The sequence below is a fragment of the Parafrankia sp. BMG5.11 genome (assembly GCF_004337455.1).
Window position 1 is genome coordinate 1 of sequence record NZ_SJXI01000042.1, and the last position, 48969, is coordinate 48969.

Genomic DNA, 48969 nt, shown 5'->3' on the forward strand with positions numbered 1-48969 from the left:
TCCCAGGCCGAGGCTCGCACGAGCATCCCCGTGCAGGAGACGGCCAGCACGTCCCGCACGGCGTCATGCTGACCGTGGTCGGGCACGCCCGGGACGACACCGGTGATCCGCCGGCCGGCCCGGTCGACCGACACCCCCGCCTGAACAGGCCTGCCACTCCGGCCCAGGGTGGATGCAAGGCGTCGGGATTGTTGCATTGTGCGAAAGCGAGGCGTGCCGAAGCGCTGCTGGTCTGCAGGTCAGCCTGCGTGTGCGAATTCGGTGAAGGCGTGTGGGGCTCCAGAACCCCGATTTGTGCGGTGACCTGCGTATTTGCCTGCGAGACGGGGTCTGCGTCTGGCAGGCTGGACGTCGTGGTGTGGTCGCTGCTCTACGCCCTGACACGGAACACTTTCGGGCTGATGTTGCTCCGGGTCCGTGGGGACACCGCGAAAGACGTGGAGCTCCTCGTCCTGCGACATCAGGTGGCGGTGCTGCGACGGCAGGTCCACCGCCCGGCCCTGGAACCGGCGGATCGGATGATCCTCGCGGCCCTGTCCCGGCTGCTACCCCGGGCCCGCTGGGGTTCGTTCTTCGTCACCCCCGCCACCGTGCTGCGCTGGCACCGCGACCTCCTACACAACAATGGACCCGCGCAAGACACCCGGACGGCCACCTATACGCCGGGACATCCGCGAGCTGGTCCTGCGCCTCGCACTGGAGAACCCGACCTGGGGCCACCGCAGGATCCAGGGCGATCTGATCGGGCTGGGCTATCCGGTCGGGGTCGTCACCGTCTGGCGAATCCTGCACCGCGCCGGTGTCGACCCCGCACCCCGCCGGGCCGACACATCCTGTCCGGTTCCCTACCCGCATGTCGGTCAACAGCGAAGCGATTGAAGAGCAGGCAGCATCCCACCATGCAATCCCGGTCGTCGTGGCCGCGTCGTTCCGGCTACCCGAGCGCACCGCCCAACGCGGGACGTCCGGGCTGGTGATCGGGGCCATGGCCTACTGGCCCCGACCACTGGTGTCATCCCGGGGTCGTGGCCCGCGCCCCGTGCGCGGACGCACGACGGCGTGGCCGCGCGTTTCCGCTGGTAGACGGCCTGTCCCTGCGCTCGGGGATGGAGATCGCGGGGCTGGGGATGGTGGGGTTGCGGTTCGGGTTGTGCCCGGTTCTGTCCACTCACCCCCTGCCTGACCTGGGTTTTCTCTAGATCAGTCTCGGAGCTCCGGGTTGTGCAGTGCCCGGACAGAGTAAAACTTTTTCGGCTTGCGCCGTGTACTGATCGAGGATCTTCGAGTCGGCTTCCGTGGACTCGTGCCGATTCGGGAGAATTAGCCAAAGTATCCTGCGGTGGGTTCTCGTTTGTGTGAGATCGTCACAGGGTCGGCGGGGCTGCCGTGCTGGCGATCTCCGTCCGGGCGGTGTCGAACCTGAGGGAACAGCGGTATCGACATCGGGCCGAGAATCGGGCTGTCTGGTTCTGCGACGACGTGCGCTGCAGTGAGAACCACCCGATCTGACACCCGCGCGGCGTCACTACCGGCCGGGGCAGTCTCGTGAGCTGGTGACCGATGCGCTCAGGCAGACGACGTGGTGGCCGGCCGGACCGTCGCTGAGGGTGCGCCCGACGGCGCCCGGAGGACCCGCCGGCTTGCTGTCAGGACGGCGAGAGCACCCGCAGACTCGCCGCAAACGGGAGCCGTCCGTCCGGTGGGGTTCCAGAGCGTGAGTGGACTCCACTCTGCGAGGCAGACGACATGATCAACGGCGTACTGTAGTGACGTGGACTCGTTGCACGCCTTCCGGACCGTTGACGACGCCGCAGCGGTCGCGGCTGGCATGGTCGCGGCCGAGTCCCGCCTGCAGGACATCTGGCGGCACGCAGTTATACAGATGCTCGACGACTACACCAGCGTGCTGCGCCACCAGGGCCCTGAAGCAGCGAGCGCGATGTGGGCAGACCGCCCACGACCGTCCGGCGACCGCCGAGTGGACGCGGCGCTCGCCGCGCTTGGAGAGCACCTCGCCCGTCGAGACGGCTGGCAGACCCCCCCATGGGTGCGCGACCCGGCACTCGAGGCAGTGCCCTGGTGGTTCGTCACCACGCTGAAGGGCCTCCATCCTCGGGCGTTGGTCGAGTCCCCGCTGTCATTCCGTAAACGGGGCGTGTTCATCACCGGCGGCGCGCTCCAGCGGGCGTGACATGACCAGCCCGGGTCTCGGCCGTGAGTCGATCACCAGTCTGCTCCAGGAACTCAACGACGAACTGGGCCGGCGCGGCGCAAAGGCCGACCTTTTTCTCGTCGGCGGCGCCGCGCTCGCCCTCGTCTACGACGCGACCCGATCCACCCGCGATCTTGATGCCGTTTTCCTGCCAACCGACGTCGTCCGCGCCGCGGCCTCCGCGCTCGCCGAGCGCCATGCCCTCCCGGCCGACTGGCTCAACGACGCGGTGAAAGGCTTCCTGCCTGGCCCGGATCCGGCCGCGACCAGGTACTTCGATGCCAACCACCTCACCGTTGACGTTGCCTCCGCCGAGTACCTGCTCGCGATGAAGCTGTTCGCAGCCCGCGTCGAAGCCGACGCCGAGGACATCGCGTTCCTTTATCGCAAGCTCGGCTACACCACCGTCAGCGAAGGCCTCGACCTCGTCCAGTCCGTCTACCACGGTCGCCCGATCGATGCAAAGGTCCAGTTCCTCCTTGAAGAGATCGTCGATTCGCTCCACGACGACAGCGACGGCACAGCCCACGGCGGAAACTCCGCCTGAGCTGGCCCAAGCGTGGGACGCCCGGTACCGCCGGGCCGTGTGCCCGGGGCCGTGCCCGCCACCCCGGTCCTACGGGCCATCCGGCAGTCGTAGTCGATGCGTCGGTCGTGGACGTACCCTGGTCTGTCCGAAGCCGCCGCTGCGGACGGCCCGGCAACCCGGACCTGCCCGCCGGCGGGGAGCGGACCATCTGCCACCGTAGGATTGAAGACAATCCGCCTGTCGCGGTTACGCTCGTCGAGGTCGTGGGAAAATGCAGGTCAGCACAGCGTTTAGGCGTTTTGACCTGAAAAGCGGAAGGTCGGCAGTTCGACCCCGCCCCTGCCCACCACGCAGGGTCACGTAGGGGATGACCTGCGAAAACATCCTGTTTATTGATCGTCTTGGTGGGTGCACCGTTCGCGTGTCGCGCGGTGACATCGAGTTTGTGCAGGTAAGAGGCTTATGGGTGGTTCAAGTCCCCTCGTGTTCCTCGACAGGTTTGCTACTTAATGTGATGGCTCCCGACTAGGAGTGGCGAAACGTCGTGCGATGCCGTCGAGGCCGGTGGTCAAGGTGGTGTCGTCGCGGTCGGGTATGCGGGCGCGGAGAGCACGGGCACTGTCAGCCGTTCCCAGCTACAGGGGCCCAGAGACCCGCCGCGGTGCCCGCCAGGACATGCTCGCCGTAGATCCGGACCTTCTTCTGGATCACGGCCAGGTGTTCCGCCAGCTCCGCGATCCGCATCTGGACAGCCTGTTCGTGCTCGACCAGGACAGCCAAGCGCTCGACCTCATTTCCCGGCCCCGACCGCACCAGACCGGCAAACTCGCGGATGCGGGCGATCGGCATACCGGAGGTGCGCAGCCGGTTGATCAAGTGCAGCCACTCCAGATCGGCGGTGTCGTAGACGCGCCGGCCACCAGAGGTACGCGAGACGGACCGTAGGAGCAACCTTTCGCGCTCGAACCAGCGCAGCGTGTCCACGCTCAACCCGGTTCGGGTCGCCACCTCACCGATCGAGAAGCGCTCGGCCGCCACCGGACCCCATCCTCTCCCCTTGAGCTGGAGTGCACTCCAGATCGTACGTTCGCCGCATGACCACCTCACCCCCACACCATCCGCCCAGAACACCGTTCGGTCGCGACACCACCGCCGCCCAGGTCCTCGCGGGAACAGACCTCAGCGAACGCACGGCGCTGGTCACTGGTGGTTACTCCGGGCTCGGCCTGGAAAGCACCCGAGCGCTGAGCCGTGCCGGCGCGCGGGTCCTTGTGCCAGCCCGCCGACCCGATGCCGGGAGAAGGGCCACCGCCGGCATGCAACGAGTCGACGTCGGCCAGCTCGACCTGGCTGACATGAGCAGCATCCGGCGCTACGCCCACCAGCTCCTCGACACCGGCACGACCATCGACATCCTCATCTGTGGTGCCGGGGTCATGGCGATCCCCGAGAGCCGGGTCGGTCCCGGCTGGGAGGGGCATTTCGCCGTCAATCATCTCGGTCACCACGCCCTGGTGAACCTGCTCCGCCCTGCCCTGCAACCCGGATCACGGGTAGTCGTGCTCTCCTCCGCCGGCCACTTCCTCTCCGGCATCCGCTGGCACGACCCGCAGCTCACCACCGGCTACGACCGCTGGATCGCATACGCGCAGTCGAAGACCGCCAACGCGCTGTTCGCCCTCCATCTCGACGCCCTGGCCAGGAACGCGGACATCCATGCCTTCTCGGTCCATCCCGGCAGCATCCTCACCCCGCTGCAGCGGCACATACCGGAGGTCGAGCAGCGATCTCTGGGCTGGATCGACGCCCACGGCCGGCCCGCCACGGGATTCAAGACGCCCGCCCAGGGCGCCGCGACCGCTGTCTGGGCAGCCACCAGCGCGCAGCTCGCGGGACACGGCGGCGCCTACTGCCAGGACTGTGACCTCGCATCTCCCGCCACCACCGACGACATGCTGGTCGGCGGCTACAAGCCGTGGGCGGCCGACCCCGCGGGCGCCACGCGGCTCTGGGCGCTCTCCGCCGACCTCACCGGACTCGACGCCTTCAGCTGACTCACGCCCGAGCGCACTGCGCCAGCGCCTCGACGATCACGGCGCTACCGGGGCCGCTGACGAACGGTGCCGCGTCACAGGATTCAGCGCCGTCTGACCGTTCACCGGACGGTTCACTCACCGCCTCCCCGCCGCGCCGACCGACCTGCGGCTCAGCAGATCGAACAACTCGGCAGCGTCAACAACGGGGGGCGAGTGAACGATGTCGGTCCAAACCCATTCGACCCGATCGGCCCGAAGAGGAACGTCAAGCCGACCAGGGGCCCGCAATCGGGCCTGTAAGAACAGCGGTGACCGAATAGGACCGGGTCCCGGGACCTCGAGCGGGCCCTCAGCCCGCACGAAACCGCAGGTAGCTAGCCTGGAGCGGCTAAGGCTCGAGGGCTATGGTCGGCCCCGTGATGTTTGGGTAGTGGTTCGTATTGTGTACGGTTTTGTCCACTCTTCCCCTGTCCTACCTGCGGTTTCGCCGCGTCGGTGGTCTGGCTTGACGGATGTGCAGTGTGCGGACAAAGTCAAACTTTGGCCTGGTCCGTGCCCTGTCCGGGCGACTGGCGCGTGAGGGCATCCGCCTTGGCGCAGTTTGCCCCGGGCTTGTCGACACGCCGTTGACGGCGGGAGCTCGCACCCACTTCCAGGCCGCCGGTGTTCTGATGCTCTCCGCCGACGAGGTCGCCGCCGCCGTCGTCGACACTCTTCGCGCCGGGGAGGCGGGAACCGAGCTCGTCCTCACGCCTGGCCACGGCCCGGCTCGCTATGTCCCAACGCCGCTGCGTTGATGCCGCTGCGTTGACGCCGGTCGGTCCCGCCGAGGTGCCGGCCGGCGCGGATGGACTCCGAGGACGTCAGGCCGTCCAGGCCGGCGGCCCCACGGGTCGCCGGCCTGAACGCCGCACCGGCGATGTCCACTCCGAAACGGCCGTACCTCGATCCTGTCCGGCTCGCCCGGACCTGATCAGGCGGAGGCAACCTCGTGGAGCGCGTCGGCGACCGCCCGCGGCTCGGTGATCATGAGGTCGTGGCCGGTGTCGACGGCCCAGAGACGGCCGGCCGCGCGCGCCTTCTCCATGAGCTCCGCGTCGCGGGTGGCGAGGGTGGAGGTACAGACGATGTGGTACTGCGGGATCGCCCAGAGCGCCGCCTCGTTGGCGAGCGTCAGCGGCTGCTCGAAGCACCGCCACGGGTGGCCGGTCAGGCGATCGTCCATCCAGGCGAGGTCGGCCGGGTCGGTCACGCCGTAGAAGGCCCCCGCACCCGGGGCCGGCAGGAGGACCAGCTCGACACCGTCGACAACCTGGCCGTGCGGCCGGGTCACCGTGATGATCGGCCCGGCGACATCGACGAGCGACTGGCCGTTCACGGGGTTCGCCGCGTCGAGGTAGACGATGCGGCCCACCCGGTCGGCAGCCCGGTCGGCGACACCGGTGATGACCATTCCGCCGTAGCTGTGCCCGACCAGGATCACGTCACGCAGGTCCTCGTAGTGCAGCACCGCCACGACGTCCTGGATGTGTAAGTCGAGGTCGACCTTCGGGCTCGCCAGGTGCGCGCGCTCTCCCACTCCGGTGAGTGTGGGCGCGTAGACCTCGTGCCCGGCAGCCCGCAGTAAACGGCCTACCGGCTGGTAGCACCAGCCGCCATGCCCGCCACCATGCACCAGGACGTACGTCGCCATGCGAGTTCTCCTTCGCCATGACGGCACAGCCGACCCGTCCCGCGGGTCCGCGAGCCGTCCCTGATCGTGTAGACCGTGTAGATATCCCAGATATCCGGATAACCAGGATATCGTAGGTGATGTCTTGAGTAAGGACTGTCGGCGAACGAGGGGAGGAGCCAGGTGCCCGCATCCCGGCCAGGCGATGCAGTCCTCCGTGTGGTGCTTGAGCTGCTCGAGTCCGGCGGCCATGACGCCGTCCAGATCCGTGAGGTGGTCCGCCGCGCACACGTCTCACCGCTGACGATCTACAAGCTGTTTCCCAGTCGGGACGAGCTCGTCGTGGCCGCGCTGCAGCAGTGGCTGACGGTCAACAGCTGTGCACCGGTGGCGCCACCAGCCCCCGGCGAATCCCTCTACGACGGCCTGATGCGGGTGTTCCGGCACGTCTTCGAGCCGTGGGAACGCAGCCCGCGCATCCTCGAGGCCTACCACCGGGCGCGGAACGGGCCGGGCGGACGAAAGCTCGACCAGCAGGCCATGGGCGCCATCGAACCTGTTGCGCGCGCCATCCTGGTCGGCGGTGACCCCGACTACATTGACGACATCGGGCTCATCCTCACGAACATGGCCTACGCCGTGGTGGGCCAGTTCGCGAACGGCGAGCTCGACATCACCGCCATTCTCCCGACACTTGAGCGGGCCGTCTTCCGCCTCACCACAAACAACGAGCCCGCTGCGGCCGCGGCACAGACGCGACGGACGCGGCCCGACAGGTACCCCACACCGCCCGCACAGCTCGACCGGCAGGACGCGACCGGCCCGGGCAAGTCACAGCGTTGACGATCCTCGAAGCGGTGGCGCACCGGCCGCCAGCTGATGAACATCGAACTACCTTCTCGGCTGACTGATCTGATCGGAGCGGAGATGACCGACCTTCGGCCTGTCCTGCACGTCCCGGCACGTGATGTTCCAGTTCCGACATCGGTGAGCGCCGAGGCGCAGGCGGTCCTCGCGATGCCCCCGATGCAGTCTCCTGGGTACCCGCCATTAGATGATCTTGATGGATGGCGAACACTGATCGCCGATCACGACCGGACGATCGGCGCCACGCTCTCAGCGCGGGCAGCCGACGCGCCGGTCCGGACAGAGGAACTCGACCTCGGCCCGTTCCGTGTCCACGACATCACGCCGATCGACCTGTCGACAGACGACGACCGCGTCTATCTCGACATTCACGGCGGTGCCTTCATCTACGGAGCTGGTGAAGCCTGCCGCGCCATGGCGGTCGGCACCGCCACACGCGCTGGCATCCGCGTCTGGGCCGTCGACTACCGGATGCCTCCCGACCATCCGTTCCCTGCGGCACTCGACGACTGCCTTGCCACCTACCGCGCACTGCTGGAGGAATGCCAACCGGAGCGCATCGTCGTCGGCGGATCGTCGGCGGGTGGTAACCTCGCCGCCGCACTCATCCTGCGAGCGCGGGACGAAGGCCTCCCACTACCTGCCGGCGCGGTGCTGAAAACGCCGGTCGTGGACCTCACCGAGTCCGGTGATTCAATCCAGACGAACCTGGGGCTCGACCCACTCCTCCCGCGAAGGTCGATGCCCGCCTTCCTCCTGTACGCGGCAGGTCATGATCTTAAGAACCCCTATGTATCGCCGTTGTTCGGCGACTTCACCAAGGGGTTTGTGTCAACGATTCTCACGACAGGCACGCGTGACCTGCTCCTGTCGGACTCCGTGCGTATGCACCGGGCGCTTCGCGCAGCCGGCGTCGACGCGCACCTTCACGTCACCGAAGCAGGCGGTCATGGCGGGTTCTTCGGCATGGCCCCCGAGGACGATGCGATTCAGCGGGAGATACGCCAGTTCGTCGACTCCAGCACGGGGTGGAGGTCAAAATTTTGATTGGCGGTCTGTTCCTCCAGGATCGATCAGGACGTGTGCTGTACTGAACGAAATAAGGTGCACCTCACGAATTCCGAGTCGCCGTCGGTCAGTCTCACGGTGTCGGCGTCTGACGGCTGTAATTGCCGACCGGCGAGTTCGCCGGCTACGCCATGAGGAAGATGTCCATGGCACTGGTGAGATGTCCTCGGCGGACTTGGTCAGGTAAGCCGGCCCTGCGGCGCGCAGGGCCGCGAACTGGCCAGCGGATAGCGCGTCGAGAAGGTGGCCGAAGTCGGCTGATCTCAGTGCGGCCGTGAGACAGCACCCGGTCTGGTGCTGGGTCCCTCGAAGGACGACCTCACCCGCTACCGCGACACCAAGGCCCGGAGGAACTACTCCGGCACCAGCCCGACCACCCGCGCCTCCGGGAAGAAGACGGTCATGCAGGCCCGCTATGCGACCAACTACCGCCTCGCTGACCGCCGTGCACCGGGCAGGCCTTCTGGCGGTGATTCTCGGGTGGCGATATCGCCACCCGAGAATCACCGCTTCAACCATGACGGATTGGCGAATCTGTCGGTGGTGAAAGTTACCCCGAATAGATCGCAGGGAGATCGCCCCGCTGCAGGCTAAACTGTCGACAGGACAGATACCGGCACACCGGGTGGGGAATATAGATCGACCAGGTCGCTGTCTGTCAGTTCTGGATCGCGCAGAACTGTATGGAACGGCACTCGTCGTTCGTCAATAGGCCAGCCGCGCGACCCCGGAGCAGTCCATGCTCTACCTGCGGACGAGAGTACGCCGAGGAGAACCTCGAGCGGGTGCTGTTGCCGTGACAGAAGTTGGGAACTGTTGGAGATTTCCAGGACGTAGGCCTCGGCTGGTGCCCAACTCGGGTCGGTGAGACATTCGTACATGGCGTCCCAGTTGCGACCGTAATAACCGGGGAAGTCCCACTTATCACTAAATTCGTCATGCATGTCCGACTCGGTGCTCATATAAATACCGTTGATGCTCGCCAGCCGTACATCACTACCCGGCTGGTCGGCATCTTCGAGAGGCGCGGGTACTTCTCCGCAGAGAATCCAAGGAGGTTGTGGTGAAAGAAGTATGTGAGGTAGCCGGCTATGGGGCACTTTTGCCTGCCTAATCCGCGTGAAGTACTTGTAATGATCGCCAGTATACTAATTGGAAACCAGGCTGCTGGAATGTTGATATAGGTCGGGTCCGGATCTCGGAAGAAGCCTCAGATGATTTCCGGGGTGGCCGGCAGTCGAGCGAATGCCTTCTTGGCGCCGTCGTGTAGTTCGGCGGCGGACTTGTGTGCGCTGTGGTCGTCGACGATGAGGAAAATGGTGCCGTCGATGTCGTGGAGGAGCTGCTTGCAGAATTCGATGAACGTCGCGGACGTGGTCGTACCGTCCAGATGTCGGCTTGGGGCGGCGAAGCGTCGTGCGATGCCGTCGAGGACGGTGCCGAGGCCGGTGGTGAAGGTGGTGCCATCGCGGTCAGGTGCGCGGGCGCGGAGAGCGTGGGCGAGGTGGGGTAAGACGGCGGGGTCGACGGTCCAGGCGGCTGCGGGGTCGAGCTTGAGTGGGGCGACGGCGGCGATGAGCTGTTCGGCGTGGCGGAGCGCGTTTGGTCCGAGGGGGCCGGGGCGGGTGGATGCCTGTGGCGTCCAGGGCCGACAGACGCCGCCCGCGGGGCTGCCCACGGCCAACCTTCGCTCTGTCTACGATCTTTTGTAGTAGATCCTGCCTTGGTGCCGGGTCGCGGACGCTGCCCGGGTGTTCCGATGGGCCTGCTTCGCCACGGTGCCCCCGCGCCGTGGATGCTCACGGCTGACCCGGGTGTCTACTACGTCATGTAGTGGTTTACCGTCTGGTTCGGCAACTGACGTCGGACCGCATGCCGGATCCCGCCCGGTCTCGCTGCTCGTTTCGACACGCGGCCCGGGCGGGGCTCCGCGCTCGGCTGGCGAGCTTTCGAGCATCCTCGTCCACTCTCGCGGGAGGCTGCGTGAATCTCGCAACTGTTCTGGTGACCGGCCTGTTCGCGGGTGGTGTGTCCTGCGCCGCGGTGCAGGGCGGCCTGCTGACCGGCCTGATCACCCGGCAGCGTGCGGCAGCGGCGGGGGCAGCCGAGCCGTCCCGTCCCGCGCCTGGGCGTGGTCGCCATTCGGCCCGCCATGCCGTCCGCCGGGATCGGGCCCGTTCCGGGATCCGGTCGGTGCAGGCCGTACGGGAACCGGACTGGCGTGCTCAGCTCGGTGACGACCTCGCGCCGGTCGGCGGGTTCCTGGCCGGGAAGCTTGTCTCGCACGTCCTGCTCGGGGCGTTGCTGGGCGCCGTGGGCGGCGCGGTGGAGCTTTCGGTCGATGCGCGCACCTGGCTGCAGATCGGCGCCGGCCTGCTGATCATCGTGTTCGGTCTCGCCCAGCTGGGCGTGCCGGGGTTCCGCGGCGTCGTCGTCGAGCCGCCGGCCTCGTGGATGAGGGTCGTCCGCAGGCGTGCCCGTTCCCAGGCGGCGCTGGCACCGGCGCTGCTCGGTCTGGCCACCGTGCTCATTCCGTGCGGCGTGACGCTGTCGGTGGAGGCGCTCGCGCTCGCGTCCGGGTCCGCGCTGGCGGGTGCGGCGACGATGGGGGTGTTCGTGCTCGGCACCGGCCCGTTGTTCGCCGTTCTCGGCTACGCCGCCCGCAGGGCCGCGACCGCGTGGCGCAGCAGGCTGGCCGCGGTCACCGGGCTGGTCGTGCTGGCGATGGGGCTCTACACCCTCAACGGCGGCCTGCAGCTCGCCGGTTCGCCGCTGGCCGCCAACCGGCTCGCCGAGGCCGTCGGGCTCTCCCGGGTGCCGGTCGACACGTCGGCCGCGTCGACGGTGGACGGGCGCCAGACCGTGAAGATCACGGCTGATGCCGACTCCTACAGCCCCGGCAACGTCCAGGTGCAGGCAGGTGTGCCCACGACGCTGGTGGTGCACTCGGACAACGCGCAGGGCTGCATCCGGTCGTTTGTCATCCCGGACCGCGACGTCGAGAAGGTCCTGCCGGTCGAGGGCGACACGACGATCGATCTGGGGGCGCTGAAACCCGGGAAGCTGCGCTACGCGTGCGGCATGGGGATGTTCACCGGGGTCATCACCGTCGTCTGACGAGCAGATTGCCTTCGGCTGTACAAGGAGAACGGAGTACCCGACAGTGCCCGCCACCACACACACGTTCCGCGTCGAAGGAATGCACTGTGCCAGCTGTTCGCTGCTCATCGACGATGCTCTGGAGGACCTACCGGGCGTTCGCAGCACCCGGACCACTCTGAAACAGGGACGCACCACGGTCGAGCTGGACCTGAGCCGGAACAGCCCGCGGGACGTGGTCAGAGTGATCGAAGAACTCGGCTACAGGGCCTCGCCGCTGCCGTGACGGACCGGCCAGAACCTGTCGGGCAGGCTGACCGCCCCGGTCCCGGATCGTCCGCTGCCATGACGTCTACCACCAGGAGGCCGGCATGACTGTGCTGTCCTGCGCGACCGGGTGAGCCGGGCAGTGGACGGTCCACCGACCACGCCGCTCGTTATCCGCCGGGCGGCGTTCCACGAGCCATCCAGGCCCGTTCCCGACTCGCCCCTGTTCCAGGCCGAAGCCGAGGGACGGAGACATGCGGGAGGCCGGCGGAGAGCCGAGACCCGGATCATGGCCGACATCGGGGCGCGCAGAATCGTGGCGGCGTTCGCCTCGCTCGGCGCGGCCGCGACTCATGCCGCTGTCGCGCCGAGCCATTTCACCTCCTGGCCGTTGTCGGGCGTTTTCTTCTTCGCGACCGCGGTCTTCCAGGCGGGCTGGGCCCTCGCCGTGATGCGGAGCGCCGGCCGACGGACGGTGGCGACGGGCCTGCTGGTCAACGCGGGGGTGATCCTGGTGTGGGTCCTCAGCCGGACCGCGGGTTTCCCCGTCGGTCCCCATGCCGGTATGCCCGAACAGGTCGACAGGGTGGACCTCACCGCGGTGGCCTTTCAGACGGCGGTCTGCGTCCTCGCTCTGTGGTCCCTCCGGGCGCGGCACGCGCGTGGGTTCCGTTCCTCGCTCAGCGCGGCTGCCGTGATCGGTGCCGTCGGCGCCGGGGTCACCGGCTTCACCCTGCCCGCGGTCGAACTCGCCGGGTCACACGGTCACGGTGACAGCCACGGCCACGAGATGACAGACGAGTCCGCTCCCCACTCTCACAGTTCGGACGATGATCCCCCGGAGCTCCCACACGACAGCGTGGGTGGGACGACCGGACCGTCGCCCGCGGCAGGCGAAACCCGTGAGCAGGAGCCGCCGTCCCAGCCCGCTCCCAACCACCCCCACCCCCCGGGTACCGCACCTCACGACGACTGAGCATCCCGACGTCCCCGGCTCCACATCCAGCCGCACGCACTGTCTGACCGGGGCGACGGCGGTCGCACCCCGGGCTTCCCGCGAGGTACCCCCATGGGGTACCTTGCTCGACGCAGAATACCCCCCATGGGTATCTCGCGAAGGGATGGTGAGGGCGGCCGTCGGCGTCGCGCCCTGTCGAGTCCTGACGCGATGCCCAGGGCCCCCGAGAGAGGAGCTCCTGATGAGCGAGACCACCTACACCGTGACTGGCATGACCTGCGGGCACTGCGTCGCCTCGGTCACCGAGGAGGTCGGCGACATCCAGGGCGTGACGAACGTGGCGGTGGACCTGAGCTCCGGCGCGGTCACCGTCACCGGCGACCGGCAGGTCGACCCGGCCGAGGTCCGTGCCGCGGTAGAAGAGGCCGGCTACCGGCTCGCCGGGCTGAGGCCGGCGCCCGAAGGAGCTGGTGTGAGGTGAACGCGGCGGTGAAGCTGTCCGCCTTTGGCGCGGCACTCGCCCTGCTCGTCGCAGGGGCTTACGGCGTCGGCATGGCTGTCGGCCCTCCGACCACGGTCGATGCGGGCGTCGACGATGCCTCAGCGGCCACGGCCTCCGAGGCCACGGCCGCTGAGGTCAGGGCCTCCGAGGCCACGGCCGCTGAGGTCAGGGCCGCTGAGGTCAGGGCCGCCGTCCCGGAACAGCCGGGCGGGCTGGCATCCAGCGCGGGCGGCTACACCTTCGCACCCACTGACTCGAGCTTGACCCCTGGGGCCCGCGAGGACTTCACCTTCCGGATCGTCGGGCCGAACGGAGCTCCCGTCACGGCGTTCGATGTCAGGCACGACAAGCGGATGCACCTGATCCTGGTGCGCCGCGACGGCACCGGGTTCCAGCATGTACATCCGGGCATGACGCCCGAGGGGACCTGGTCGGTCCCGCTCAGCGTGCCCGCCGCCGGCTCCTACCGGGCGTTCGCGGACTTCGCTCCCACCGGCGCGGCGGCCACCACGCTGGGTGTCGATCTGGCCGCCCCCGGTCTGTTCGAGCCGGTCATGCACGTGCCGACCCGCACCGCGGCAGTGGACGGGTATGAGGTGACGCTCGCCGGCGACCTCGTCAGCGGGCGGGCCTCGCCGCTCACCCTGACGGTGCGCCGGGACGGGCGGCCGGTGACGGACCTGGAGCCCTATCTCGGCGCCTACGGGCACCTGGTCGCGCTGCGCGAGGGCGACCTGGCCTACCTGCACGTACATCCCGACGGCGGACCCGGTGAGGGGCCGGCAGGCCCGGACGTCCCGTTCGTCGCCGAGGTGCCCAGCGCGGGCGGCTACCGGCTGTTCCTGGACTTCCAGCACGACGGGGTCGTCCGTACCGTCGAGTTCACCGTGCCCACCGTGCCCACCGTGCCCACCGAGCAGGCCGAGCCCACCGAACCGGCCGCCCGGGACGTCACCGTCACCCCGCCGCCGGCCGGCCATGACGGCGCCGGCCACAGCCACTGACCGGGAGAGGAAGGCTGGCATGAGTGTCACGACGACGAACACGTCCGGCGTTGCGGTCACCGAGATCGAGCTTGCGATCGGCGGGATGACCTGCGCGTCCTGCGCGAACCGGGTCGAGCGCAGACTCAACAGGATCGATGGTGTCACCGCCACGGTCAACTACGCCACAGAGAAGGCCCGGGTGAACGCCCCGGGCGGCGTCGATCCGGCCGTGCTGGTGGCCCAGGTCGAGGCGGCCGGCTACACCGCCGAACTGCCCCGGCCGCAGACGGCGGAGCCGGCGGCCGGCGTCCCCGACGCCGAGCCGGACCCGACCCGCCCGCTGCGCCGGCGTCTGGTCGCCAGCGCCGTGCTGGCGGTTCCGGTGATCGCGATGGCGATGGTCCCGGCGCTGCAGTTCACGAACTGGCAGTGGTTCTCGCTGGCTCTGGCGGGCCCCGTCGTGACCTGGGCCGCGTGGCCGTTCCACCGGGCAGCCTGGACCAATCTTCGACACGGCGCGGCGACGATGGACACCCTGATCTCGATCGGTGTCGGCGCCGCGTTCCTGTGGTCGCTGTACGCGCTGCAGTTCGGCACCGCAGGGATGCCGGGGATGGTGCACCCGTTCGAGCTGACCATCGCCCGCGGGGACGGGCTGGGCAACATCTACCTGGAGGTCGCCGCCGGAGTCACCACGTTCATCCTCGCCGGCCGCTACTTCGAGGCGCGTGCGAAGCGGCGGGCCGGCGCGGCGCTGCAGGCGCTGCTCGAACTCGGTGCCAAGGACGCCGCGGTCCTGCGCGACGGTACCGAGGTGCGGATCCCGATCGACCAGCTGGCCGTCGGCGACCGGTTCGTCGTCCGGCCCGGCGAACGAATCGCCACCGACGGCACGGTCGAAGAAGGCTCCTCGGCCGTCGACGCCTCGATGCTGACCGGCGAGTCCGTCCCGGTCGAGGTGGCACCGGGCGACGCGGTGACCGGCTCGACGGTGAACGCCGGCGGGCGGCTGGTCGTGCGCGCCATCCGGGTCGGCGCCGACACACAGCTGGCCCAGATGGCGAAGCTCGTCGAGGACGCCCAGAACGGCAAGGCCGCCGCGCAGCGGCTCGCCGACCGGATCTCCGGTGTGTTCGTGCCGGTCGTCATCGCCCTGGCCGCGGCCACCCTGGCCTTCTGGCTCGGGGCGGGGGCGGGCGCGGCGGCGGCGTTCACCGCCGCGGTCGCCGTCCTCATCATCGCCTGCCCGTGCGCGCTCGGGCTGGCCACGCCGACGGCGCTGCTGGTCGGCACGGGGCGGGGCGCGCAGCTCGGCATCCTGATCAAGGGCCCCGAGATACTCGAATCCACCCGCCGGGTCGACACGATCGTGCTCGACAAGACCGGCACGGTCACGACCGGCCGCATGAGCCTTGTCGAGATCCACACCGCCGCCGACGTGGACGAGACCGAGGCGCTGCGGCTGGCCGGCGCGTTGGAGAACGCCTCCGAGCACCCCATCGCGGCCGCGATCGTGCGGGCGGCCCGCGACCAGGTCGGCGACCTGCCTGATGTCGACCAGTTCAGCAACGTCGAAGGACTCGGCGTCCACGGCGTCGTCGACGGGCGTGCCGTACTCGTCGGGCGTTCGGCGTTCCTGGCGGACTGGAGCCTGCCGCTGCCGCCGGACCTCGTCGCGGCCAGGGACGCCGCCGAGGCGGGTGGCCGGACCGCCGTCGGCGTCGCCTGGGACGGCGAGGCCCGCGCCGTGCTCGTCGTCGCGGACGTCGTGAAACCGACCTCGGCGCAGGCCGTCGCCCAGCTACGTGGGCTGGGGCTGACCCCGGTACTGCTCACCGGCGACAACACGGCCGCCGCCCGCGCTGTCGCGGCGGAGGTCGGCATCGACGTCGGCCCCGACACCGTCATCGCGGAGGTGTTGCCAGCGGGCAAGGTCGACGTGGTCAGGCGCCTGCAGTCCGAGGGCAAGGTCGTCGCGATGGTGGGCGACGGGGTCAACGACGCCCCCGCGCTCGCGCAGGCCGACCTCGGTCTGGCCATGGGTACCGGCACCGACGTCGCGATCGAAGCCAGCGACCTCACTCTGGTACGCGGCGACCTGCGGGCCGCGGTCGACGCGATCCGGCTGTCCCGCAGGACCCTGGCGACGATCAAAGGAAACCTGTTCTGGGCGTTCGCCTACAACCTCGCGGCGCTGCCCCTGGCCGCGGCTGGCCTGCTGAATCCCATGATCGCGGGTGCGTCGATGGCGTTCAGCTCCGTGTTCGTCGTCGCCAACAGCCTGCGGCTGCGACGGTTCGCCGCACAGGGCGACACGAGAGGCATCTGATCGAGTTGGATGCCCCGGCGCTGGCGGCGAGTCGGTCCCCGTCCCACGGAGAAGGCGGTCATGCGCAGTGGTCCGTCAGGTCGCTCAACGCCGGGATGGTCGTCACCAGCAGGGGGAGAGCCAGCAGCAGGCCGACGAGCAGCACGCGGCCCAGGACCGTGGAGCGAGACAGCGGCGGACGGTCGGCCATGAGACGGATCACCCGCTGGTGTACCGCGGTGTTCGCCATCCCCAGCAGAGGACTGGGAGGAGCGGCGAGCCGCAGCACGGCCTGGGCGACCACGCGTGGGGTGCTGCGGCGCGCCGCGCTGTCGTCGGCGGCGAGTTCGACGAGTCGGCGTAGTTCCTCGTGGCCGACGGCGAACAGCGGCACAGTCGGGAACGCGCGGGCGAGCACGGCTGCCGCCGTGAGGATCAGATGGTGCCTGCCCGTCAGATGAGCGCGTTCGTGGGCGATCACGGCGTCGAGTTCCGCGGGCTGGAGGACACGCAGCGCCCCGCGGGTGACCACGACGGTGCCTCCCTTGCCGGGCAGGCAGAACGCCCCGCGTCTCGTGTGATCCAGGACGTAGATCCCCAGCCGGGGATGGAACCGTCCCAGAAGCCGGACGTCGTGCCGGTGCCGGGCCTGGTCCGCCCACCGGGCATGCGTGACCGCGACACCGACCTGCACGAGCCGGAGCAGCCCCAGCCCGACCAGGCCCAGCCCGACCAGCCGCGGCGCTGTCCACGGCGGAAGGACGGGGAAGGCGTGCTCGGTCCACCCGCACCACTGCACGAGCAGCACCACGATGTCGCCGATCGCGTGCAGGGGCACGACGAGCAGCGCACCGGTCAGCACCGCCATGGACACGACCGACACCGTTCCCGCCAACCAGGTGGCGACCGCGAGCCGCGGGGTGCGCGACGTCCACGACATGCCACGAAGACAACGCGGAAGGCCCCACGCGACAGCAACCATGTAAAGGATCAGAATCCCGAAAATCATCGTCGCGCAGGGCCCTCGCCGTCATCGCCACGGTTGCCGGCATGCCAGCGCACCGCCTCCCGCAACGTCTCGTACTCGCCGGGATCCATCGCCTCCACGAAGTGGAGCAGCGCCAGACCACGATCGTCAGCCTCCGCGAGCACGGAGCGCATCATCCGTGCCGTGTGCGCGCTGCGGCTCAGGACGGGCTGGTAGTGGTAGGACCGGCCGGAGCGCTCCCGGGTCAGCCAGCCCTTGCGGTACAGCCGGTCCATGACGGTCATGACCGTGGTGTAGGCCAGCACGCGGGTCGGACTGAGCAGTTCCCGGACGTCGCGGACCGCCACCGGACCTCGCGCGGACCACACCCGATCCATGATCGCGGCTTCCAGGTCAGTCAACTGCTCCACACGTTTCCCTTCGACACACTCGCCCGTATGCCATCACAGCTCTCGCTGACGCGGGCGCGGTCCTACCCGGGGCGGGCCGACCAGGCGGCTGCCGGAGACGAATGTGTACCGAGATGGCCTGTGTGTACCGAGATGGCCTGCCGGTTGGCCGGACGCGCTGGGGCGAACGTCCCCTGCGCTCCCACGGCGGAGGGCGCACGCTTTGAGGGGCAGGGGCAGGGGCGCGGTGCGGGTCTTACCGCATTGCTGTCACCCCGCCGCTCCGGGAGGTAACTGCGTGATGATGTACTGGAATGATCATGATATCAGTGGTTGGGGCTGGTTCGCCATGTCCATGGGCATGCTGCTGTTCTGGGCTGTTCTCATCACCGGGGCGGTGCTGCTCGTGCGGGCCCTGATCCGCTCCGACGAACGGAGACGTCCTGCAACGCGCTCGTCCAGCGAGCCCGGAGCCGCTCACGGACCAGTCGTACCCTCACCCGAGGAGGTTCTGGCTGGCCGCTTCGCCCGCGGCGAGATCGACGAACAGGAGTACCGCGCCCGCCTGGCGACCCTCCGAGACACCGCCCGCCTCGTCAAACACTGACCGCAGGGCACGCCGGAGCACCGCCTCGAAAACATGGTGCTCGGCCACGTGGAACCGCCATGGCCATGGCCACGGCCACACACGAAGCCGCCCACACACGAAGCCGCAGAGCCGTGGCTGGGCCTACTACCGGGCCGTTCCCGCGCCGTAGCTCACAGGTCCCTCTTCGGTGTCGTTTTCCGACACCGAAGAGGGCACGGTGTGGCTAGAGGGCGCCGCGGTTCCACGGGCCGGTGATCGCGGCCGTGAAGCCGCTGCCCACCTCGACGCCACCGAACACGTTCACGAACAGGGTCCTGCCGTCGGGGGCGAAGCAGGCGCCCGCGAACTCCGCGCTGCTGAAGTGGTTGACCGCGAACTCGAAGGTCTTCCCGGCCCGGGTCAGGCCGATCAGCCGGTTCACGTCTTCCACGCCGGGCGCCAGCGGGTGCAGGTCCCCGTCGTCGGAGGCGTCGTCCTCGCAGAGCAGCAGGCTGCCCTTCGGGCTGATCGTGATGTTGTCCGGGGAGTCGAGGACGGAGCCGCCGGGGGACTCGAACACCAGACGCAGGCGCCCCCCGTCGGTGTGCCGGCGTCCGCCGCGGGTGCCCTGCCCCTTGCCGGGCTCGTACTCCCAGATCTGGCCGAAGCCCTCGGCGTACCCGTCGGAGTTCACGTCACCGTTCTTGACGTCACCACCGCTGGTCGAGGAGAAGAAGATCGTGCTCTTCGCCGCCCAGATGCCCTCGAGGCGGTTGAACTTCGCGCCGCCCCCGGCCCAGCCCTGCGCGAACACGCTCGTCGCCCCGGGCTTGTCCGCCTCGACGATGGTGTCGGGGTCCGGGTCGTCGATGTCGACCCATTCGACGGGCAGCCAGGCGGAGGCCTTCTGCCCCTGCCGGAGGTCGACCTGCGCGCGGCCCTTGATCGCGAGGATCTGGAGCAGACCGCCTTTCTCCAGCTTGTTCGGGTCCTTCGGGAGGAAGCGGTAGAAGCCGGAGCCGCGGCCGGAACCGGCGTCCTCCGTCAGGTAGACGAAGCCGGTCCGGTCGTCGACGGCGACCGCCTCGTGGGCGAACCGGCCGAGGGCGGTCAGCGGCACCGCGGGCACGGTCTTCCCCGCGTCGGCGGGGACGAGGTAGGCGTAACCGTGCTTCTTGTCGTAGCCGTTGGCCGGCCCGGCGATCGTCTCCTCGCAGGTGATCCAGCCCCGTCCGCGGTAGGCGATGCCGCCCGCGCAGTTGACGATGGTGCCGTTGAGTCCGATGTAGTCGTTGACGAGGGTGCGGGTCCTGGGGTCGTAGTCGAGGACCGTGACACCGCCGAACGCCTTCGGGTCGTACTTGGTGGCCGCCGGGCCGGCGACCGAGCCGCTACCGGCCGGCTGGCGGTCCTCCTGGTTGCGGATCAGGCGGACCCTGCCGCCGCGCAGCGCGAAGGCGGCCATCCCGTCATGGCTGGTCCCGTTGAGAGTCCCAGGGTCGCTGACCAGAGGGGTGCCGGTCTTGCCGAACACCACGTAGCTGAACCCGGCGGGCAGCGCCAGGTACGGCTGGCCGGTCGGCTCGTTGGCTGGCACCAGGGGAGACAGCGGGCCGTATCCACCCGCCTGGTCGCTGCCGCCCCGAGCCGGCGACGCTGCCAGCGCGGCGTTGTCCAGTGCCGGCAGCAGCGCCGAGGCCACGACCGCGCCGCCTGCCACGGCCGCTCCGCGTCCCAGCAGAGTCCGCCTGTCCATCGAAGTCACATCCACATCCCTCGTCAGCCCTGCATGACGGTGACCGTCAGCCCCCGGCTGTGAAGGAGGTATGTCGCCGGAAGCTGGACGGCCACCGCGGCCGACCCTCCCAGTCCTTCTGGTACCGCCGCAGGTGGGAACAGGTGGCATCGATATGAAGGATTCGTTAATAGATCGCGGTCGATGCTTCCCCCGGGAGCCCGCCAGCTGGGGAAACGGTCTGCGCGTCGGACGGAACCGTGGTGGCACGTCGGGTCGGGCGGGGCCGTCCGCTCGGGCCTCGTCGGCGGGCACAGGTGTGGGCCGCCTGGCAGCATTTCGATCGAGATCTTCGCGCCTCCGGCCGCTGGACTCATGAGATGATCTGTGTCGAGGCGGCATGCCTGCTGGAACAGCGGCCACAACGGCCATACCGGCATGTCGTGATCGACGAGGCACAGGACCTCAGCCCGGTGCAGTGGCGCTTCCTGCGGGCGGCGGTCGCGCCAGGCACGGACGACATCTTCGTCGCTGGCGATGCCAGCCAGCGCATTCACCACAACCGCGTGAGCCTGCGGGAACTCGGCATACCGGTGGTCGTGGTCGGCACCATGCGCCGGATGAAGGGGCTGGAGTTCCGGTGCCTGGCGGTTCTTGGCGTCGGCGAGCGTCAGGTTCCCGCCTCGAGCGCGGTAACGCCAGCTGGGGAGGACGAAATCGCGCACGCCCAGGACGTCCAGCGAGAGCGCTGTCTGCTCTTCGTGGCGTGTACCCGGGCGCGGGAGGAGTTGTCGGTCTCCTGGCATGGCCCCCAGAGCCCGTTCCTCGCCCCGTTCGATCCGGCGATCCGCCCCGCGTGATCCGCCCGCGACGGTCGTTCCCGGGTCGCGTGCTACCGGGGCGCGCCTGCGACAGCGGCCGAGAAGGCCAGGGCCGTCCGCGTGCTGGCTCGGCGCGGTCGCCCGGGCCAACGGGCTGGTTCTCCGTAAACGGACTGGTCCTGGCGCCTGTGCCGGACTAGAAACGAGCGATGACCTTGCCGTCGGAGGAGTCGCCGTCCGAGGAGTTGCTACCGGGCACCCGCCGTGCGTTGCTGCACCGGCTGGCGGTCGGGCAGGCGGAGGGGCGCACGCCCTCGCTGGTCGGCGCGGTCGTGCGCGGCGGCCGGCTGGTCTGGGCCGACGGTCGGAGCATGATCGACGGGCACAGCCCGGACGCCGACGTCCAGTACCGGATCGGCTCGATCACGAAGACCTTTGTCGCGGTGCAGGTCATGCGCCTGCGTGACGAGGGCGTACTGGACCTGGCCGATCCGCTGGACCGTCACCTGCCCGGCACCGCGGCGGGGCCGGGGGCCGGGGCCGGGGCAGGGGCCCTGACGATCGCCCAGCTGCTCGGCCACACCTCGGGCCTCGCGTCCGAGCCGCCCGGTCCCTGGTGGGAACGCACGCCTGGAACGCTGCGGCCACTGCTCGACGACGTGCTCCACGAGCCGGCGGTACGCCATCCGGCGGGCCGCCGCTTCCACTACTCGAACCCCGGGTTCGCGCTGCTCGGAGCGCTGGTCAGCCGGCTGCGCGGACAACCGTGGGGCGACGCGCTGCACGAGGAGGTGCTGGCGCCGCTCGGCCTGACCCGGACCACGCTCTCCCCACAGGCACCGCACGCCGGCGGCTTCGGGGTGCATCCCTGGGCGGATGTGATGGTGCCCGAGCCGTTGGAGGACACCGGTGTGATGGCGCCGGCGGGTCAGCTCTGGTCGACCGCCGCCGACCTGTCCCGCTGGGCCGCGTTCCTGGCGCAGGGCGACAAGGCCGTTCTGAGCGCCGACACCCTCGCCGAGATGCGCCAGCCCGCCTCCGGCCCGGACGAGGCAGACGGCTGGACCACCTCTTACGGGCTCGGCCTGCAACTACGACGGCAGGACGGCCGACTGCTGTACGGCCACCTCGGCTCGATGCCGGGGTTCCTGGCCGCCGTTCTGGTGAGTCAGCGCGACGACGTCGCCGCCGTCGTCCTGGCGAACGTGACCGCTGGGCCGGCGGTGGCGCTGATCGCCGCCGACCTGATCCGCATCGTCGGCGAGCACGAGCCACGCATCCCGGACCCGTGGCGCCCGCTGCCGGCCGTCGATCCAGCGCTTCTGGCGCTCACCGGCCTGTGGCACTGGGGCCCGTCGCCACACCTGCTACATCTGCGCGCCGACCGTGGGCTGGAGCTCATCCCGCAGAGCCAGACGGGCCGTGGCGCCCGTTTCCGTGCTGAGGCGGACGGCACCTGGACCGGGCTGGACGGGTACTACGCGGGTGAGACACTGCGCGTCGTCCGCGCACCGGACGGCGCGGTCAGCCACCTGGACATCGGCACCTTCGTGTTCTCCCGCACGCCCTACGGCCCGGACGCGGACATCCCCGGCGGCCTCGACCCGGGCGGCTGGCGGACATACTGACCCGCGTTCCAGGAGCACGGTCCGAGCGTCCGTGCCAGACCGCGGCCGCCAGGCGCACGCGCGGCTCCCACGGTTCCAGGAATGCGGATCAGCGGGCAACGGTGGCTTCGGCCAGTTCGATGACGCCGTGGATGTAGAGGACGACCGCGGCGGTGCTGGCCCAGCACAGCATCGTCGCGACCGCCAGCAGGACACCCGCCCGGGTCTGGCGGAGCGGCGGATCGAGCAGGTCATGCACCCGGTCGACGACATGATCGTGGGCGGCACCGAGACCGTGGGGATGATCGTGGGCGGCGCCGGGGCGGTGGGGCGGTGCCGCGGGCCGGCCGAGCGCGGCCCGGCCCAGCGCGTGGGCCACCGTGGACGGGTCACCGACCGCGCGGACCGCGGCGGCATCCGCCCACCGCTCGATCGCATGGTCGACGGCGGGGGCGATCAGTGCCGTCAGGGGGTTGGCCGCGGCGGCGAGGCGGGTCAGCTGGACGTAGCGGTGGTGGTGGTGACGCAGGTGGGCCTGCTCGTGTGCGAGCAGCGCCAGACGCTGCGGCCCGGTCAGCAGGCGCAGCATGCCGGTGGAGACGACGACGCGTCGGTTGCGGCCAGGAACGGCGTAGGCGTGCGCGGCGGTGTCGTCGACGATCGCCAGTCCGCCCACCGCGGGCAACGCCGCGGCCGCGGCCGTGGTCCGGCGCGCGCCCACCACGACCCGGATGAGGTGGACGCCGGTCCGGCCGAGCAGGATGACCGCCAGCGCCCCTGTGGCCAGGCCGGCCGCGTGGGGAATCGGCAGCGTCGCGCGCAGGATCGGGGTCGACCAGTCGTGCGGGTGCGCCGCGGGAAAAAGATCAACCGTGCCGAGGTACGCGGACAGCGACAGCATCGTCTCGACGGCCACCGACACCGTCACCGCGAATGTGGTGAGGAGCACGGTCGCCGCCGCCGGCGGGAGATACCGGGCCGCGCCCGCCGCGGCCCTGCTCCCGGCGAGGCCGACGACAGCCGGAAACAGGGCCAGGGCGAGCAGGAACACCGGAGTGAGCGTCGTCATCTCGGTCTCCGGTTCCGGGTGTCCGGTCCCGGCGGCTTCTCGTCGGGCTCGGGGTGTCGGGCGAGCAGGTCCCGCAGGATCTGTTCGGAGTCCTCGTCCAGGCTGTCGACGAACCGGGACAGCACCGTAGCGCGATCGACGCCGGCGTCGAGCAGCTTCTGCATCTGGCGCGCGGTGAGCCCGGCCTGGGTTTCGGGCAGGCTGCCGACCAGCTGGTAGGCGTAGGCGCGGCCGCGGGGGGTGCGGGTCAGGGCCTGTTTGGCGTACAGACGTGTCAGAGTCGTCAGGATAGTCGTGTAGGCCAGGTCATCGCCCAGTTCGGCCTGGACCTGCGCCGCGGTCAACGGCCCGTCGGCCGCGGCGAGGCAGGCGACGACCTCGCTCTCCAGGCCCCCGCTCGGGCGGGGGCGGGCTCGACCGGCCACGGTGCCTCCCGTCGCTCGTTGCCTGGCGGCGCATCGCCGTGTTGCGCCGCCCAGCGATTGTGACATCACGCAGAGCGGACAATCTGTCCGCCGCACGCCCGTTGCCCCAGCTCAGCCCGATGTCGGGCGGAAAGTTGGCTTGCGTTTTCGGTAACTATTAGGTATGCCTAACCTTCAACAACTATCGCCGGATAGTTGTTGATCTGGAGGATCAAGTGTCGTGTTCGCCAACTACCTGATCGGCCTGCGTGAAGGCCTCGAGGCCGCGCTGGTCGTGAGCATCCTGATCGCCTACCTGGTCAAGGTTGGCCGACGGGACCGGCTGGTGGTCGTCGCCGGTGGGGTGGCCCTGGCGGTCGCTGTCAGCGTCACGTTCGGGGCGCTGCTGACGTACACGTCGACGAGCCTGCTCGCGGACTTCAGGAGCCAGGAGATCTTCGGCGGCACGATGTCCGCGATCGCGGTGGTGTTCGTCACCGGGATGGTCTTCTGGATGCGTCGCACCGCCCGCAGTATGCGCGCGGAGCTGGACGGACGGCTCTCCTCGGCACTGGAGCTGGGCACCTTCGCCGTCGTCCTCACGGCCTTCCTCTCGGTGGCCCGCGAGGGCCTGGAGACCGCGTTGTTCTTCTGGTCGGCGGTGCAGGCCGCGGGAAGCACGACGGAGCCGGTGATCGGTTTCTCGCTGGGCATCGCGACCGCGGTGGTGCTCGCCTGGCTGCTGTACCGGCGGTCGGTCCGGCTGAACCTCGCCCGGTTCTTCACCTGGACGGGCGCCGGCCTGATCGTGATCGCGGCCGGGGTGCTGGCCTACGCGATCCACGACCTGCAGGAGGGCGGCGTCATCGGCGGGCTGAACACCCTTGCCTTCGACGTCAGCGAGCAGATCTCACCAGGGTCGTGGTACGGGTCCCTGCTCAAGGGCGTCTTCAACTTCACCCCGCAGACCACCGTCGCCCAGGCGATCGCCTGGGCCGCCTACATCGTCCCGGTCATGACCTTGTTTTTCCTCGGTCATCGGATCCGGTCCGGCCAGCCGAGCCAGCCGAGCCAGCCGAGCCAGCCGAGCGAGCCGAGCCAGCCGAGCGAGCCGAGTGGGCCGCCGCCCGTCCCGTCGGGATCTACCAGCTGACGGCTGCTGACGGCCACCGCGGCGGCGGGTGCCGCCACTTACGGCTGATCCATCTGTCGCATCGCCAGAAACCTTGAGGAGAACCGGTGAAATCGCCTGTCGGCCGCGTCATGCGCCTGGCCTGTCCTGTCGTCGTGGCCGCTACCCTGGCCGCGGCCTGCTCGTCGGACAACTCGACTGACGCCGGCTCGTCCGGCGCCGGCGGGGGACCGATCGCGGTGAACGCGGGTGACAAGGACTGCAAGGTGGCCAGCGCGGAACTGCCCGCGGGCCGGCACACCTTCGAGGTCACCAACACCGCGTCGCAGGTCACCGAGGTTTACGTCTACGCCGACGGCGACCGGATCATGGGCGAGGTCGAGAACGTCGGCCCGTCGACGAAGCGGAACCTGATCGTCGATCTGCCGGCCGGCAGGTACCAGGTGGCGTGCAAGCCCGGCATGGTGGGCGACGGCATCCGCACCGCGCTCACGGTTACCGGCGAGGCCGCGCCGCCGCAGACGCTCGACCAGAACCTGCAGACCGCGGTCACCTCGTACAAGACGTACGTCGGGTCCGAGACCCAGGCGCTGGTCGACACCACCGCGGGGTTCGTCGAGGCGATCAACTCGGGTGACCTGGCCAAGGCCAAAGAGGCCTACCCGAACGTCCGACTGCACTATGAGCGCATCGAGCCGATCGCGGAGTCCTTCGGCGACCTCGACCCGCTCATCGACATGCGCATCGACGACGCCACGCCCGACACCCCGTTCGTCGGCTTCCACGCGATCGAGCAGAAGCTGTTCGAGGGGAACACCCTGGACGGAACCCAGCCGCTCGCCACGGCACTGACCACGAACGTCGGCAAGCTCAACGAGCTGATCAAGACCGTGGAGCTCACGCCGCTGGTCATGGCCAACGGGGCGAAGTCGTTGCTCGACGAGGTCGCCGCGTCGAAGGTCACCGGTGAGGAGGAGCGCTACTCCCGCATCGACCTGGTCGACTTCGCCGGCAACGTCGACGGCGCCAAGTACGTCTACAGCGCGCTGCGCCCGGCCCTGCAGGAGAAGGACCCGGAGCTGGTGGCGACGCTCGACAAGCGCTTCCCCGTGCTGGTCAGCCTGCTCGACAAGCACCTGGCCAAGCCGGGGGACAGCGGCTACATCCCCGGCAGCCCGTACATCTCCTACGACAGCCTCACCCAGGACGAGGTCAAGGCCCTCGCCGTCGAGGTCGACGCCATCTCCGAGCCCATCGGACAGATCGCCGGAGTCGTGACCAGCAAGTGAGCCGACTGCCTGATCCCAGCGGCCCGGACGCCGTCGCCACCGAGGACCCCACCACCGCCGTCACCGCCGTCACCGCCAGCGGCGCCGGCGCCGCTGGCGACGCCGACGCCGATGGCCCGCGCAGCGGCCGCGGGAGCCAGCCGGCGCCCGCGGCACGCGGTTTCAGTCGTCGCCGCATGGTCGCGTTCCTCGGTGGCGCCGCGGCTGTCGGCGCGGGCGGCACCGCCGCCGGCTTCGTCGCCTCCAACTCGGAGGAGGAGTCGCCGGGGTCGGGCCAGAGGGTTCCGTTCTTCGGTTCGAACCAGGCCGGAATCGTCACCCCGGTACAGGACAGGCTGCACTTCGCCGCCTTCGACCTCAGCCCGGCGGCCACCCGCGACGACCTGATCGCGCTGCTCACCGCCTGGACCAACGCGGCGTCCAGGATGACCGCCGGGCTGGACGTCGGCACCGGCGCTGTCACCGGTGCGCCCGGCTCCCCGCCGGACGACACCGGTGAGGCGCTGGGGCTGTCGCCCGCCCGGCTGACCCTCACACTCGGCTTCGGCACCAGCCTGTTCACCGATGCCAACGGCAAGGACCGTTTCGGGATCGCCGCTTCGCGACCGGCGCAGCTCGCCGACCTGCCTGCCTTCCCCGGCGACGCCCTCGACCCAGCCTCCAGCGACGGCGACCTGTGCGTGCAGGCCTGTGCCGACGACCCGCAGGTGGCCGTGCACGCCATCCGCAACCTGGCCCGTCTCGCCCGGGGCACCGCCTCGGTGCGCTATTCCCAGCTCGGGTTCGGCCGCACCAGCTCCACCTCGACCGACCAGATCACCCCGCGCAACATGATGGGCTTCAAGGACGGCACCGCCAACATCAGGGCCGAGGACACGCCCACCATGAACACCCACGTCTGGGTCCAGCCCGGCGACGCGCCGGACTGGATGACCGGCGGCAGCTATCTCGTCAGCCGCCGCATCCGCATGCTCATCGAGCCCTGGGACAGCACCCCGCTCACCGAGCAGGAACGGGTCATCGGCCGCACCAAGGGAAGCGGAGCTCCGCTCGGCCAACAGGACGAGTTCGACCCGTTGGACTTCGCGGCGAAGGACTCCGCCGGAGAGCTGGTCGTCGACACCAAGGCCCACGTACGGCTCGCCCACCCGACCCAGAACAACGGCGCCGTGATCCTGCGCCGTGGCTACTCCTTCACCAACGGCACCGACAACCTCGGCCGCCTCGACGCCGGGCTGTTCTTCATCGCCTACCAGCGGGACCCGCGGACCCAGTTCGTCACAATTCAGAAATCACTGGCCGGCAGGTCCAACGACGCGCTCAACGAATACATCCAGCACGTCGGCAGCGGCCTGTACGCCTGCCCGCCGGGCGTCCAGCCAGGACAGTACTGGGGCCAGAAGCTCTTCGCCTGACAACACGGTCGACTCGGCCGGCCTGTCCGTCGCGCACCGCCGTCGTTCTCGATGACCGCTTCTGGGCCGACCGCCGGGATCCGGGCCCGTCTCCACGGCCATCTCCTCTCGCTGCTCGCCGGGTGTCAGGCTTTGCGGGCGATGGCCCCGTATCCGCCGACCTCGGCGTCGGTCAGGCCGGTTGGCGTGTCGTCGTCGGGGCGCCAGCGGTGCAGGAGCTGCACCCCGGGGTCGACGAGGTCCAGACCGTCGAAGAAGCGGACGACCTCGGAGTGGGTACGTGGCCGGGCGGGGATTCCCTGCTTCCGGTAGATCTCGGCGAGCCGTTCCACCTCCTGCGGGGCGAAGTCGGGTGTGACGTGGGTGAGCGTCAGGGTGCTGCCGGCGGGAAGGGCGTCCATGAGGGTGCCGACGATGCCGTAGGGGTCGTCGGAATCCGGAATGAAGTGGAAGATCGCGACGAGGGACAGCGCGACCGGTTGTGTCAGGTCGAGGGTGTCAAGCAGTTCCGGTGCGCGCAGGATCCGGGCCGGGTCGCGGATGTCGGCGTCGAGGTAGGCGGTGCGCCCCTGTGGGCTGCTGGTCAGCAGGGCGCGGGCGTGGGTGAGCACGATCGGGTCGTTGTCCGCGTACACCACTCTTGCCTCGGGGGTGATCCCCTGCGCGACCTCGTGGAGGTTCGGGCTGGTGGGAATGCCGGTGCCGATGTCCAGGAACTGGCGTATTCCGAGCTCACCGGCAAGGTGGCGGGTGGCCCGGATGAGGAACGCCCGGTTCTGGCGCGCGGTCACCTGCAGTCCGGGGAAGGCATGGAGAGCCTGGTCCGCGGCGGCCCGGTCGGCGGGGAAATTGTCTTTCCCACCGAGGTAGTAGTCGTACATGCGGGCGGAATGCGGAAGGTCGGTCCGAAGATCAACGGTCGGGATCTCGTCCATCAACTTCCGCCAGCGCCCCTTACCGGGAGTGTTGTTCGTCATGCCTGATCTCCCGTGCCACCGTCATGATCAAGGATCGGATGATCCGGTTCCCGGATCATCTCAAAGATGGGCCCGTGGGATCGAAAGGCCATGCCTGTTGCTGATCTATAGCTTTTCGGGGGGACGGTAAGTCGAAGCCAGATGTTCCCGACCACTGTCACTCCGCCGTCACTCCGCCGTCGGTCCGCGCAGGTCCACCCGCTGCCCGGCTTTCCGGCGCAGCGGGTGGACGTCACGTTGGTCTGATGCCTGTCACGCCGGTTGGGTGGGGCTCCCGTCCGTCCGTTGGCGGCGCCGGCCGCGAACCAGCCCGGCGGTCGCGTCGAGGGCGAGGAAGGCCAGGAGAGTCACTCCGAGCACGGGCAGCGCCCAGCCGACCGCGGCGGTGACCAGGACCAGGGCGACCAGCGCGGGCCTGGGTACCCGCCGCCAGGTGCCCCGGGTGGGGGCCGGGCCGACGATGCCTGCATGGTCCGCTCGGGTGGGACGGCGCTGCCACCACATCCGGTAGCCCCAGACGATCACGCAGACCAGGCCGCCCGCGAGGCTGGCCAGCAGGATCTGGTTGGCCACCCCGAACAGCTCGCCCATGTGCGCGGCGATGCCGATCTTGGTGAGCTGCGCGAGCAGCGGCCAGCTCTCCCAGCGCACCTCGTTGACCACCCTGGCGTCAGCCGGGTCGACCGCCACCTGGTCGAGTCGTACCGGCCAGCGCCGGTCGGTCTGGGCCACAGTCCACGCCGTGCCGGCCTCGGGCGGTGGTGTGATCTCAACGGGTCCGTCGAGGCCCGCCCCGCGCGCGGCGGCGATGATCCGGTCCACCTTGTCCACACCTGCCGCGTCCGAGGAACTGGTCTCGGTGGCACCGGCGATGGTGTGGCCCTCGTGTTCTCCACCGATCCCGCTGCTCCCACCGATCCCACGGTTGCCGCCCGCGGGGGCAGCCTGGGGCAGGGCGGTGTCGAGATCGGGGGTGTGACTGTCGGCGGCGTCCAGGGCGGAGGAGAAGTGCGCCCCGGCGTAGCGAGACCAGGTCAGACCGGTTGCGGACAGGAACAGCAGGCCGATGAGCAGCCAGACGCCGAGGCTCCCATGCCAGGCCATCGTGCGTCGTCGCCCGCGGGCGGTGAGGTCGGGCAACAGGACCCGGCGCACCCGGCGGGCCCGCCGGCGCCGGCCCAGCCACAGCACCAGGCCACCGAGGGCGATGATCCACAGCCAGCTCGCCGCGACCTCCGAGTAATGCCGGCCGAACGCGCCGAGATGCAGGTTGCGGTGCAGGTCGTCCAGCCAGGTGGTGAGCGGCGTGCTGCCCCACCAGGTGGTCAGCTCGCCCTGGACCCGGCTCGTGTACGGGTCGACGTAGACGGTGCGCTGCCTGTCGCCCAGGTCGGGGACGTTCAGGACCACCCGGGTGGTCCGGTCGGGCGCGTCTCCGGTGAGCACCGAGCTGAAGGTGCCTTCGGGATGGGCGTCGAGCGCGGCGTTGATCTGCTCGGCGAGGGGCCGCGGCGCCGGGCCGGCCTGGTCGACGTAGAGCTCGTCCGCGTAGACCAGCCGGTCGAGCTGCGGGGTGATCGTGTACGCGAGACCGGTGAGCGCGGCGACCACCAGGAACGGCGCGACCAGCACCCCGGCGTAGAAGTGCAGCCGCAGCAGCAGCCGCCGCCCTCCACCGGACGTCGACACGGGCGGGTAACTCGACGTGTCGGTGGACGACGTGCCAGGGAACGAGGGGCCAGGGGACGACGGGTCGGGTACGGACGCGTCGGTGGGAGGGGTGGTCTGGTCGTCGGGGGGCAGCCCCGCCTGGTCGATCGTGGTCACAGGGGTTCTCCGAACAGGCTTGTCGAGGACATGCGGCACCGCCGCGGCGTCGCACACGGGCAGTGGCCGCGGTCGGATCCCGTGCCGCGTCAGATGCGGACGGGTGGCGACAGGCCGGATCCGGGCATCGCGAACAGGCCGTCCGGCCTGTGCGCGACGGACGGCTCTGGCGGTGCTGATCAGGCCGGAAGCAGGTTCGGTGGACCTCTGCGAACGACCAGATGAACAAGCTGGGCCAGCTGCGGGGCCCGGCGCGCCGGAGGCCGCCGCCGCGGCTCCGTGCGGGCGGGCAGCGGGCAGACCACAGCCGGACGTCGCCGGCGGCGCAGGTGGCCGACCGCCCGGCGCGCCACCACCGCGACCCCACGCGCGGCCCGCCACAGCAGTCGTTCTCCGGCGGAGAGCCACCATGCCAGCAGCAGCGCGGCGCCGACGTGCGCCAGCGCCATCCTGGGCCCGCCGGGCAGGAGGTCGATTCCCGTGGCGCCGTGAGCCGTGCTCGCGGTCCCGGTCGAGAAGCCGTGATGGGTGTTCGCCCCGGGCTCCGGCGGCACGGTCATGGCGAATGCCAGATGCAGGCCGGCCTGGACGCTGGCCACCAGACCCGCGATACGCCGCGGCGACATCCGCCGGGCGGCGTTGCCCCAGCACACGCGGGCCGCGAGGGCACCACCGCAGGCGGTCACGGGCGAGCTCGGCAGCTCACCGCAGGCCGCCACGTGCGCGAGAACGGCGAGAGCGACCGCCAACCCGGCCACCGTCGAGGCACGCACACCCCGCCCGACCGGTGTCGCCGCCCAGCTCACAAGATCAGTATCTTAGCCACAAAAGGAAACGTGACCCAGCTGATTGCCCGCACAATGCGGGCGGCGCATGACGCGGCCGTGGCGATCGCCTGCCGCCCTCGTAAAGACGCGCGCCAGGCGCAGCCTGGTCAGGCCTGGTGGCCGACTACCCGTGCCGCCGCGATGCGATAGAAGGCGGCTGCCGGCTCGTGCCGACCGAATGGTTCGAGATAATGTGCGGCGGCATCGCGCGCGGACTGATCCCGCGGACCGATCCGAGACCAGCGTCAGGCCACGTTCGGCAAGGTGGGCGGGCAGCTCGGCGGGATCGAGACCGAACCTCCGCTCAGCCGTACTGCTCGAGCACCTTACTGATCACACCGCGGGCGGACGGCGAGAAATCCCGCCAGCCGTCGCCGAGGTCGGCCGCGAACGAACGTTCGTAGCCCGTGTCACGTAGACGGATGCTGGGCAGATACGCGGAGTGGAACTGGACGGACAGTTTGAGGCCCTCGGCGGTGGCGACGGCGACGGGCCCCGCGCCGAGAGACAGGGCGTCGAACACCTGAAGTTCGGTCCGGTCGGAGTAGTGAACAAAGATGACCGCCCAGCCGGGGCCGCCCGCGGGGTCGGGAACGAACACGGGTGACTCGCTGGTGGTGCCGGCGGGGAATGACCAGGCCGACTGTTCGGTCATCGTCTCCAGGTCAATGCACACCAGGGACGACGGGATCTCCCGTGACGGCAACTGGTCCACCGGGACAACGCGATAGGGGTGATCCCGGTACATCTCGACGATCCGGGTCGCCAGCATCTCGGTGTCGCATCCCCAGTACGACTGCCACAGGTAGCGGCCGCGCTCGAGCCCCGGCCGCCGCATGTCACGGCCATAGAGAAGCGTGGCCCAGTGGCGTTCCGCGTCCAGGAAGACACGGCTGTCCCTGACCTCACCGGTTCGGCCGTCGATCACGTAGCGGCCGACCGGTGAAGCGTCCACCGGGGCGGAGACGAAGCCGTGCAGGCCCTTGGCGAGGCCGGATCCGGTTCCCCAGACGCTGTCGGCATCGGTGAGCGCGTAGTTGAGATCCCAGCCGTTCGAATGAGCGAGGTACATCGTGACGTCGTCGCCGTCCTGGCGGTAGTCGGCGAAGTGGTGGAACGACTCGCGTGGGACGCGGGCGTGGGTCACCGGCACGCTGCGGCCCCGCCGGGCGACGGTGAGGTCGCGCTTGGCCACCAGATAGATGTCGGTGAAGGGCAGATGCGGTTTGGTGCGGCCACGTCCGGCGACGGTGCCGGGCTCGGGCTGGAACCCGATCTCCGTGAAGATCACGTAGTCCTGGGTCACTGTCATCTCGTGCACGCCCTGGGTCAGGTGCGCGCCGGGCACGTGCCACGTCTCGACGTCGCCGTGCCCGTCCCAGCGCACCACCCACATGGGTCCCTCCATGTCGGAGGTGGACGAACCCCGGGGACGGAGGTTCGTGTTGCACCACCACATGCAACCGTCGTCGAGGTCCTCGACCGGGTGCGCCGCCGTCCGCACACCGGGGAACAGGGGATGCGCGACGACCTCGGGGTATTCGCTGACCCCGCCGAGAAACGTCTTGAACTCCAACGTCGCCGGGTCGAACTCGACCGGCCGCTGGCTCAGCCCGGTGAGCAGTAGCCGGTCGCCGAAGAAGTGCGGCGACACGTTCGTCAGGGACGGCCGTCCGCCGGCGGTCAGTCCCGCCAGCTCGGCCGGTGGCAACGCCCGGCTGAGGCCGCCGAGAAGAGCCAGGTCGGGCGTGACGACCCGCTTCGTCCGCCAGTGCCTGGTCTCGAGGTCCACATGGGTGAGCAGGCCCGGCCCGGCGAACATGAAGTCGACGGCGGTCGGCTGCGACGGCCCGATGACGAAGACGTTCCCGGCCAGCCCGTCGGGCCAGCGCCCGGCAGTCACCGTCAGGTCGACATTGTATTCGGCACTCGGCTCAAGGGCATGGTGAAGTGCGTGACTCATGTCGTTTCCTTCGGAGTTCGGCTCGGCGAGCTGAATTCAGAACTCGGTCGCGACCGGCGGTGCCCGGTGAGGATTTGCCAGGAGCGAGGCGCGGATCTCGGAAAGGTACTGACATGCGGGAACCGGGCCGCGTTCTGGCGGGAGCGAGGGCTGCCATGGTCAGGCCTGTTTGCCCGAGATGGAGAAACTGGGACCGCCGCCAGACGCGGGGCTTACAATGAAATGCTAGTGGAATTTCCGGGGCGATGCGGGTTGAATAATTTCAACTGATGGATCTATTGGCGTGACCGTGTCCGTGACCGCGGTGCGGTTCGCCGTGGGATGACCTATCTGCCGAGAAAGGTGAACGCGGCCCAGTAGACGGGATGCTCGTGGGCCCGTCGGGTCTCCCAGGCATGGCGAACGGCCGGCGAGGCGTCGGTCGGCGGACCGTAGTCGGGTATGCGGAGGAGATCCGGGAACTCGCGGACCTTCTCGCCGTTCGTCGTCCGGCGCACCCAGAGCTGCGCCCGCCGCAGGGCCTCCGCCGTTTCCACTCCGTCATCCCGCCAGAGCTGGTAGAAGCGGGCCATCAGGGCGGCGCTGGCGACGTCGTCCACCGACCACTGCGTGGCCACCACGCCCGGCGATCCGGCCTGCAGCAGGCCGGTGGCGAGGCTGACGAACTCGTCCGGCAGGTCGTCACCGATGACGGCCGTCTGGCAGGCCGACAGCACGGTCAGCCGGGGGCTCATCCGGTCGAGCCCGCCGATGTCCCGCAACGTCATCGACTGGTCGCCGACGAGCAGAAGCCGGTTGCTGAGCGGATCCATCGGCTCGGCCACCCCGTGGCAGGCGAAGTGCAGCACGTCGGATCCGGACATCGCCGCGAGCACTCTCGCCCGGGTTGCCTGTCCGGCGCGCAGGACCTGGGCCTCGGGGCCGAAATGGGCCGCGACGATGTCGGTCTCGACCTGGGCACCCGGCAGCGGGTCGGCACCCGAGGAGGCCGGGTCCGCCACGGCGAGCAGCAGATCACCCGAGCGGGCCGGGCCCGGCGCGATCCGGGTGGCGGCGAGCGCGCGGACACTGGGCGCGTAGACGAGGGTGAGCCGGTCGAGCGCGTAGGTGCCCGCGCCGCCGACGGTCTCCGCCAGCCTCGCCGCGTGCAGCGGCGCGGAGCCCAGCAGGCCGCCGGGCATGAGCACGGCCCGCCGGTACGGCGCGAGCAGCCTGAGCACCGGGTCCATCACCGCCCGGCCGAGCCATCGGGACGCCTCCTCGTAAGCGTCGAGGTCGTCCTCCTCGGCGGCCTGGACGCACCGCCCTACCCACCTGCGCTGGTTGGCCAGGGTCAGCTCGGGCAGCCACACCACTTCCACGGGGGTCACCTTCGACGCGGTGACGACGAGGGCGAGGCCGCCCCGTGGCGTGGCCGCCAGGTAGACCAACGGGACCCGGTCGGCCCGCGTGACCCTCTGGACGTCGGCGAACGAGGGAGGGAGGAGGAAGGACTCGTAGCCCGGCACGGACCTGATCTCGCCCACCACCCGCCGCAGCTCCTCGCGGGCGTCACCGAGCTCGGTGGCCAGCTCGCGCAGTGGCGCCTCGGGATCCCGCAGGGTGGGATCGAACACCGGGACGTACTCCATGTCGAAGTCGGGCTCGAAGCTGCGCTCGGCCTCGGCGCCGCGGGCCGCGGCGCGCTCGTACCGCTCCCGCAGCTCGCCGTGACCGACCGCGCCCAGCCGGTCCAGGTCCACCCGCTGGCGGTCCAGGGCCTCCGAAAGCAGGACGGCCCGTCCCGCCTCGAGCACCTCGACCGCCTCCTCGGCCCGGTTGAGGCGGGCCAGCGCGAACGCCGCGCGCGCGGCCATCGACCCGGCGCGGCCCAGCCAGTCCTGCTTGTCCTCGCGCCGCGGGTAAAGAACGGAGATGGCCTGCAGGCCCGTGACCGCGTGCCCGTACGCCTCCGCCACCTCCGCGTAGTCCTGCCGCCGCCAGCCGAGATGGCCCCAGCCCTCGGCGCACGGCACCGTCGCCAGGGGACTCGCGCCCGCGTGCGAGCACACCGCGCGCGACGCCCGGTACGCCCGGGTGGCGTCCTCGGGAAGCTGGCTCGCGGACGCCTTGGACTGCAACGCGTTGGCGAGTGTCGTCTGCACCGCCATCGCCTCCATCGACCCTTCCGGCATCAGGCGGGTGAGCTCCTCGAAGCGGTCCATCGACCGGTCCGCGGCCTCGTCGTCGCCGTCGCGCTCGGCCCGGACCGCCTCGCAGTAGGCCAGCAGCATCAGGATCGAGGACTTCGTCCGGTTCTCCACCTCTCCGGTCCGCAGCGCCGACTCCAGCACGACGCGGGCCTCGCGGAGATCGGCCGGGCGTCCGAGGCTCATGTGGCGCTGGATGAGGAAACGGGCGAGCAGCTGCGCGGAACTGTGGACGAGGGTGAAGTCGCGCCAGTCCTGGCGTGCCTCGCGGACGAGGTCGATGGCCCGGTTCAGATCCCCGAACCGGCGGCCCCGGTAGAGGAGAAAACGCGTGAAACAGCAGATCGCGAGCATGTAGGCGTAACTCGCGCGTTGCTTGCCGGACCGGCTCGGGTCGCTCATCGCGCGGTCCTGCTCCTCGATAGCCTGATCGAGGAACTGGGGGTCCTGCGTCTGCCGAAACGAGGAGTAGTGCCGGAAGGCCTGAGGATGCCACGCCGCGGGGCTCTCCGTCAGGCCACCACTCGCCTCACCGACCGGCATGTAGTCCTGGATTCGCCGCGCGGTCCGCAGGTCGGCCGGGTCGTGGTGCCGTTCGTGCCGGTCGACGAGGCCGTCGACCAGCGCGCCGCAGGCGAAGCGGACGACTCCCTCTTTGTCTCCGCCGCTCGCTGCCGGGTCGAGCTCGTCGAAGATCTCGACCGCACGGTCCAGATCCCGTTCGCGGTTCGGGCTGAGCCGGTACCGCACGGACAGCGCGGCGATCAGTGCGCCCTGGACGATCAGCCTGGACGGCGAGCTGGCCGGAACGCCGCCGACCGCCTCCTCGAGGAGGACGACGAACTCCTCGGCGTCCTCGACGGAGGACGTGTGCCGGAAGCAGACCATGGCGGCCATGCCCAGCATGACGGCGACACCCGCCCTTATCTCGCCCAGCTGGCCCGCCAGACGGTACAGCCGCGCTCCGAGCTCTCGCGCCCGCCTGGCATCCTCCAGCCGGGTGGATGTGATCAGACAGGACATCATCTGGGCGTCGAGCATGAGCCGGCCGGGATGAGCCGTGTCGACATCCCGGCCGATTTCGTTGATCACTTCGATGGCCCGGTCGAGGTCCGCGAGATCCCGATGGCAGTGGAAGCGCGACTGCAGGGAGATGGTGAGGTTCTGGGCCGCCGCGATCCTCGCCACGAGGTCGGTCGCGGCTCCGAGCGCCCGTTCGTCCTCGGCGACCGCCTCGTCGACCTCCGCGCAGGGCACAGCCGCGGTCCGAATCACCGTCATCTGCCCGGCCATCAGCCCCGCCCTCCCGAATCCCGCTTACCACGCACTGCAGTTACCCTTTGCGGTGTCACAGCTGGTCAATTCTCTGCGCTGTTCAGGATGACGCGACGATCTGGGTGTCCGACACGGCTGTGAAGTCGAAGTCGGGGCTGCCGGGGACGGTCGCGAGGACCTGAAGGAGGATGCGTCCCGTCACCACGTCCACCGACGTTCTCTGCATTCTTGCGGTGTCCTGGAATACCTGCTCGACGGAGGTCCCGTCCTCGAAGACCCATCGCGCCCGGGAGATACGCCTGTTCTGGGTGAATCGGTCGACGCCGGTGGCGGGGTCCTGCTTGGCGTAGCCGGGAACGAGGCCGACGGCGGCGAGCCGCACCGGTTCGGGCAGCGTGAACACGATGGCGACATCCGTGGCGTCGCCCGGCGCGCGCCAGGCGGTCGACGGGGTCCCGTCGACCATGTTCGTCGCGTCGTAGCTGATCGTCGCGCCCGCGCCGTCCAGGGCCGGGGGAGCGGTTCGGCTGGCCGAGACCGACGCCCGGGTGGTGATGTCCGTGTAGGTGCCGGTGGGGCCCGAGTAGCTCGACCGGCTGTGGTTGTCGCTCGGGCGGTTCGCGGCCACGACCGTCGCGCCGAGACCCACGATCACGAGGATCGCCAGCCCGCCCAGGGGCATGGATATCCAGAACAGGGCCTGCCGCCAGCGGCGGTACGGCTGTATCTCCACGGAGCTCACCGCCCCCGCTCCGCGGGGACGTCCGGTGTTGCCGTTCTCGTGTTCATCGAGATATCACCCCGAAAGCCGCAGGCCCTGTCGCGCGAGCGTCCAGGACGTCAGTTTCTCGATGCTGTCGTCGACCCGGCTGTCGTCAGAAATGATGGAGGTGGTGAGAAAGAACTGAACCTCGCCGAACGCGTGCCGCATGGACCGCAGCATGTTTCCCTGGTGCAGGTTCTCGTCGAGCCAGCGCACGAGGGCCTCCTCGCCGTCCTCCACGCCGTCCTCGATCAGGATCCGACTGACGAGGTCGCGTTTGCTCACGACCACGACCAGCCGGGCCTTCTTCGTCCGCACGCCCATCGCCTCGAGGTTCTGGACCGTCTGCGCGAAGACGAACTCGGGTTCGCGCCTGGCCCGGACGCCGCTGTACCGGTTCTGGTCGGCGCGGTCGAGCCGGGCCCACAGCGCGTCTACCGACAGGGGGTCGACGACGAACAGGAAGGTGCGCGCGAGGGTGAGGAACTGCAGCTCCTGCAGGCGTTCGGATTCGTTGAAGTACTCGCCGGCCGGGTCGAAGACGTGGATGAGTCGCCGGCCGCCCCGCCGCGGCTCGACGTAAAGCGAGTAGGCGCGGGGAAGCCGGATTCCGGTCTTCGCGACCTTGTCCGACCTGATGAGCTCGCGGCGGGCCTGGGCGTCCCATTTCCGGGTGTCCTCGTCGGCCAGGGTGAGGGTGGCGCCGCTGCGTCCGGCGATCGCCTCGACCGCCATCATGATGACGATCATCAGCCGGGTCTTGCCGGCGCCGGCCGCGCCGAACACCGGGAGCACCACCTCCGCGGCGGTGCCCACGCTCTCGGCCAGCGGAGCCTCGCAGTGCGCGCAGAAGGCGTTCATCCGGTGGCTGCCCAGCAGCAGCAGGGTGGGCAGGCGCTCCCCGCACGCGCAGACGCGCCGGACGACGCCGTACCTGCCCGGCCGCACGTCGTGGTGGCGGACGGTGCAGTTCCGGCACTCGTAGGACGGGTAGAAGCCGCGCCGGTAGCAGGACGGGCAGGTGATGCGCACCCCGCGGATCCACAGCAGGACGGTGTCGATGCCGCGCAGCAGGTAGATCCCGAGGAACGCCAGCAGAAAGACGGCCAGCAGCACCACGCCCTGGGCCGTCGCCACCAGCGAGATGACGGCGAGGCCCAGGATCGTCCCGGCGAACAGGCCGACCATCAGGACGACGCCCACCGGCCAGTGCCAGTCCATCGCCCCGTAGCCGAAGAAGGTGTTCTTCACCCACCGCCGGTGATTCCGGCCGAGCGCGGCCAGCCGCGGCCAGACGAGACCGTGCGCGTGCCGTAGATCGTGACGGGCCTGTCCGAACAGGTACTGCCGGTAGGCCGGTTCCTTCCCGTCCTCGGTGCGCCGCGGCGGCGGTTGTTCCGGCGTGGCGGCGGCGGGGTTCGGGCCCAGCCCCATCGCCCGGCCGAATTCCTGGAAATAGGCGACGACCAGTGCCCCGGCGACGTACAGGGCCGCGGCGCCGGCGATGAACGGCCCGGGCACGGTGAAGAAAAAGAAGGCCAGCCAGATTGCGATGATCAGCAGGATCAGTGAGCCCATCCTCGCCTCACCTCCCCGCCCGCGAGCTGTGGTTCATGGATGCGTCCCCGAATCGCAGAACTGGAGAACAGTGACGGTCGGCTAACGAGGGTTCCGTTTTTTCGCCGCAGCCTTCCCTTGGGCTTCCGTCCCAGATCTCCCGTTCTTACCGCTCTTCCCTCCGCTTCCCGAGCGTTTCTTGTCGGCGGCCTTCTGCGCGGCGGCGGCCTTCTTCTCCGCCGCGGCCTTCCGCTCGGCCCGGGCCTTCTTCTCCGCCGCCCTCCGTGGCGCGTCGGCCTCCTTCTCCAGCCGACGTCGCGTCAGGGTCCGGCGCAGCCATCCGGCGGCGTTGAGGTCCCGCCAGTTGGCGAAGTCCGTGGCCACCGCGGGATCGAGCTTCCTGATCCAGACATGCAGGGTGCGCAGGTCCTGCCAGTGCCATGTGATCAGCCTGTCCAGCAGGCGGTCCTCGATGACCGTGGCGACGACGCGGACCTTGCGGGACGGATTGCGCCGCAGGACGACCACCGCGTAGAAGAGACGGCCGGCGATGTCCGTCTGGGCACGGTCGGCCCTGAGATAGGTGTCGACGTCGAGCAGGTAGTGCTCCACGGCCTCCGCGGGGCACGACGCGAAGATCTCGGGGAGGTCCCCGGTCGGTGCCTTGTTCAGCAGGTCGGTCAGTTTGCCGAGGTGGTGTGCCCGCTGCGTCTCGGGCATCCGGTCGAGCCCGGCGGTCAGGACGGCGGCCTGGCGGCCGGGGCCGGTGGCGGCGGCCAGTCTGCGTCCGACCGTGGTCATCCGGGTGATCGTCGCGCGTGCGGGGTCACTGAGTCGGGACGCGGCTGACCTTCCCTCGAGCGCGCGGCAGAGGGCTTCGAGGTCCTCGAGATGGTCGCCGTCCGCTGCGGCCGTCGCCGGCCACTCGCGGGTGAGGACGGCGTTCAGCCAGGCCACGGTGGCGGGAGCATTCAGGCTGGCGTCGTCGAGCACCTCAAGCGCGCGCAGTGCCTCGCCCGGCGTCCAGCTTCCGTGCGGCCAGATGCGCCGCAACAGGTCCGCGTCCACGGCCGGTGTGCCCGTCGATTCCGGACCGCTTGCCCGCAGCACCGCGATCTCCGCCAGCATGTCGATCCGCAGCCGCGGGTCGCGGCGGGACGCGGCGATCAGCCGGGCTTCGTGCAGAGCCGGGGCAGCGCGCGTGTCGTCGTCGTCCAGCGCCTCACCGAGGCCGTGCGTGAGCGCCTCGACGAGACGGTCCGGCTCGCGGGCCGCGACCGCGGCGAGGTGATGCACCACCCCCGTCCGCAGCTGGGGCCAGCCACGTGCCAGCCGTGCCGTCGCCTCGGTCGGCTCGGCCAGCAGCCGGGGGCCGACGACGCGTTCTCCGGCCGTCCGTAGCAGGGCGCTGTCCAGGTCGAGCCGCTCCCGGGCAGCCAGGAGGAGCAGATCGACCGCCACCTCGGCGGTGCATCTGCGCAGGGCCCGCGTGCAGCGGTCGGTGGCGTGGGCGCGACCGGCAGGCGACCTGAGCGGCACCGCGTCGGCGCCGCCGGCACCCTTGACGGGCTCGTGCGCCAGCAGCCCGTCCACCTCGATGTCCACCGCGAGCTTCTCGATCTCGGTGGCCAGCGGCGCGGCGCCGGCCTCCGCCGCGGCCGCCGCGAGGGCGGTGAGTGCGGCGCCGGTGCCGGGCGGCCGGCTCCCGGCGAGGACCCCCAGAGCCCCGACGCCGATCAGTTCGATAGTTCGCGCGTCCAGCGAGGGTGCCTGGCGGCCCAGCCAGCGCGCGGCGGTCGCGGCGGCGGCGGTCACCGCCGGCCCGGCGCCGGAGGCATGGTGACCGTGCCGGAACAGCGCCGCGGCCAGCAGCGGATGCCACTCCCCCGAGCGGCCGGGCAGGCCGCCGCCGAGCTCGGCCGCGGCGGCCCACAGCTCGGCCGCGTTCTCCACGCCGGTCTCGGCCAGCAGGGCGGCCCACGGCTCGACCGGCACCTGGCTGCTCCGGTTGGCCGGCATGTCGAACTGGAGGAAGCTCGCGAACGCGCCGTCACCGCGGTCGACGTCGGCGTCGGGCACCGTCGCGACCAGGTGCAGGTCGCTGTAGGCGGGCCGGTGGTGGTAGGTGGCGAAGGACATCCGGCGGGCCAGCGCCGGCGGCAGCAGGTAGGAGACGGCGCCGATCCAGTTCGCGGCGGCCCCGCTGTCCCGCTCGATCAGCACGATCGTTCGCCGTTCGCCGGTGATCACCCTGGCCGCCGCGGACACCAGGGCGGGCAGTGCGGCGCGGCCGGGATGCGTACGCAGGAAGGCGGCGACGTGCCGACGGTCGAGCCTTCCCCGTGGCGGCGGCCCGGCCAGCTCCGGCAGCTCGGCGCCGTCGGTCCTCGGGCTGGCCGTCCAGATCGGGGCGCCCCACAGCTCGATGGGCAACGCCTCCCCGAGATCGGCGGCGACGTCCTCGCTGACCAACGCGTGCGCGAAGTAGTTCCCGAACCGGTTCGAGTAGTCCGTGCCCACGAAGACGACGTTCGCCAGCACGCCGGTGTCCTCCGCCGGCTCGAAGCAGAGATTCACCGGGCAGGCCGCGAGCGCCGCGGCATCCGCGTTGTAGGGCAGCGAGCCCGGCGGGTCGTAGGCGGTGAAGGACTCGACCCGCCGCATCACCTCCGGCGCGACCCCGCGGCTCGCCGCATTGAACTGGAATCCGGGGTATCCCGAAAGGCCGACCTCGCACGACGTGTAGTACAGCTGCTTCAACACCATCTCGGCCTCTTCCGCCGTCAGCCTTTTGTCCTGGGAATGGCGCCGAATTCGCTCAGCAGCCAGAGGAACGGGTCGGCCACCCGGTAGGGCTGGACCACCCCGGTCGCCACCCGCCGGTCGGCGGTGGGGGCGGCCCCCAGTGCCGACAGCCCGAAATACCGGTAGCGCGAGTAGTTGTGGCGCAGGGTCTGGTCGATGGACGACCCCTCCCACTCGTCGAGCAGCGCGCGCACGTGGTCGTGGACGTCCCTGCTGTCCGCCGCGTCGAAGCGCGAGCCGACCGGCTGCGACCGCCGCAGCGGGCTCTCCTCGGGCAGACCGCGCGTGAGCGCGTCCATCTTCGAGAACGCCACGGCGATCGGGGTGCCGATCAGCTGGGAGGGCTTCGTCCCCAACGCCCGCTGCAGCAGTTCGGTGATGCGGCCCAGGACGCTCACCGGGCTGTCCAGGCCCTGTTCGTGCGGGCGTGGGGCGTCCGGGTCCGCCTGGCCCCGGGCACCGCGCATCGTCAGTGGGTCGAGCAGCAGGATGATGCCGGCGGCGCTGGCGAGGTAGCGCACGTTCTGTTCGACGCTGTCCGCCGAGTTCAGATCCTCGCCGGCGGTGTCGAAGAAGGACAGCACGGTCCGCTCCTGACGCGGGCGGCCCAGGCCGCGCCCGCGCGCTGTGAAGGTGAACACCAGCGGCCGGCGTGACATCGGTGTCGTCGAGCGCTGTGTGGGGGCGGCCAGCTGGTGGTTGTCGTAGAGCGGGGCCTCGTACCGCTTGCGGAAGCTGTCCCGGGTCTCGTCATCCGCGCCCAGCACCGACGCGTCGAACCGGACTCCGACCGAGTGCATCAGCTCGTGCAGCAGGACGGTCATGAAAACGGTCTTGCCGCTCTCCTTCGCACCGACCAGCGCGATGAGCCGATTCTCGATCTTTCCGAAGTGCACCGGAAGTTGACTGTGGCACTCCGGGCACAACCGGTAGTTCGTGTCGGCTCGACAGTCCGAATGGACGGCGGACAGCTTCCGGCCGTCCGCCGAGAACGCCGGCGGAAGCTGGCCGGTGAATCCCATCCGTTTCGCCAGGCGTTCATCCCGCTGACTGGAGCAGGACTTTCCGGTGGGGCCTGGCCGCCCGGAGCACCGGAACCAGATCTCCCGTTCCCCGAACTGCTGGTAGCAGTACGGGCAGACCAGCTTTCTGCTCATCGGGTCACCTCCTCCGTCGGGCGCGGACCAACGTCACCTGGGCATTCGCGTCCTCGGGTGGCGCGGTGGGGTCGACGAAGCAGGCGAGCCCCCAGGCGCCGCGCCGTGGCGCCGGAAGTGTGATCAGCGCCCGCTTCCGAGCGGTGACGTCGCGCGCCGGGAGACGGGCGAGCGCGGTGCCATGGGTGGCGCTCAGCGGCAGGATCCCGTCCGACCTGCCGACGACGACCAGCGGTGGCAGCCGGCAGGTGCGGTCACACACCACCTCGAGGACGGCCCGCCGCGGCCAGGGCAGCCGCGCCGGCCGGAGCTCGTAGGTCACCTCGACACCGCGCCCGGGGACGAGCACGGTGACCGGCGGGGAGACCACACGGTCCTCCTCCTCGCCGGTCACCGTCCGGACCGCTACGGTGACCGGATCCGAGCCGACCTGGATCTCCAGCCCGCCGCTGTCGATGTAGCGCCGCGGTCGGATCTCCACCTCACCGGTCGGCCCGTCGCCTGTGGAGCCGGCCGGGTACCACTGGACCCGTGCCAGGCTCGCGCCCTCCGGCCAGTCCCAGCGCAGCCGGACGGCATCGCCGAACCGAGCCGCTGTGAGCCCGCGGACCGCGTCCGCCAGCGAGATCGGCACCGTGGCGCCGACGACCGCGACGGAGCCGCCGGCGGCGCAGGTGACCGCGGTGAGGAAGGCGCGGCCGTGCCGCGGGCGGACGGGCAGCGCGACCCGTCCGTCGGCCCGGGTCACGGGTGCGCCGGGCAGCGCGACGCCGTGCCGGGAGACATCCGCGGCTGACACAGTGGTCCCCGCGGCCCACCTTGGTGCCGCGGAGGCCATCCGCACCTGCACCGTCCCGCTTGTCGGCGGCGTCCAGACAACGAGCGCCGACAACCCGTCCGACCGGGTCGACGTCCCGGACGGGGACGATGCCGTCTCGGTGGGAAGCTCGACGGCGAGGTCGCTCACCGCCTCAGGCGGCCGCTCCGGCCGGGCCGTGACGACCAGCCCGGCCGAGACGCGCCGAGCCCCGTCCGCTCCGAGGTACACCGCCTCGATCCGGTACTGGTAGGCCGTGCCCGACCGCAGGCGCATGTCGGTGAAGCCGGTGGCCGTGACGGAGGTCGGCCTTGTCCCGCGACCGGTCATGCCACGTTCGGTCCGGCGCACGTTGACCTCGTGGATCCCCGGATGCGCCCGCCACGTGCCGGTCACCGACTCCGCGTCGGTCGCCAGCACGAGATCCCGGACCTCCGGGGTGAGGAGAACGGCGGCGGCATCCGCACCCGGCGACCAGATGCCCTCGGTGCGGGTGGCGAAGACCGTGTAGAAGACCCGTTCGCCCAGTGGAGCGGTCTCGTCGACCGCGGTGTTGGCCGGTGTCTCGGCGACCGGCTCCCCGGCGTCAGGCGTGGTGGCGGCTCGGCCGGTCGCGCGCACCAGCCGGTAGGCGACTTCGCCGGTGCGGGCGGGGCTGGGTGCCCACCGGACGCTCACCCGGGTCCCGTCGGCCCCCGCCTCGACCGACGGTGGTGGCGGCGGCGGGATCGCGCGGAGCCGGGCCTGGATGTCGTCGTGATCGGCCGCGATCTCGGCAGCCTCGGCCAGCAGCGCGGCGGTCTCCTCCGGCCGGTGACGCGACCATGCCTCGTCCGCCCCGGTCAGCAACGTCCGGACCCTGGCCTCGGCCGCCTCGACCTGTCCGGACATCTCGGCCCGCTCGGCGTCCGGCAACGCGGCGGCAAGCTGGCGAGCGGCGCGCAGCCGACCGGCCGCGAGCGCGTCGTGGATCTCCTGGACGGCGTTCCCGGACCCGGCTGCGCCACCCCGCCAGGCCTCGGCGAGCGTGACCGCCAGCTCCTCGGCCTCCTCCAGGACCAGGCCCAGGGAAGCCGCCTGGTCGGCGATCGCGCGAGCGGGTAGACCCGCCTCGACCCCGCCGCGCAGCGCCTCGACGACCTCCCAGCCGATCAGGGTGTCGTACCCGGCCGGGGAGCGCACCGAGCCCAGGATGATCACGAAGATGTTCTCGGCCGCGGTCTGGCGCTCGTCCTGGGCCGCGCGGGCGCGGGCCTGGCGGGCCCGGGTCACCTCCTGCTCGTCGACGACGGCCGGCTCGGACACCAGCCGGAAGCCGTCCCGCAGCCTGAAGCCGGCCCGGACCCGCTCGGCGCCGAAGACGACGTCGGCGGACAGGCGCAGGCCGAGAACGGCCAGCGGTTCGCGCAACGAGCGCGCCTGACTCGGCGGCGGGCCGACCGGGAGCTTCCACTCCCGGTCCATGACCCGCAGGTTGTGCCGCTTCAGCGCGGCCCGGACGGTCGTCGCGTCGAGTGCACCCCCGCCGCTGCCCGCACCGGCGGCCCCCGCGGTCCCCGAGATCAGGCGGCCCACCATCGTCTCGCTGATACACGGGTTCGCCGCGGCCAGCGCGGTGACGAGGCGGTCCAGGTACTCCTGTTCCTCCTTGTGCGCCCGCTCGCGGCGTTCCCGGAAGGCCGCAAGCGTGAGCTGGCCGGAGCCCTTCAGCTCCGCGTGCGCCGCGAGCAGGGCATCCGCGACGGCGGCGTGGGTCTTCTTGAGCTTCAGAGTCCGCCAGTACTTCGTGACCTCCTCGACCCGCGCCTCGAACAGCTCCTTGTCACCCGCGGTGGCCTCGTCCAGCGCGTAGCGCGTGAAGAGGTCGTTCGGCACTCCCTGCTTCCGGGCGGGATCAACGACGCCCTTCCGGTACGCCTCGACGTCGAACGCCATTCCTCAGACCCCCGATGACGTGCAGTCCATTCGCCGGTCCCGCCGGCGCGGCGTAGATGCCCGCCGCACCCTCGGACGGGCGGCTATTCGCTGAGCGTGTACCGTGCCACGGCGTTGCGCGCCTTCTCGACCTGTTCCTCGGTGAGGCCCTGAATCTGCAGCTCGATGTGCAGGTCCTTTCCCGTCTTCAGCTCCACCGCGTGTACCCGCAGCACGCCGGTCTCGTTCATGGTGAAGGTGACGTCGATCGGGGAGTTACGCGGCAGCGGTGGCAGGCCGCTGATGAGACCCCGGCCGATCGCCGCGTTGTCGGCGAGTTCCGGGGAGACCGTGGCTCCGGCCTGTTCCCAGATCTCGATCTCGATCCCGGTCTGGTTGTCCTCGACCGTCCCGAACCGCTCGGTGTCGGGCGAGGCGGGCAGCGGCGTGTTGGGCGGCAGGATGTGCTCGACCTTCAGCCGCTTCAGAGCGGGGTCCGCGCTATCCACGACCTTGATGCCGAACGCGCGGGGCACGACCGTCCGGACCTTCTTCTCCGCGAGCTGGCGGACGGCTTCGGTCGTGATGCCCAGCTGGTCGGCGACCCGCTGCACGGCCGCCGGCGAGGCGGACGTATGGGAGTCGCCCTGTGTTCCCGGTGCCGCGTCCGAGTCCTCGGGGAGCTGGAGCTTCACCGACTCGATGAGCGCGAACCGGGCTGCCCCTTTCGCGACCGCGAGGTCGGGGTCGTGGAGCTTCGTCTCGAAGCCGAATCGCTTGTTCAGGCGGGCCGCGACGGCCGGCATCCGGGTGGCGCCGCCGACGAGGAGGACATCGTCGAACGACGTCACGCCCTTCTCCCGGGCGGTGGTGACGGTCCGCTCGGTGATGTCGAGGGTCCGTTCGAGCAGCTCGCCGGTGATCTGCTCGAACTCCTCGCGGGTCAGCTCGAGCCGTGCGGTGTCGCCGCCGAAACGCATGTTGTGCCGGCGCGACGTGGTACTGCTCAGCGCCTTCTTCATCTCCTCGGCAGCGATCGTGAGCTCCTGGAGGAAGTCCTCGTTGTCGCCTGCCTCGGAATCGGGGTGCTCGGCGAGAAAACCCTCCAACAGGTACCGGACGATCCTCTCGTCCCAGTCCACGCCACCGAGATGGTGGTCGCCGTCGGTGCAGACGACGTTGATCTCGTTGCCGGCGACTCGGATGACGGTCGTGTCGAACGTTCCACCGCCCAGGTCGTAGACCAGGATCGTGCGTTCGCCGGCGGGGGCGACGACCTCGTAGTGCAGGGCGGCGGCGACCGGTTCCGGCACGACGTTCAGGACGTTCAGGCCGGCGATCCGCCCCGCGTTCCGGGTGGCCTCCCGCTCGGCCACGCCGAAGTACGCGGGCACCGTTATCACGACGTCCCGGACTGGTTCGCCGGTGAACTCCGTCGCCGCTCGCGCCAGCTCGCTGAGGATCAGTGCGGAGATGCTCTCCGGAGTGTGCGTGCTCCCGTGGAAGGAGAGTTCGACGTCCTGGCCCATCTGCCGCTTGATGAGCGACACCACGAGGTCGGGCTCGAGCTTCGCCGAGTTCTTCGCGTCCCGCCCGACGACCACGTTGTCAGGAGTCTCGAAGTAGACCACCGAGGGCGTGGTGTCCTCGCCGACCATGTTCTTCGTGACGGCGGGCCGCCCTGTGTCGTCGATGTAGGCGACACACGAATAGGTCGTCCCCAGGTCGATACCGTAGGTTGCCATGGATCCTCGCAGGTGTCGGAGACCGGGTTGGCGTCAGAGACCGGATTGAGCAGGGCTGGGCGGCGTCGGCGCGGAGGGCGCCGGGGGTGCCGGGGGCGCCGCGGTGGCTGGGGATGCCTCGGTGGCGTCGCTGCCCTCGGAACCAGGCCGCCGGCTGCGGAAAACCCGGGTACGCGCGGGGCGTCGCACCCGGCCGGTGTCCCGCTCCAGTACGCCGACCTGGGTGACCTCCGCGACGGTGTTGTGCCGGGCGGGGTCGTCGGTCGGCACGACTGACGCGGCAAGCTGGGCCCCGGACTGGAACCGGTCTCCGGGTTGCGGGCGGACCAGGTCGAAACCACACCGTTCCAGCGCGAGCTCGACGTCGTCGGCGAAGCTGGCGAGCAGGTTCGAGGTACGGGAGTCGCCACCGCCGGACATGCGTTCCGACTCGGCCGAGAGGCCGTCGTACAACCTGATCAGATCGGTCACGATCGGGTCCAGCAGCGCGCGACGGACACCGGAGCGCTGTTCGAGGCGTTCCTCGTGGAGCCGGTCAATCACGGCTTCCCGATGATCGGCCCGCCGGTGGAAGTCGGTGAGCGTGGCCTCGATGGCGGCCAGGCGTTCGACGACCGACACGAGCACGGCGGCGGTCGGCATGTCCGGCTCGCCGGCGTCCCATGGGACCGACCCGCCCGGCTCCGGGGCGCCGGCGGCCGGCGGGGTGTCCTCGCCGGGCGCCGCGGGCACCATGGGGTCGCCGTTCCACCAGCTGGTGGCGTCAGCTGGTGGTGTGCGGGTGCCGGCGCCCGCGTCGTTGCCGACCGGACCGCCAGCGGTCGGGTCGGGCCCCGTCGGCAGGGGTCGGCTGGAATCTTCGTGCATGTCGGCAGGCCAATCGGTAGACGACTGTGTCGCGATGGACGACCGTGCGGTGGCGCCTCCCCGCGCCGTCGCTGAGATCCGGACGCGTCGCGGATTTCATCTTCCGCGATGAGCACAGGTGGGCCGGTGCGGCTCCGGTGCGGCGGATGCTTTCTCTCAGGCAAGAAAACGCTGTCGCGAAGTACGTACTTGTCTGACGCCGCGCAAACAGATCTACGGGCTACTGCCCGGATCCGGGCCGGTGGCCACCTCGGGGAATCCGGGTGCGCCACCGGACCGGCGGCAGCGACACGTGAGACCGGCGCTGGGCGTGACAAAAAAGATCATGACGTCCCCCGATGTCCTAGAGGGTGTCTGAAAAGAGT

38 protein-coding genes and 1 pseudogene are annotated in these 48969 nt (G+C 70.2%); 18 read left to right on the forward strand and 21 right to left on the reverse strand.

The genetic code is table 11. The features are described 5' to 3' along the window. Positions 1-1771 precede the first annotated feature (1771 nt). Entirely contained in the window at positions 1772-2191 is a 420-nt protein-coding gene (locus E0504_RS27225) for a hypothetical protein (RefSeq protein WP_235014263.1), read from the forward strand. Position 2192: 1 nt separating this feature from the next. Beyond that, positions 2193-2759, forward strand: a complete 567-nt coding sequence (locus E0504_RS27230) for a DUF6036 family nucleotidyltransferase (RefSeq protein WP_112107566.1) — start codon at positions 2193-2195, stop codon at positions 2757-2759. Between the two features lie 603 nt (positions 2760-3362). On the opposite strand, the gene E0504_RS27235 is transcribed toward E0504_RS27230, so the two are convergent. Further along, complete coding sequence (locus E0504_RS27235) at positions 3363-3779, reverse strand: MerR family transcriptional regulator (RefSeq protein ID WP_112107565.1); 417 nt, start codon at positions 3777-3779, stop codon at positions 3363-3365. A gap of 56 nt (positions 3780-3835) precedes the next feature. On the opposite strand from E0504_RS27235, the gene E0504_RS27240 reads away from it, so the two are divergent. Both E0504_RS27240 and E0504_RS27245 read left to right on the forward strand, forming a co-directional pair. Next, entirely contained in the window at positions 3836-4795 is a 960-nt protein-coding gene (locus E0504_RS27240; RefSeq protein WP_131626064.1) for an oxidoreductase, read from the forward strand. A 503-nt stretch (positions 4796-5298) separates the two neighbouring features. After that, complete coding sequence (locus tag E0504_RS27245; RefSeq protein ID WP_243657635.1) at positions 5299-5574, forward strand: hypothetical protein; 276 nt, start codon at positions 5299-5301, stop codon at positions 5572-5574. 176 nt (positions 5575-5750) lie between these two features. On the opposite strand, the gene E0504_RS27250 is transcribed toward E0504_RS27245, so the two are convergent. Next, positions 5751-6470 (reverse strand): alpha/beta fold hydrolase, encoded by a 720-nt coding sequence (locus E0504_RS27250; protein ID WP_112107563.1) that lies wholly within the window; start codon positions 6468-6470, stop codon positions 5751-5753. 162 nt (positions 6471-6632) lie between these two features. Between E0504_RS27250 and E0504_RS27255 the strand changes: the two genes are divergently transcribed. Beyond that, positions 6633-7292, forward strand: a complete 660-nt coding sequence (locus E0504_RS27255) for a TetR family transcriptional regulator (protein WP_112107562.1) — start codon at positions 6633-6635, stop codon at positions 7290-7292. Positions 7293-7436: 144 nt separating this feature from the next. Beyond that, positions 7437-8363, forward strand: a complete 927-nt coding sequence (locus E0504_RS27260) for an alpha/beta hydrolase (RefSeq protein ID WP_306769271.1) — start codon at positions 7437-7439, stop codon at positions 8361-8363. A gap of 611 nt (positions 8364-8974) precedes the next feature. Here the strand turns inward: E0504_RS27260 and E0504_RS27270 are convergent. Together E0504_RS27270 and E0504_RS27275 are read right to left on the reverse strand one after the other, a co-directional pair. Next, positions 8975-9484, reverse strand: coding sequence for a barstar family protein (locus tag E0504_RS27270; protein ID WP_306769272.1), 510 nt, complete (start codon positions 9482-9484; stop codon positions 8975-8977). A gap of 110 nt (positions 9485-9594) precedes the next feature. Further along, a complete protein-coding gene (locus E0504_RS27275) occupies positions 9595-10062 on the reverse strand; it encodes a hypothetical protein (protein ID WP_131626066.1) in 468 nt (155 codons plus the stop codon). A gap of 305 nt (positions 10063-10367) precedes the next feature. Here E0504_RS27275 and E0504_RS27280 point away from each other — a divergent pair, with 305 nt between their 5' ends. From E0504_RS27280 to E0504_RS27305, 6 genes are all read left to right on the forward strand, one after another. Next, positions 10368-11501, forward strand: a complete 1134-nt coding sequence (locus tag E0504_RS27280) for a sulfite exporter TauE/SafE family protein (protein ID WP_071066631.1) — start codon at positions 10368-10370, stop codon at positions 11499-11501. A 46-nt stretch (positions 11502-11547) separates the two neighbouring features. Then, the gene (locus tag E0504_RS27285) at positions 11548-11769 is read left to right on the forward strand and encodes a heavy-metal-associated domain-containing protein (protein WP_071066630.1); all 222 of its coding nucleotides are present in this window, start codon (positions 11548-11550) and stop codon (positions 11767-11769) included. 270 nt (positions 11770-12039) lie between these two features. Beyond that, a complete protein-coding gene (locus E0504_RS27290; protein WP_112107560.1) occupies positions 12040-12726 on the forward strand; it encodes a hypothetical protein in 687 nt (228 codons plus the stop codon). A 223-nt stretch (positions 12727-12949) separates the two neighbouring features. After that, a complete protein-coding gene (locus E0504_RS27295; RefSeq protein WP_112107559.1) occupies positions 12950-13189 on the forward strand; it encodes a heavy-metal-associated domain-containing protein in 240 nt (79 codons plus the stop codon). Further along, a complete protein-coding gene (locus tag E0504_RS27300; protein ID WP_112107558.1) occupies positions 13186-14214 on the forward strand; it encodes a hypothetical protein in 1029 nt (342 codons plus the stop codon). The genes E0504_RS27295 and E0504_RS27300 overlap by 4 nt, the downstream gene beginning before the upstream one ends. 19 nt (positions 14215-14233) lie before the next feature. After that, positions 14234-16525 carry a cation-translocating P-type ATPase gene (locus E0504_RS27305; RefSeq protein ID WP_131626067.1) on the forward strand — a complete coding sequence of 764 codons (2292 nt, stop codon included), beginning with the start codon at positions 14234-14236 and terminating at the stop codon, positions 16523-16525. A 58-nt stretch (positions 16526-16583) separates the two neighbouring features. Here the strand turns inward: E0504_RS27305 and E0504_RS27310 are convergent, their stop codons facing one another. Next, positions 16584-17444, reverse strand: coding sequence for a M56 family metallopeptidase (locus tag E0504_RS27310; protein ID WP_235014261.1), 861 nt, complete (start codon positions 17442-17444; stop codon positions 16584-16586). Positions 17445-17509: 65 nt separating this feature from the next. Beyond that, positions 17510-17902, reverse strand: a complete 393-nt coding sequence (locus tag E0504_RS27315) for a BlaI/MecI/CopY family transcriptional regulator (RefSeq protein ID WP_112107555.1) — start codon at positions 17900-17902, stop codon at positions 17510-17512. Positions 17903-18182: 280 nt separating this feature from the next. Between E0504_RS27315 and E0504_RS27320 the strand changes: the two genes are divergently transcribed. Then, complete coding sequence (locus E0504_RS27320; protein ID WP_071066644.1) at positions 18183-18488, forward strand: SHOCT domain-containing protein; 306 nt, start codon at positions 18183-18185, stop codon at positions 18486-18488. 205 nt (positions 18489-18693) lie between these two features. Here E0504_RS27320 and E0504_RS27325 read toward each other — a convergent pair whose 3' ends face one another. Continuing rightward, entirely contained in the window at positions 18694-20205 is a 1512-nt protein-coding gene (locus E0504_RS27325) for an alkaline phosphatase PhoX (protein ID WP_131626068.1), read from the reverse strand. Between the two features lie 233 nt (positions 20206-20438). Between E0504_RS27325 and E0504_RS27330 the strand changes: the two are divergent. Further along, positions 20439-21044: pseudogene (locus E0504_RS27330) on the forward strand (UvrD-helicase domain-containing protein); the annotation flags it as partial. 170 nt (positions 21045-21214) lie between these two features. After that, positions 21215-22633, forward strand: a complete 1419-nt coding sequence (locus E0504_RS27335) for a serine hydrolase (protein ID WP_131626069.1) — start codon at positions 21215-21217, stop codon at positions 22631-22633. Positions 22634-22721: 88 nt separating this feature from the next. Here E0504_RS27335 and E0504_RS27340 read toward each other — a convergent pair whose 3' ends face one another. Together E0504_RS27340 and E0504_RS27345 are read right to left on the reverse strand one after the other, a co-directional pair. Beyond that, the gene (locus E0504_RS27340; protein WP_112106045.1) at positions 22722-23681 is read right to left on the reverse strand and encodes a M56 family metallopeptidase; all 960 of its coding nucleotides are present in this window, start codon (positions 23679-23681) and stop codon (positions 22722-22724) included. Further along, positions 23678-24106: a BlaI/MecI/CopY family transcriptional regulator gene (locus E0504_RS27345; protein ID WP_112106044.1), complete on the reverse strand. Its 429-nt coding sequence runs from the start codon at positions 24104-24106 to the stop codon at positions 23678-23680. The genes E0504_RS27340 and E0504_RS27345 overlap by 4 nt, the downstream gene beginning before the upstream one ends. A 220-nt stretch (positions 24107-24326) precedes the next feature. Between E0504_RS27345 and efeU the strand changes: the two genes are divergently transcribed. The 3 genes from efeU to efeB all read left to right on the forward strand — a co-directional run bounded on the left by efeU (position 24327) and on the right by efeB (position 27921). After that, positions 24327-25238 (forward strand): iron uptake transporter permease EfeU, encoded by a 912-nt coding sequence (gene efeU, locus E0504_RS27350; protein ID WP_131626070.1) that lies wholly within the window; start codon positions 24327-24329, stop codon positions 25236-25238. Between the two features lie 86 nt (positions 25239-25324). Further along, a complete protein-coding gene (gene efeO, locus E0504_RS27355) occupies positions 25325-26506 on the forward strand; it encodes an iron uptake system protein EfeO (protein ID WP_131626071.1) in 1182 nt (393 codons plus the stop codon). Beyond that, positions 26503-27921, forward strand: a complete 1419-nt coding sequence (gene efeB / locus E0504_RS27360; RefSeq protein ID WP_112106041.1) for an iron uptake transporter deferrochelatase/peroxidase subunit — start codon at positions 26503-26505, stop codon at positions 27919-27921. Before efeO ends, efeB begins: the two co-directional genes overlap by 4 nt. A 125-nt stretch (positions 27922-28046) precedes the next feature. Here the strand turns inward: efeB and E0504_RS27365 are convergent, their stop codons facing one another. The 12 genes from E0504_RS27365 to E0504_RS51425 all read right to left on the reverse strand — a co-directional run bounded on the left by E0504_RS27365 (position 28047) and on the right by E0504_RS51425 (position 48604). Then, a complete protein-coding gene (locus E0504_RS27365) occupies positions 28047-28898 on the reverse strand; it encodes an SAM-dependent methyltransferase (protein ID WP_112106040.1) in 852 nt (283 codons plus the stop codon). 252 nt (positions 28899-29150) lie between these two features. Beyond that, positions 29151-30725 carry a PepSY domain-containing protein gene (locus tag E0504_RS27370; RefSeq protein ID WP_207974592.1) on the reverse strand — a complete coding sequence of 525 codons (1575 nt, stop codon included), beginning with the start codon at positions 30723-30725 and terminating at the stop codon, positions 29151-29153. A gap of 179 nt (positions 30726-30904) precedes the next feature. Continuing rightward, positions 30905-31483: a hypothetical protein gene (locus tag E0504_RS27375; RefSeq protein WP_373693940.1), complete on the reverse strand. Its 579-nt coding sequence runs from the start codon at positions 31481-31483 to the stop codon at positions 30905-30907. A 373-nt stretch (positions 31484-31856) separates the two neighbouring features. Further along, positions 31857-33515 (reverse strand): carotenoid oxygenase family protein, encoded by a 1659-nt coding sequence (locus E0504_RS27385; RefSeq protein WP_131626073.1) that lies wholly within the window; start codon positions 33513-33515, stop codon positions 31857-31859. Between the two features lie 326 nt (positions 33516-33841). After that, positions 33842-36985, reverse strand: a complete 3144-nt coding sequence (locus E0504_RS27390) for a CHAT domain-containing protein (RefSeq protein ID WP_131626074.1) — start codon at positions 36983-36985, stop codon at positions 33842-33844. Positions 36986-37079: 94 nt separating this feature from the next. Then, a complete protein-coding gene (locus E0504_RS27395; protein WP_071065124.1) occupies positions 37080-37721 on the reverse strand; it encodes a hypothetical protein in 642 nt (213 codons plus the stop codon). A gap of 54 nt (positions 37722-37775) precedes the next feature. Next, on the reverse strand, positions 37776-39320 hold the full coding sequence (locus E0504_RS27400; RefSeq protein WP_131626075.1) for a hypothetical protein: 1545 nt from the start codon (positions 39318-39320) through the stop codon (positions 37776-37778). 81 nt (positions 39321-39401) lie between these two features. Further along, on the reverse strand, positions 39402-42065 hold the full coding sequence (locus tag E0504_RS27405) for a GTPase-associated protein 1-related protein (RefSeq protein ID WP_131626076.1): 2664 nt from the start codon (positions 42063-42065) through the stop codon (positions 39402-39404). 17 nt (positions 42066-42082) lie between these two features. Next, entirely contained in the window at positions 42083-43261 is a 1179-nt protein-coding gene (locus tag E0504_RS27410; RefSeq protein WP_112106034.1) for a hypothetical protein, read from the reverse strand. A 4-nt stretch (positions 43262-43265) separates the two neighbouring features. Further along, entirely contained in the window at positions 43266-46013 is a 2748-nt protein-coding gene (locus E0504_RS27415) for a hypothetical protein (protein WP_131626077.1), read from the reverse strand. 83 nt (positions 46014-46096) lie between these two features. After that, positions 46097-47737 carry an Hsp70 family protein gene (locus E0504_RS27420; RefSeq protein WP_112106032.1) on the reverse strand — a complete coding sequence of 547 codons (1641 nt, stop codon included), beginning with the start codon at positions 47735-47737 and terminating at the stop codon, positions 46097-46099. A gap of 33 nt (positions 47738-47770) precedes the next feature. Further along, positions 47771-48604 carry a hypothetical protein gene (locus E0504_RS51425; RefSeq protein ID WP_200835257.1) on the reverse strand — a complete coding sequence of 278 codons (834 nt, stop codon included), beginning with the start codon at positions 48602-48604 and terminating at the stop codon, positions 47771-47773. Between the last annotated feature and the right edge of the window lie 365 nt (positions 48605-48969).

Excerpts from the sequence above, each read along its gene's own strand:
- E0504_RS27230 (WP_112107566.1), top strand. The coding sequence starts at position 2,193 with ATGACCAGCCCGGGTCTCGGCCGTGAGTCGATCACCAGTCTGCTCCAG.
- E0504_RS27240 (WP_131626064.1), top strand. The coding sequence starts at position 3,836 with ATGACCACCTCACCCCCACACCATCCGCCCAGAACACCGTTCGGTCGC.
- E0504_RS27250 (WP_112107563.1), bottom strand. The coding sequence starts at position 6,470 with ATGGCGACGTACGTCCTGGTGCATGGTGGCGGGCATGGCGGCTGGTGC.
- E0504_RS27290 (WP_112107560.1), top strand. The coding sequence starts at position 12,040 with ATGGCCGACATCGGGGCGCGCAGAATCGTGGCGGCGTTCGCCTCGCTC.
- E0504_RS27295 (WP_112107559.1), top strand. The coding sequence starts at position 12,950 with ATGAGCGAGACCACCTACACCGTGACTGGCATGACCTGCGGGCACTGC.
- E0504_RS27305 (WP_131626067.1), top strand. The coding sequence starts at position 14,234 with ATGAGTGTCACGACGACGAACACGTCCGGCGTTGCGGTCACCGAGATC.
- E0504_RS27310 (WP_235014261.1), bottom strand. The coding sequence starts at position 17,444 with ATGTCGTGGACGTCGCGCACCCCGCGGCTCGCGGTCGCCACCTGGTTG.
- E0504_RS27320 (WP_071066644.1), top strand. The coding sequence starts at position 18,183 with ATGATGTACTGGAATGATCATGATATCAGTGGTTGGGGCTGGTTCGCC.
- E0504_RS27325 (WP_131626068.1), bottom strand. The coding sequence starts at position 20,205 with ATGGACAGGCGGACTCTGCTGGGACGCGGAGCGGCCGTGGCAGGCGGC.
- E0504_RS27335 (WP_131626069.1), top strand. The coding sequence starts at position 21,215 with ATGACCTTGCCGTCGGAGGAGTCGCCGTCCGAGGAGTTGCTACCGGGC.
- E0504_RS27340 (WP_112106045.1), bottom strand. The coding sequence starts at position 23,681 with ATGACGACGCTCACTCCGGTGTTCCTGCTCGCCCTGGCCCTGTTTCCG.
- E0504_RS27365 (WP_112106040.1), bottom strand. The coding sequence starts at position 28,898 with ATGACGAACAACACTCCCGGTAAGGGGCGCTGGCGGAAGTTGATGGAC.
- E0504_RS27385 (WP_131626073.1), bottom strand. The coding sequence starts at position 33,515 with ATGAGTCACGCACTTCACCATGCCCTTGAGCCGAGTGCCGAATACAAT.
- E0504_RS27390 (WP_131626074.1), bottom strand. The coding sequence starts at position 36,985 with ATGACGGTGATTCGGACCGCGGCTGTGCCCTGCGCGGAGGTCGACGAG.
- E0504_RS27400 (WP_131626075.1), bottom strand. The coding sequence starts at position 39,320 with ATGGGCTCACTGATCCTGCTGATCATCGCAATCTGGCTGGCCTTCTTT.
- E0504_RS27405 (WP_131626076.1), bottom strand. The coding sequence starts at position 42,065 with ATGGTGTTGAAGCAGCTGTACTACACGTCGTGCGAGGTCGGCCTTTCG.
- E0504_RS27410 (WP_112106034.1), bottom strand. The coding sequence starts at position 43,261 with ATGAGCAGAAAGCTGGTCTGCCCGTACTGCTACCAGCAGTTCGGGGAA.
- E0504_RS27415 (WP_131626077.1), bottom strand. The coding sequence starts at position 46,013 with ATGGCGTTCGACGTCGAGGCGTACCGGAAGGGCGTCGTTGATCCCGCC.
- E0504_RS27420 (WP_112106032.1), bottom strand. The coding sequence starts at position 47,737 with ATGGCAACCTACGGTATCGACCTGGGGACGACCTATTCGTGTGTCGCC.
- E0504_RS51425 (WP_200835257.1), bottom strand. The coding sequence starts at position 48,604 with ATGCACGAAGATTCCAGCCGACCCCTGCCGACGGGGCCCGACCCGACC.